Annotated in this window: 50 protein-coding genes, 2 pseudogenes and 1 riboswitch (1 of these 53 only partly in view); of the genes and pseudogenes, 41 read left to right on the top strand and 11 right to left on the bottom strand. The window is 37.6% G+C overall.

The features are described from left to right. Positions 1-61 carry the 5' end (the start) of a hypothetical protein gene (locus V6C71_23990; protein ID HEY9771518.1) on the bottom strand. 371 nt of this gene lie to the left of the window's left edge, so only the first 61 of its 432 coding nucleotides appear in the window; it begins with the start codon at positions 59-61; its stop codon lies beyond the left edge, outside the window. Positions 62-1,121: 1,060 nt separating this feature from the next. On the opposite strand from V6C71_23990, the gene V6C71_23995 reads away from it, so the two are divergent. The 9 genes from V6C71_23995 (at position 1,122) to V6C71_24035 (ending at position 10,757) form a co-directional block, all read left to right on the top strand. Further along, entirely contained in the window at positions 1,122-1,952 is an 831-nt protein-coding gene (locus V6C71_23995; GenBank protein HEY9771519.1) for an ABC transporter permease, read from the top strand. Next, positions 1,936-3,270, top strand: a complete 1,335-nt coding sequence (locus V6C71_24000; protein HEY9771520.1) for a polysaccharide ABC transporter ATP-binding protein — start codon at positions 1,936-1,938, stop codon at positions 3,268-3,270. The genes V6C71_23995 and V6C71_24000 overlap by 17 nt, the downstream gene beginning before the upstream one ends. A gap of 33 nt (positions 3,271-3,303) precedes the next feature. Beyond that, positions 3,304-3,720, top strand: coding sequence for a hypothetical protein (locus V6C71_24005; protein ID HEY9771521.1), 417 nt, complete (start codon positions 3,304-3,306; stop codon positions 3,718-3,720). Between the two features lie 37 nt (positions 3,721-3,757). Beyond that, a complete protein-coding gene (locus V6C71_24010) occupies positions 3,758-5,353 on the top strand; it encodes a glycosyltransferase (protein HEY9771522.1) in 1,596 nt (531 codons plus the stop codon). 5 nt (positions 5,354-5,358) lie between these two features. Continuing rightward, entirely contained in the window at positions 5,359-6,402 is a 1,044-nt protein-coding gene (locus V6C71_24015) for a polysaccharide deacetylase family protein (GenBank protein ID HEY9771523.1), read from the top strand. Positions 6,403-6,443: 41 nt separating this feature from the next. Beyond that, positions 6,444-7,355, top strand: coding sequence for a glycosyltransferase family A protein (locus tag V6C71_24020; protein ID HEY9771524.1), 912 nt, complete (start codon positions 6,444-6,446; stop codon positions 7,353-7,355). A 131-nt stretch (positions 7,356-7,486) separates the two neighbouring features. Next, positions 7,487-8,197 (top strand): hypothetical protein, encoded by a 711-nt coding sequence (locus tag V6C71_24025; protein ID HEY9771525.1) that lies wholly within the window; start codon positions 7,487-7,489, stop codon positions 8,195-8,197. A gap of 68 nt (positions 8,198-8,265) precedes the next feature. Continuing rightward, positions 8,266-9,426 carry a glycosyltransferase family 4 protein gene (locus V6C71_24030; protein ID HEY9771526.1) on the top strand — a complete coding sequence of 387 codons (1,161 nt, stop codon included), beginning with the start codon at positions 8,266-8,268 and terminating at the stop codon, positions 9,424-9,426. A gap of 89 nt (positions 9,427-9,515) precedes the next feature. Then, positions 9,516-10,757 carry a glycosyltransferase family 4 protein gene (locus V6C71_24035; protein HEY9771527.1) on the top strand — a complete coding sequence of 414 codons (1,242 nt, stop codon included), beginning with the start codon at positions 9,516-9,518 and terminating at the stop codon, positions 10,755-10,757. A 139-nt stretch (positions 10,758-10,896) separates the two neighbouring features. On the opposite strand, the gene V6C71_24040 is transcribed toward V6C71_24035, so the two are convergent. Next, positions 10,897-12,027, bottom strand: a complete 1,131-nt coding sequence (locus V6C71_24040; protein HEY9771528.1) for a glycosyltransferase family 4 protein — start codon at positions 12,025-12,027, stop codon at positions 10,897-10,899. Between the two features lie 249 nt (positions 12,028-12,276). Here V6C71_24040 and V6C71_24045 point away from each other — a divergent pair, with 249 nt between their 5' ends. From V6C71_24045 to V6C71_24120, 16 genes are all read left to right on the top strand, one after another. Next, the gene (locus V6C71_24045; GenBank protein ID HEY9771529.1) at positions 12,277-13,431 is read left to right on the top strand and encodes a glycosyltransferase; all 1,155 of its coding nucleotides are present in this window, start codon (positions 12,277-12,279) and stop codon (positions 13,429-13,431) included. Positions 13,432-13,605: 174 nt separating this feature from the next. Further along, the gene (locus V6C71_24050; protein HEY9771530.1) at positions 13,606-15,852 is read left to right on the top strand and encodes a capsular biosynthesis protein; all 2,247 of its coding nucleotides are present in this window, start codon (positions 13,606-13,608) and stop codon (positions 15,850-15,852) included. A 129-nt stretch (positions 15,853-15,981) separates the two neighbouring features. Further along, positions 15,982-16,764, top strand: coding sequence for a response regulator transcription factor (locus V6C71_24055; protein HEY9771531.1), 783 nt, complete (start codon positions 15,982-15,984; stop codon positions 16,762-16,764). A 16-nt stretch (positions 16,765-16,780) separates the two neighbouring features. Next, positions 16,781-17,710 (top strand): glycosyltransferase, encoded by a 930-nt coding sequence (locus V6C71_24060; protein HEY9771532.1) that lies wholly within the window; start codon positions 16,781-16,783, stop codon positions 17,708-17,710. 138 nt (positions 17,711-17,848) lie between these two features. Then, positions 17,849-19,690, top strand: coding sequence for a heterocyst formation ABC transporter subunit HepA (hepA, locus tag V6C71_24065; protein HEY9771533.1), 1,842 nt, complete (start codon positions 17,849-17,851; stop codon positions 19,688-19,690). A 48-nt stretch (positions 19,691-19,738) separates the two neighbouring features. Beyond that, on the top strand, positions 19,739-20,746 hold the full coding sequence (locus V6C71_24070) for an exostosin family protein (GenBank protein HEY9771534.1): 1,008 nt from the start codon (positions 19,739-19,741) through the stop codon (positions 20,744-20,746). Positions 20,747-20,898: 152 nt separating this feature from the next. Further along, on the top strand, positions 20,899-21,738 hold the full coding sequence (locus V6C71_24075; protein ID HEY9771535.1) for a glycosyltransferase: 840 nt from the start codon (positions 20,899-20,901) through the stop codon (positions 21,736-21,738). A 176-nt stretch (positions 21,739-21,914) separates the two neighbouring features. Next, positions 21,915-23,093 carry a glycosyltransferase family 4 protein gene (locus V6C71_24080; protein HEY9771536.1) on the top strand — a complete coding sequence of 393 codons (1,179 nt, stop codon included), beginning with the start codon at positions 21,915-21,917 and terminating at the stop codon, positions 23,091-23,093. Position 23,094: 1 nt separating this feature from the next. After that, positions 23,095-23,931: a glycosyltransferase gene (locus tag V6C71_24085; protein ID HEY9771537.1), complete on the top strand. Its 837-nt coding sequence runs from the start codon at positions 23,095-23,097 to the stop codon at positions 23,929-23,931. Between the two features lie 50 nt (positions 23,932-23,981). Beyond that, positions 23,982-24,953 (top strand): glycosyltransferase, encoded by a 972-nt coding sequence (locus V6C71_24090; protein ID HEY9771538.1) that lies wholly within the window; start codon positions 23,982-23,984, stop codon positions 24,951-24,953. Further along, the gene (locus V6C71_24095; GenBank protein ID HEY9771539.1) at positions 24,950-26,416 is read left to right on the top strand and encodes a hypothetical protein; all 1,467 of its coding nucleotides are present in this window, start codon (positions 24,950-24,952) and stop codon (positions 26,414-26,416) included. Before V6C71_24090 ends, V6C71_24095 begins: the two co-directional genes overlap by 4 nt. 105 nt (positions 26,417-26,521) lie before the next feature. Continuing rightward, positions 26,522-27,901 (top strand): hypothetical protein, encoded by a 1,380-nt coding sequence (locus V6C71_24100; GenBank protein ID HEY9771540.1) that lies wholly within the window; start codon positions 26,522-26,524, stop codon positions 27,899-27,901. A gap of 33 nt (positions 27,902-27,934) precedes the next feature. Then, positions 27,935-29,086 (top strand): glycosyltransferase, encoded by a 1,152-nt coding sequence (locus V6C71_24105; protein ID HEY9771541.1) that lies wholly within the window; start codon positions 27,935-27,937, stop codon positions 29,084-29,086. Positions 29,087-29,230: 144 nt separating this feature from the next. Next, complete coding sequence (locus V6C71_24110) at positions 29,231-30,373, top strand: glycosyltransferase family 4 protein (GenBank protein HEY9771542.1); 1,143 nt, start codon at positions 29,231-29,233, stop codon at positions 30,371-30,373. A 209-nt stretch (positions 30,374-30,582) separates the two neighbouring features. Further along, complete coding sequence (locus V6C71_24115) at positions 30,583-31,635, top strand: hypothetical protein (protein ID HEY9771543.1); 1,053 nt, start codon at positions 30,583-30,585, stop codon at positions 31,633-31,635. Positions 31,636-31,674: 39 nt separating this feature from the next. After that, entirely contained in the window at positions 31,675-32,004 is a 330-nt protein-coding gene (locus tag V6C71_24120; protein HEY9771544.1) for a hypothetical protein, read from the top strand. Between the two features lie 149 nt (positions 32,005-32,153). On the opposite strand, the pseudogene V6C71_24125 reads toward V6C71_24120, so the two are convergent. Then, positions 32,154-32,617 (bottom strand): annotated as a pseudogene (locus tag V6C71_24125) (IS1 family transposase). Between the two features lie 95 nt (positions 32,618-32,712). On the opposite strand from V6C71_24125, the pseudogene V6C71_24130 reads away from it, so the two are divergent. The 7 genes and pseudogenes from V6C71_24130 (at position 32,713) to corA (ending at position 41,001) form a co-directional block, all read left to right on the top strand. Further along, positions 32,713-33,543: pseudogene (locus tag V6C71_24130) on the top strand (IS1 family transposase). 183 nt (positions 33,544-33,726) lie between these two features. After that, positions 33,727-33,948 carry a hypothetical protein gene (locus tag V6C71_24135; protein ID HEY9771545.1) on the top strand — a complete coding sequence of 74 codons (222 nt, stop codon included), beginning with the start codon at positions 33,727-33,729 and terminating at the stop codon, positions 33,946-33,948. Positions 33,949-34,184: 236 nt separating this feature from the next. Further along, positions 34,185-34,436, top strand: a complete 252-nt coding sequence (locus tag V6C71_24140; protein HEY9771546.1) for a hypothetical protein — start codon at positions 34,185-34,187, stop codon at positions 34,434-34,436. Between the two features lie 360 nt (positions 34,437-34,796). Further along, positions 34,797-37,049 (top strand): EAL domain-containing protein, encoded by a 2,253-nt coding sequence (locus V6C71_24145; protein HEY9771547.1) that lies wholly within the window; start codon positions 34,797-34,799, stop codon positions 37,047-37,049. 185 nt (positions 37,050-37,234) lie between these two features. Further along, positions 37,235-38,953 carry a peptide ABC transporter substrate-binding protein gene (locus tag V6C71_24150; GenBank protein HEY9771548.1) on the top strand — a complete coding sequence of 573 codons (1,719 nt, stop codon included), beginning with the start codon at positions 37,235-37,237 and terminating at the stop codon, positions 38,951-38,953. Between the two features lie 102 nt (positions 38,954-39,055). Beyond that, positions 39,056-39,691, top strand: coding sequence for a DUF1345 domain-containing protein (locus V6C71_24155; GenBank protein ID HEY9771549.1), 636 nt, complete (start codon positions 39,056-39,058; stop codon positions 39,689-39,691). A 173-nt stretch (positions 39,692-39,864) separates the two neighbouring features. Then, positions 39,865-41,001, top strand: coding sequence for a magnesium/cobalt transporter CorA (corA, locus tag V6C71_24160; GenBank protein ID HEY9771550.1), 1,137 nt, complete (start codon positions 39,865-39,867; stop codon positions 40,999-41,001). A gap of 20 nt (positions 41,002-41,021) precedes the next feature. Here corA and V6C71_24165 read toward each other — a convergent pair whose 3' ends face one another. After that, a complete protein-coding gene (locus tag V6C71_24165; protein ID HEY9771551.1) occupies positions 41,022-41,426 on the bottom strand; it encodes a hypothetical protein in 405 nt (134 codons plus the stop codon). Positions 41,427-42,250: 824 nt separating this feature from the next. On the opposite strand from V6C71_24165, the gene V6C71_24170 reads away from it, so the two are divergent. Further along, on the top strand, positions 42,251-43,033 hold the full coding sequence (locus V6C71_24170) for an ABC transporter permease (protein ID HEY9771552.1): 783 nt from the start codon (positions 42,251-42,253) through the stop codon (positions 43,031-43,033). 460 nt (positions 43,034-43,493) lie between these two features. On the opposite strand, the gene V6C71_24175 is transcribed toward V6C71_24170, so the two are convergent. Then, positions 43,494-44,183, bottom strand: a complete 690-nt coding sequence (locus V6C71_24175; GenBank protein HEY9771553.1) for a TrkA family potassium uptake protein — start codon at positions 44,181-44,183, stop codon at positions 43,494-43,496. A gap of 186 nt (positions 44,184-44,369) precedes the next feature. Between V6C71_24175 and V6C71_24180 the strand changes: the two genes are divergently transcribed. Both V6C71_24180 and V6C71_24185 read left to right on the top strand, forming a co-directional pair. Further along, positions 44,370-46,139 (top strand): M61 family metallopeptidase, encoded by a 1,770-nt coding sequence (locus V6C71_24180; protein ID HEY9771554.1) that lies wholly within the window; start codon positions 44,370-44,372, stop codon positions 46,137-46,139. Positions 46,140-46,259: 120 nt separating this feature from the next. Beyond that, a complete protein-coding gene (locus tag V6C71_24185) occupies positions 46,260-47,171 on the top strand; it encodes a branched-chain amino acid transaminase (protein ID HEY9771555.1) in 912 nt (303 codons plus the stop codon). Between the two features lie 235 nt (positions 47,172-47,406). Here the strand turns inward: V6C71_24185 and V6C71_24190 are convergent, their stop codons facing one another. Continuing rightward, a complete protein-coding gene (locus V6C71_24190) occupies positions 47,407-47,814 on the bottom strand; it encodes a PH domain-containing protein (protein ID HEY9771556.1) in 408 nt (135 codons plus the stop codon). A 283-nt stretch (positions 47,815-48,097) separates the two neighbouring features. Between V6C71_24190 and V6C71_24195 the strand changes: the two genes are divergently transcribed. Further along, positions 48,098-49,156: an MbnP family copper-binding protein gene (locus V6C71_24195; GenBank protein ID HEY9771557.1), complete on the top strand. Its 1,059-nt coding sequence runs from the start codon at positions 48,098-48,100 to the stop codon at positions 49,154-49,156. Positions 49,157-49,239: 83 nt separating this feature from the next. Continuing rightward, on the top strand, positions 49,240-50,427 hold the full coding sequence (locus tag V6C71_24200) for an MbnH family di-heme enzyme (GenBank protein ID HEY9771558.1): 1,188 nt from the start codon (positions 49,240-49,242) through the stop codon (positions 50,425-50,427). Here V6C71_24200 and V6C71_24205 read toward each other — a convergent pair. Then, complete coding sequence (locus V6C71_24205) at positions 50,414-51,088, bottom strand: DUF2993 domain-containing protein (GenBank protein ID HEY9771559.1); 675 nt, start codon at positions 51,086-51,088, stop codon at positions 50,414-50,416. The two genes, V6C71_24200 and V6C71_24205, sit on opposite strands and share 14 nt — an antisense overlap. Positions 51,089-51,195: 107 nt before the next feature. Next, on the bottom strand, positions 51,196-52,620 hold the full coding sequence (locus V6C71_24210) for an S-layer homology domain-containing protein (protein HEY9771560.1): 1,425 nt from the start codon (positions 52,618-52,620) through the stop codon (positions 51,196-51,198). Between the two features lie 226 nt (positions 52,621-52,846). Further along, positions 52,847-52,919, top strand: a riboswitch (Glutamine riboswitch). A 31-nt stretch (positions 52,920-52,950) separates the two neighbouring features. Here V6C71_24210 and V6C71_24215 point away from each other — a divergent pair. The 4 genes from V6C71_24215 to V6C71_24230 all read left to right on the top strand — a co-directional run bounded on the left by V6C71_24215 (position 52,951) and on the right by V6C71_24230 (position 54,882). Beyond that, entirely contained in the window at positions 52,951-53,319 is a 369-nt protein-coding gene (locus V6C71_24215) for a DUF4278 domain-containing protein (GenBank protein ID HEY9771561.1), read from the top strand. A gap of 214 nt (positions 53,320-53,533) precedes the next feature. Further along, on the top strand, positions 53,534-54,034 hold the full coding sequence (locus tag V6C71_24220) for a hypothetical protein (GenBank protein ID HEY9771562.1): 501 nt from the start codon (positions 53,534-53,536) through the stop codon (positions 54,032-54,034). Positions 54,035-54,040: 6 nt separating this feature from the next. Beyond that, positions 54,041-54,421: a hypothetical protein gene (locus tag V6C71_24225; GenBank protein ID HEY9771563.1), complete on the top strand. Its 381-nt coding sequence runs from the start codon at positions 54,041-54,043 to the stop codon at positions 54,419-54,421. Between the two features lie 17 nt (positions 54,422-54,438). Then, positions 54,439-54,882, top strand: coding sequence for an HNH endonuclease signature motif containing protein (locus tag V6C71_24230; GenBank protein ID HEY9771564.1), 444 nt, complete (start codon positions 54,439-54,441; stop codon positions 54,880-54,882). A 67-nt stretch (positions 54,883-54,949) separates the two neighbouring features. Here the strand turns inward: V6C71_24230 and V6C71_24235 are convergent, their stop codons facing one another. The 3 genes from V6C71_24235 to hypA form a co-directional block, all read right to left on the bottom strand. Next, complete coding sequence (locus V6C71_24235; protein ID HEY9771565.1) at positions 54,950-56,452, bottom strand: sodium:solute symporter family protein; 1,503 nt, start codon at positions 56,450-56,452, stop codon at positions 54,950-54,952. Between the two features lie 90 nt (positions 56,453-56,542). After that, positions 56,543-57,244, bottom strand: a complete 702-nt coding sequence (gene hypB, locus V6C71_24240; protein ID HEY9771566.1) for a hydrogenase nickel incorporation protein HypB — start codon at positions 57,242-57,244, stop codon at positions 56,543-56,545. Between the two features lie 26 nt (positions 57,245-57,270). After that, on the bottom strand, positions 57,271-57,666 hold the full coding sequence (hypA, locus tag V6C71_24245) for a hydrogenase maturation nickel metallochaperone HypA (GenBank protein ID HEY9771567.1): 396 nt from the start codon (positions 57,664-57,666) through the stop codon (positions 57,271-57,273). Between the last annotated feature and the right edge of the window lie 5 nt (positions 57,667-57,671).

Genomic DNA, 57,671 nt, shown 5'->3' on the forward strand with positions numbered 1-57,671 from the left:
ATTGCTCTAACTCATAAAAATGATTTAACGCTACTGCAAGTTCATAAATACATGGTGTCAAAGTCCAAAATGCCTATTCTAGTTCCATCAAAAACAAGGTTATCAAAGTGAGCATCTCTATGAATTAATTGATGCAGTAATTACTTCGTAACCGCTCAGCTATGTTCAACATCAGTGACGTAAAATCTTGCTTTTTGGTATAATTATGCAAAAAGTCATAATATTGAGAATGTGCAATCGCTTTAGCGTTCCATCGACTTCTAGACTGCGGAGAAGGGCTTACAGCCAAATTTGCACTTTGTAATCTAATGTTTAGCTCTCTTAGAGTTCGCCCAGTATAAAACATAATCTTTTCTGAAATTATACTACTGATAGCTTTACCAGTTATAAATGAAAATATTGCCGTTGGCGTTGGTTCTAGTTTTTTATTCTCATACAGGTTAATCAAAAGCTGATTCGTTTTAGTAGTAATAAGGTGCAGGAACTTTCAAGGGAACTATTTGGGTCAAGTATTCTAGTACCATCAACTCCGACTTTATTTCTGCTGTTTTTTTACTGGAGTGATATAACCGCAGTACTTGCTTGCTACCATTAGGTAATGATATTTGATAAATACGATTTTCAGCAATAGACAGAGGTATTACTATTGCATCATATGGTATACTATATTGCTAACATATTTGATACCAACTTTCATCCGATAGGTTATGAACATTCAAAACTTTGTATTATTGCTACTCATAGGTTGCGACTAATTCAATTTGCCCATTGTTCTCTTTTTGGGTCAAGCAAAGATGTTAGACCTCCTCTGAAATACAATCTTATATTATATTTAGACCAGTTGCGGACACGGTATTGCTAATTCATTACCTAGATTTGGTTCCTGCAAATTTAATCTAGCATTTTAAAATTTTACTCTTGGCAATATTATAAATTAAGGCTGAAAGTACACAGCATCGTTCATGGCGGGGATAAAAAACCTTCAAAAAAAGTGACCGCGTTCTGCGGTCAACGTTAATACAAGTCCTTTATCTTTTTCGTAAAGTAAGTAGCAAGTTAAAACTTATGCAACAACACCAGAATAAAATCCACAATCTCAAATTCCATGGCTTAAGTTAATCATGAGCATTACTGCCAAAAAGCTTAAAATAGTAGCAGGTAAATCTAACAATCAATATTGGCGTGATATTTGGCAATATAGGGAATTACTCTATTTCTTAGCATGGCGAGATTTGCTAGTGCGCTATAAGCAAACTGCCATCGGTGTTGCTTGGGCATTAATTAGACCATTTATCACGATGATTGTGTTTACTGTGGTCTTTGGTGAGATAGCCAAACTGCCATCCGAAGGTGTACCTTATCCTATCTTAGTCTTTGCAGCAATGCTTCCTTGGCAATTTTTTGCCAATGCACTTTCAGAATGTAGTAACAGCCTAATTTCCAATTCTCATTTGATTTCTAAGGTTTACTTTCCCCGTCTAATTGTACCTATTAGTGCTGTAATTGTAAGCTTTGTTGACTTTTTAATTTCAGGCATGATTTTATTAGCATTGATGATTTGGTACGACTTTGTGCCTGAATGGCGTATTTTGACCTTACCTTTTTTTATCTCGATCGCATTTATCGCAGCAATGGGCGGTGGTTTATGGTTAGCAGCCCTCAATGTAGAATATCGTGATTTTCGCTACATAGTTCCCTTTATTGTTCAATTTGGTTTATACATTTCTCCTGTGGGATTTAGCAGTAACATTGTTCCAGAAAAATGGCGGTTACTCTATTCTTTGAATCCAATAGTAGGGGTAATTGACGGCTTCCGCTGGGCAATTTTGGGTAAAGATTTTCAGATTTACTGGCAAGGCTTTAGTCTTTCAATACTACTGGTATTTGTATTATTAATTAGCGGCATCTGGTATTTTCGAAAAATGGAACGTACTTTTGCTGATATCATTTGATGGGGAAATAGCAGTAATGAGTGAGCCAATTATTCAAGTAGAAAATTTAGGCAAAAAATATATTATTGGTCATAAGGTTGGTGGTGCAATTCAAGGTAGTTTTCCGACATTTCGAGATCGCATTGCTGAGACAACAGGCTGGCTGAAAAACCAAGCAATTTCGAGATTAACGGATAAAAAAGTTGCTAGTCCTGCTGACGAAGAATTTTGGGCTTTAAAAGATCTATCCTTTGAAATTAAAAGAGGAGAGCGTGTTGGCATTATTGGTCGAAACGGCGCAGGAAAATCAACCTTATTAAAGGTTTTAAGCCGAATTACCGAACCTACAACTGGACGAATTAATCTCAACGGCAGAGTTGCCAGTTTATTAGAAGTGGGAACAGGATTTCATCCAGAATTAACTGGACGTGAAAATATCTATCTTAACGGTGCAGTTCTAGGAATGAGCAAAGTAGAGATTAAGCGCAAATTTGATGAAATTGTCGATTTTGCAGAAGTTGAAAATTTTTTAGATACACCTGTTAAACGATATTCTTCAGGAATGTACGTACGTCTTGCTTTTGCAGTGGCTGCTCACTTAGAACCTGAGATTTTGATTGTAGATGAAGTTTTAGCAGTTGGAGATATTCAATTTCAAAAAAAATGTTTGGGCAAAATGGAAAATCTTTCCGAAAGTAACGGACGAACGTTACTATTTGTCAGTCATAACATGGACGCAATTCAAAGGTTATGTTCTCGATGTCTGATGATGGAAAATGGACGATTAGTGATTGATAATGATACTTCTGATGCGATTAAAAAATATATATCACAAAATTCCTATCAAGCCACACCAAACCAGTGGATCGATCTGACAAATGTCAGTCGTCAAGGAACAGGAGAGGCTCGGTTTGTTGCATTACAATATAGTAGCCTCAATTCAGATGTTGCTTATTGCCCTTATACAGATGGATCGCTTGAATTTTTGTTGACTATTGAATCAGAAGCAGAAACATCAGTCAACAGTCTTGCTTTTACCATATATAGCCAGTCAGGAATCAAATTGGTAAATGCAGATATAGCAACAACAGGTCACAAGATCGATCTTAAAAAAGGAAAAAATATTATCAAATTTGCAATAGAAAAACTATCTCTCAATTCTGGTATCTATGTCCTAGGCTTGTGGCTGGATAAGATTGGTAATTCATCGGGACAAAATGCTTTAGATTATATAGAATCTGCATTTGAATTTGAGGTTTTCAATCTAGAATCAGAGGGTTTTAGAGCAAGCGCGGTAGGTTTTGTTCCTTGCCAATTTACTATATCCAAAATCACCTAATCTAGATTTTTTAACAGGAAAAAAATAGTTGGAATGCAGCAAAAAAAAATAACTTTATCTGATATCAAGTTTCATCCTCATTCTTTCGGCGATCGTACAGTTAGATTATTTCAATTCCAAGGAGAAATATATCGAGCAATCAAAGGAGAAAAAGCTACATTTTTTAAAAACCTTTTTCAAACTGGATTAATACAAAAACTCAGCAAAAAAGGTTTATTGATTGAAAGTGAATTAACTTCCCTAACACTAGAAAGTTACGACCTAGTAATTCGTCACCGCATGATTCGTTTTAATTCCTATCCTAATGAATGGTGTGCAGCCATGCTTAAGGATGGTATGTTAACAATGCTCGAACTGGCGATAGAATTAGCGCAACATGGATTAACGTTAGGAGATGCTCACCCCTGGAACTTAATGTTCGATCCAGAAAAAAATAGAACTACTTTGTGAGATCTCAATATAAAAAAATATATATCAAATTATTAAAATGGCTGAAAAACCTTTAGCTTCTATTATTATTATCTTTCTAAACGGCGATCGCTTTATCCAAGAAGCGTTAGACAGCATATTAGCTCAAACTTATGATAATTGGGAATTATTGTTAGTAGATGATGGCTCAACAGATCGAAGCACGGAAATTACCAAAAATTATGTAGAAAAATATCCCGAAAAAATTCGCTATCTAGAACATGAAGGTCATCAAAACTTGGGAATGAGTGCTTCGCGTAACCTTGGTATTAATAATGCAAGAGGCGAATATATCGGCTTTTTAGATTGTGACGATCTCTGGACTACCCAAAAACTAGAACAACAAATAGCCATTTTGGAAACTTATCCCCAAGTAGCCTTGGTAGGAGGTCGAACAAAATGGTGGTATAGCTGGACGAAAGATCATGAAGATCAAAATAAAGATTTTTTGCAAAAGTTCAATTTGCCCCTTAATACTATTATTCAACCACCCGACCTATTATTACTTTTTTTACAGGATGAGTGGGCTTCTTTGTGTGACATTTTAGTAAGACGTAGTTGTGTAGAAGCTGTAGGCGGTTATGAAGTTTCTTTTCGGGGAATGTATGAAGATCAAGCGTTTCATGCAAAACTATGTTCGATGTTTCCCGCATTCTTATCTAGTGAGTGTTGGTATATTTATCGGCAACATCCCCAGGCTTGTTGTTCGGTTTCTCATGCCACAGGAAAGACTCAGATAGCCAAAAAAACTATGCTGAATTGGTTGGAGGAGTATTTATCTCAACAAGATAAGAACGATCCTCAACTTGAGGAAACGGTTCAGAAACTTTTGCGATCGTATCGTTATCCCTTTTTAACCAAGCTTTTTCAACCAGTGCGATCTCGGAAGAGAAGAATGAAGAATCAGTTGAGGCGAATTGCTGCTTTAAAAAATCTATTAAGGGGTCAGTTTCCACCTGTGGGTTGGGTAAATTTTGGCAGTTTTAATAAGCTAACACCCTTAAGTCGAGATTTTGGTTACGATCGCGGTCTTCCTATCGATCGCTATTATATCGAAAAGTTTTTAGCTTATCACGGTGGTGATATTCAGGGGCGAGTTTTAGAAATTGGCGATGATTCTTATACTAAAGAGTTTGGCGGGAAGCGTGTCACCACTAGAGATGTAATGCACGTCAAAGAAGGAAATCCCCTGGCTACTTTTGTAGGCGATTTAACTAATGCTGATTGTCTTCCTTCCGATACTTTTGACTGCTTTATTTTGACTCAAACTTTGCACCTAGTTTATGATTTTCGACTAGCAATGCAAACAATTTATCGCATTCTCAAACCAGGTGGAGTCGTATTGTTAACTGTACCTGGCATTAGCCAACTGGCAACGGATGAATGGTCTAGTTATTGGTGTTGGTCTTTTACCAGCTATTCTACACAACATCTTTTTGAAGAGTTTTTTCCTTTAGATTGTATTCAAGTAGAAGTTCATGGTAATGTCAAAAGTGCGATCGCGTTTTTGCAAGGATTATGTACTGCTGAATTGAGCCAAAAAGAATTGGATTACAAAGATCCTTGCTATCCTCTTTTAATCACAGTTAGAGCAGAGAAACCAAAAGGAATATAATTGCAATGCGGGTAATTAATAAGTTTAAAAAATTGGTTCGACAAAATATCAATAGGTGGAGAGATGGAGTACTAATTCTTCTCTACCATCGCATTGCCGATTTACCCTTAGACCCCTATTTATTGAATGTTACTCCTCAAAACTTTGCCGAACATCTAGCCGTATTAAAAGATTCGGGCTGTACGATCTTGAGTCTATGTCAGTTAGTTGAATCATTACAGGCAGGGAATATACCTCATAGGGGAATTGTGGTCACCTTTGATGATGGTTATGCTGATAATCTCTATCAGGCTAAACCTTTGTTAAACAAGTATCAAATTCCCGCTACTGTGTTTGTAACATCTGGTTATGTTGGGCAGCAAAAAGAATTTTGGTGGGATGAAGTCGAAAGACTGCTGCTGCAACCTGGAATTGTACCACAAACACTAGAGTTAACAATTAAAGATCAACATTATCAGTGGCATCTAGGAAATGATGCTAACTATAGCACAGATGAGCAGCAGCGCGATCGCCATTGGCATTTTTATCAATCAGAAGATCCCAGCCAACGTCATCGCTTATTTCGCGCACTCCATGAAGTTTTAAATCCATTATCTATCAAAGAAAGATGCTCTGTTTTAGAAGAAGTTGCTCGATGGAGTGGCATGGGTTTAAACCCACGTTCGACTCATCGGATTATGTTACCCGAAGAAGTTAAAACATTAGCAGCAGATGGCTTAATAGAAGTAGGAGCGCATACTCTTAACCATCCTGTTTTGTCTTCTCTTTGTGTAGAAGAACAACGTCAAGAAATTCAGCATAGTAAAGCTATATTAGAGGACATTCTAGGACATCGGGTGCCAAGTTTTGCCTATCCTCACGGTTCAAAAAGTGATTATACAAAAGACACAGTTGAAATCGTGCGGGAAAGTGGTTTTACTTGTACCTGTTCTAACTTTGCTGGTATGGTAAGACAAAGCGAAAATCGATTTCAACTTCCTCGCGTTCTTGTTTATGATTGCAATGGGGAAACTTTTGCTCGGCAGCTACAAGAATTATTATTAGTTTAGGCAGTACGTCGAATTTTTAAGCAAATCAACAGTAATATTTAATGAATGCTAATCCTTTAGTTTCTGTGATTATGATTTTCTTCAACGGAGAAAAATTCATTGAACAAGCAATTGAGAGTGTTTTAGATCAAACCTATGACAATTGGGAACTGTTACTTGTTGACGATGGTTCTACAGATAATAGCACTCAAATAGCGTGCCGATATATCGAAAAATTCCCCCAGAAAATACGTTATCTCGAACATAAAAATCATCAAAATAAAGGTATGAGTGCTACCCGTAATTTGGGAATTGCTAATGCCAACGGTAAATATATTGCTTTTTTAGATGCCGATGATGTCTGGTTATCCCATAACCTAGAACAATATCTCAATCTTTTGAATCTGCAACCTCAAGCCTGTATGGTTTATGGAAATACTCTGAAGTGGTACAGTTGGACAGAGAATTCTGAAGATCGAGATCGAGATCATTTATATGACTTGAAAATCGATTCTGAAATTTTAGTTGAGCCACCAAAGCTATTTGAGCTTCTAATTAAAGAAAAAATTTCTGCACCCTGTATTACAAGTCTAGTGATTAAAAGCGAAGCTTTACAAAAAATCGGTGGTTTCGCCGAGGAATTTCGAGGAATGTATGAAGATCAAGCGTTTTATGCCAAGATATTTCTCAATCACTCAGTATTCATTACCAACGCTTGGGGAGCTAAATATCGTAAACACCCCGATTCTTGTGTTTCAATTGCCAGGAAAACAGGTCAAGTAAATGCCAGCCATTTGTTTTTCTTAAATTGGATAGAAAAATATCTATTAGAACAAGAAGTTACTGATGCAAGTATTTGGAAATCTCTACGACAATCTCTTTGGGCTTATCATCATCCTTGGTTAAATAAGTTTAAAAAGAAAATATTTCGCTTAGTAGGCAAAACTTTACCCTTTTCTTTGATCAGATCTTGATTCAATGGTACAAGCAAGCGAGCGCTATTTTGGCAGCGTAAACTTCAATAATTAAGAATTATTTGTTGATAATGCTGTAATTAATAGCAGTATGGCAATCTCTCTAAAGTACAAGCGATCGCTAAAAGTTTATGTCAAAACAGTCTTCTAATCTAGTGATATCTATTTCTCCTAAGAAAATTGCCAAATTTCTGACTTTAATAGTTGTGGGGTTTACTTTGGTAAATTTAGCAGGATTTTTTATCCAATATGTTCTGGGTTTTCGGCGACTAGATCGATTTATAGGACTATTAAACGTTGGTGATGACTCTAGTATTCCAACATGGTATTCATCTTTCGCTTTATTAATTTGTGCAACATTGTTAATGGTTATAGCTATTGTTAAAGGCAGAAGAAAAGAGCCTTATTTTTGCCACTGGGCAATGCTATCAATTATTTTTATGGTAATGTCGATTGACGAAGTAGTTATGATTCATGAAAATATGGGCGATATTTTGGGAGAATCATTTAAGAATGGATTTTTCTATTATTCATGGGTAATTTTAGCAATTCCTGCAATTATTATTTTTGCACTAGCATATTTAAAATTTATCATTCATCTTCCTACCAAGATTAGACATTTATTTCTAATTGCTGGAGCTATTTTTGTAATGGGAGGATTGGGTCTAGAAATGCTTTCTGCCTTTTATGATAGCCTCTATCGTACTAGCAATTTAACATATAATTTGATTATGATTGCCGAAGAATTTTTAGAAATGCTAGGCATTATTATTTTCATTTATGCGTTGCTTTCGTACCTAAAATTACATTTAACAGCAATACAAGTTTTTATCAAACAATAATCAATTATGCTTAAAAATTGTTTAATTGATGATATTTCAAACAGCAGGATGGAGTTAAAATATTAATAATGAAATTACTAATTATTCTTCCTTCCATTCAAAGAGGAGGAGCAGAAGAATATACTCTTAAAATTGCTAAGGCAGCTTTAAAAGTTGATTGGAAAATACAAGTTGCATTACCTAATACTCCTGGTACTACTTCTTTGATTGATGATTTTACCCAACAAAACATAAAATATCATCGCTTGGACATTGGTAATGTAGAAGGTAGTAAGCTGGCTTCTATCAAAGCCAGTTTGTTAAGGTTACTAAGAACAAGCAAGCTATTATATCGAGTCAAACCTAATGTCGTATTGCTCAACCTCCCAGCTCATCATCTAGGTTTCATTGTTCTTTGGGTATGCGGATTATTAAAAGTTCCTACTGCAGTTGTTTTTCATCTAATTCCTTTTCCTGCATCATTTAGTCCGAGAAAGTTACAAGCTTATAATTGGGCAAAAAGTAGAAATCAACAGTGGATTACAATTTCTGATTATAATCGCAAATGTTTAGCTCAAGAATTTGATTTATCTCCTCAAGAATTTAGCTGTATTTATAATGGAATTAAACAAGATTCAGTTATTAAATTAGATATTAACAAACATAAGTTACGGTCTAAAATTAGGCAAGAATTAGGTTTAATAGAAACTAGCCAATTATTATTAACTGTTGCTCGTCTTCATTCGCAGAAAGGACACGATTATTTAATTCCAATTATTCCCGAAATTATTGGTAAATTTTCCCAAGTACATTTTGTCTGGGTAGGGGATGGGGAAGATCGAGCGCATCTAGAAGATTTACTACGGAAATATAAAGTAGAGGCAAAAGTAACCTTCTTGGGATACCGCGATGACATTCCTCGTCTTTTAACCGCTGCGGATTTATTTTTGTTTCCTAGCTATCAAGAAGGCTTACCTTTTGCTGTTTTAGAAGCAATGATATGTGGTTTGCCTATAGTCGCATCTGATACTGGTGGAATTCCTGAAATAATAACTCACCAACAAAGCGGGTTGCTTTTTACTACGGGCAATAGCTATGATTTACAACAAAAACTCGATTGGGCTTTAACTCACCCTACTGATATGATGTGCATGGCTGAAGCAGCAAAAGTTGAAGTAGTGGAGAAATTTTCTGAAGCTAAAATGCTGAAAGATACTTTAGAAGTATTAAACTTATTGCGCAAATTATAATTTTTGAAATTTATATTCTCTACATAATCGTTAATAAAATCTTTGTAGATCTGGAAATAATCTTTTGAGTACAATATATAAACACTAAAATGCGAGTATTATTTATTATTTCTTCAGTATCACCTAATGATTGGAATAACAAAGGTCTTCATGGTATACACAACAGAATGGAAATGTTCGTTGATGCTATCAAAGAAATTGCTCATCTTGATGTTTTATGGTTTGTAGCGTCAGAAACAAATATTACAGCTGATAATATTGCGAAAATAAATAATTTTTTTTGTCTTCGCTGGAATACTGAGATTAACTTCTTCTTTTGCCATCTTTTCACCCCTAAACAAGCATCTTCAAAGTGGCAAACTCAAAGTTATGGCATATTGAATTTTTTTAAACACCCTGGATATATTGTTACCGCAGGTTCTTTTCAAGTTACTTCATTTGAAGAATGTCTTCGTCGTGAACCTGACGCGATCTTTGCTCACAGACTTCTATCAATGTGTCCCGCTATGATGACCAAAAAAAGATTACCGCCAATCTTTTTTGACCTAGACGATCTCGAACCAGTATCATTTATCCGTAAGTTAAGACAGCCACCTAGTCACCCAATTAAATCGTTGCCATATTACTTACAGGTGCCTGCACTATGGTGGGGAACGTATAAAGCGATCGCTCTATCTCACAAAACCTTTGTTTGTTCTGAACAAGACCGCAACTATCTTACCAAACAATTTGGTCTCTCCCAAGTAGTTAGTGCGCCGAATTCGGTTGCTATTCCCAAATTTAAACCTCTTACAAATCAACCTACTTTACTTCTAATTGGTTCATATATTTATCAACCAAATGTTAATGCTGCAAATTTCCTGATTGAGAAAGTTTGGCCTCATATATATCGAGAAATCCCAGAAGCTCGCTTAATAATTGCAGGGAAAGAACCAAGCCAAATTAATTCTTTTCACAATCGTAGTATTCCTGGTTTAGAATTTACTGGTTTTGTCGACGATCTTGATGAGCTATATCAGCGAGTTCGCATAGTCTGTTGCCCAATATTTTCAGGCGCAGGAACGAGAGTAAAAATGGTTGAAGCAGCAGCCTATGGTAAACCAATTGTTGCCAGCCAGTTAGGTGCTGAAGGTCTTAAGTTTCAGCATAACAAAGAATTTATCTTAGCTAATGATTCAATATCATTTGCTGAATCATGCGTAAAATTGTTGAAAAATCAAACTTTGTGCGAGGAATTAGGAGTAGCTGCACGTGCAAGAGCTATTCGCGATTATGAACGTGTCAATATTGTACGAAAAATTCAGCAATCGATCGCGCCTGAGTTTAAATAAAAAGTTTTTAATGAGAGAGATTGCTCTACCAGGATCTAAAAAGTAGATTGAAGAAATTAAAGTTAATCAAAAGCTCATCACTACAACTTAAAAACTCGGAAGGTTTTATTATCGCTCTTTTCATTAAATCAGTAATTCCCTAGCACGCTTGCTCGTAAACCGATTTGATTTGTGGGGCAATTACTGACCAAGCATAGTTATCTCTGGCATAAGCTTGACAAGCCTCACTATTAGGTAACTGACGTTTTTGAGATAGCACTTCAATGATTCCTTGAGCCAATTTATCAGCAGAGGTATCTTCAAACAACAAATCAGGACAAAATGGCTGTAAAATTTCGGGAATTCCGCCGATAGGCGTGCCTAATACTGGTGTTCCTGTTGCCAAAGATTCAATGATAATTAATCCAAACCCTTCAAAGGAAATAGTCGGCACCACAGAAAAATTAGCTGCTCGATAGGCTACAGATAACTGTTCATCTGGTAAATAACCTAACAAACGGACATGATTAGTCAATTTTAATTCGGTTATCTGTGTCTGCAATGTTTCAGCTAAAGCACCCCGCCCTGCAATATATAATAAAACCTCTGGATATTGAGTCTTAACAATTGCGATCGCCTCTAACAAATTTTCTAAACCCATCCGTTTTGCTAGTCGCCGTATACAAAAGAGAATCGTTCGCTCTTGTTCCCAGTTAAGTTCAATCCTAGCTTCAGCCCGAGAACTAGAAATTTGGAACTGTTCGAGATCTACACCCCCAGGTATAATGTGGATTTTATTTAAGGGTACAGCATACTGTTGATGGAGTATGTCTTTAAAGGCTTGAGAAAGGACAATAAAACGGCTTGCTCGACGGTAAACAATTTGTTCCAAAGTTTTTTTCACCCAAGCTTCTAGTGCTTTTTGGCTTTCTACATCACTTTCCAATGCCCAAGGACCATGAAAATGAAATACCAGAGGAAGATTGCCGAGTTGATTGAGAATGGGAAAAGTATAAAGCGCAAAATGTGCCACAACCAAATCGTATTCTGTCGATGCTAATTGTTTTACTGACTGTCTAATTCCCTGCCATCGATTTAATAAGGAGGTTTCAGTCGGAGCAAAAGCTTGAATCGATTGTTGAGTAATAGCTGCAATTTGCTCAGAACCAGTGAGTAATCCTTGAATGTCTACACCAACTTTTGGTAAATACCGACTACAACCATAATAATAGCGGTTGAGTCCTCCTGACTGTTCCGGAAACCAGCCCATGCCTATTTGTAAAGTTTTCATGACAATTTACATAAAGTTACGTTTGTGATTAATCTCAATTTTGTCTAGCGTAGCCAGCCATCTTAACCAACGAGCACCGATATTAAGCTCTTTTTAGATTTATTTGTTATTTTTTGCTATATATTTACTAGTATTATTACTTAAATACAATTTAATGCAATTTTAATCTAATTAAGAAAACAAGCTTAAAGTTAATAGTTTTATTTGTAGCTTCGTATTTTAAACTACGTTTGAATGACAAGATATAGCATGAAAATCGCCTTAGTACATGACTATTTAACACAGAGGGGAGGAGCAGAAAGGGTCTTTGAACTATTGTGCAGTTACTTTCCCCAAGCAGACATCTTTACATCCGTATATAACCCGGATAATACTATCAGTTTAGGAAATCGCCAGGTCAATACTACCGCTTTACAATATTTGCCAGGAGCAACTCGATACTTTCGTTTGTTTGCTCCACTTTATTATCCAATGTTTAGAACTATAGATTTAGGCGATTACGATTTAGTAATTAGCAGCACCAGTAGTTTTGCTAAAGCTGTTCGCACCAAAGCATCGGCAACACATATCTGTTTTTGTCACAATGTAACTCGCTTCCTCTGGGATACACCGACTTATCTGCAACAGTATTCTAACTATAAGAAATACTATTTTTTAATTGAGAAGGTATTTAGTCATATGCGAAAAGTCGATCTAAAATATGCTAGTGAACCAGATTTGTATATTGCTAATTCTAGTACTGTTGCCGAGAGAATTAGGCAATATTATGGTAGAACGTCAGTTACCATCAATTATCCTATTGATAGCAAAAACTTCTATTTCTCAGACAGCAAAGATGATTTTTATTTAGTTGCTTGTCGTTTGTTTGGCTATAAAAAAGTCGCTGTAATTATCGAAGCTTTTAATCAATTACAACTACCATTGTGGATCATTGGCGATGGGCCAGAAAGAAAACAGTTAGAAGCTCAAGCAAATGATAACATCCAGTTTTTAGGTTATGTCAGCGATCGGCGACGACGAGAGCTGATGGCAAAAGCTAAGACAGTAGTGGTAGCTGCTTTAGAAGATTATGGTTTAGTACCTGTAGAAGCCAATGCGAGCGGTACACCAGTAATTTCCTATGGAGCAGGAGGCGTATTAGATACCCAAATACCTGGTAAAACGGGTGTTTTTTTTAAGTCCCAAACTGCCGATGCATTAATACAAGCAATTTTAGCTGCGGAAAAAATACAGTGGGATGGTCGTCAAATTAGACATCATGCTCTATCTAACTTCTCCGAACTAGTGTTTTTTGAAAAAGTAACCCAGGTAATTGAATCTGTTTGCGATCGCTCTATTGCTGATTTAGTCGAGCCAAAATTGCTGGAGCAAATCAGCAAAATCAACCAGGTCAATCTTAACTAAACTCTATATTCTGTGGGACAACTTTACTTTTGCAACTTTACTATTAACCAAGGCTTGATCGACAACTTATGAGAAATCTGAGAAATATTTACTTACTATAAAACCATTGCGGTAACATTAACTAAATTTTGATATTCGATTTTTCAAACCATTAATTATTACAGTTTTTAAATAATGACAGCAATAACAAACGAGAGCAAGATATCAGAAGTAGAATTAGATACTGATTTAGGTTATGGTAAGCTCTTTGCTATTTTAATTCGTCGGCGCAACTGGTTTTTGGGCATTTTAGGTGGAACTTTATTGTTAGCGGCAGTGTTCGCTTTAACTAAAGAATCTGTTTACGGAAGCTCTTTTCAATTATTAATTGAGTCTGTATACCGGAGCAAGGAATCGGATCTACAGAAAAACGTTTATGAGGAGCTAAATGTAGAAGTAGAAAACTACGCTACTCAACTAGAAGTGATGCGTAGTTCGGAGTTATTAGCAAAAGCCAGAAAAGCCTTAAGATCCCAATATCCTAATTTAGATTTAGAGACATTAGAAGATAACTTTGTTATTTCTCAAGTCCAAGGAGATGACTACGAAGACGATCGCGTCAAAACTACGGTTTTTGAAGCTGAATATACCGATAACGATCCTCGAAAAACCAAACAAGTATTAGAAACAATCATTCAAGTCTATCAAGACTATACCCTCGAACAACAGCAAGAAAGACTATCTCAAGGACTATCCTTTATTGATGCCCAACTACCCATTGCTCGTCAAAAAGTAACCGAAGCAGAAAATGCTCTAGAAAATTTTCGTAAAACTAATAATCTCATCGATCCCGTACAAAGAGCCAGCAGCGCGGCATCAGATCTCAAAGACATTCAGGCTCAAAAGCGCCAGGTTCAAGTAGATTATCAAAATGCTCTCGCTCAGTACAATGCTTGGCAAAAGCAGCTAGAACGTTCTTCTCAGCAAACTTCGGTTGCAGCTCGTCTGAGCCAGTCTTCTCGCTATACAACTCTATTAGAAGAGATGCAGAAAACGGAATTGGCTCTTAACGCCAGACAAGCTAGATTTAAAGCGAGCGATCCTGTAGTGCAAAACCTTGAAGAACAACTACAAAAAGAACGCTCTATGTTAAAAGCAGAAGCTCAAAACATTTTGGGGACTGCTCCTGAAAATTTGAATCTAACACAAGTCAACTTAATGAAAGAGGGACAACTAGGTGATAATGACTTACAATCGGCAAATCAACTAGCGAATTTAGAAATTCAATTAGACTCTCTTAAAGCTAAAGAAAAAAGTTTAAATGCAGCCGAAGAAAAACTTCAACTAGAAATAGATCGTTTTCCCAGTTTAATTGCCGAATACAATCGTTTGAAACCAGAAGTTGATGTACGCAGAGACACAATAAATGAACTGTTAACAGCTCGACAAAAGCTAGGTATTGAAATAGATCGCGGTGGTTTAAAGTGGCAGGTGGTAGAAGCACCGGCCCTCGGAGAAGATGAAACTTCTAGCAAACTAAAAACATTGTTAGCAGGTTTAGTGGTTGGCTCATTTTTGGGAATTGGCGCAGCTTTAGGCAGAGACATCCTAGATGACACAGTGCATAGTCCCCAACAGCTAGAACAAGAATCCGCTCAAACTTTGTTGGGTGTAATCCCCGAACTACCTACCGATAATATCAACCAGGAAAACTCAGAGCTATTACTAAATCAGTTTAGCGATCGCGATCGTTCAATAGAACAAACCATTTATCTTAGACCCCTCAGAGAATCTTTGGATTTGATTTATCAAAATGTCAAGCAGCTAAGTTTGAATAAAAATCAATCATTACTAATTACTTCTATCGAATCAGGGGCAGATAGCTTAACCTTGATGTTGGGCTTGGCATCAAGTGCAGTACGTACTGGTCAAAAGGTATTGCTAATTGATACTAACTTCCGCTTTCCTAGTCTTCACCAAAAGTTAAAGGTAAGTAATGAACGAGGATTATCAGAAGTCTTGACGGGGGAAGTTACTGATGCCCATATTCAAACAGTTTCACTACTAAACGAAGAAATTGATGTTTTGACCGCTGGTTCTAATGTAGGCGATCCAGTTAAGTTGCTTAGTTCCTCTCGAATTACAGAATTAATGTTCGCTTTTAAACGTAACTACAACTTAGTACTATTAAGTTCTCCTCCTGTTTTAGGCTATGTTGATATGCTGCAAACTGCCCAATATTGTCAGGGAATAGTTTTAACGGAAAAAATTGATCGCATTACTAAATCCAAGTTATCACAAGCCAATACTCTTTTGAGCCAGTTCAATGTATTAGGAATTGTTGCCGATGGTGGCGAAGCTAGCGAAGCTAAATTGCGAACAATATACCAACCACAATGGGAATCGATGCTCCAAGAGCTTCCTTCTGCTGACGCGAATTAAACCATTTCTTTGCGTTTCTTGTTCTTTATTTCAACTAAGCAATTAATTTTACACCGATCGCTTAACTATAATATTCCAAGTATTCATAACCAGAAAACACTCAATATTACATGCTCTTTTAATAATTAAATGATTCGTATTTTATTAGTAGACTACCAAGATATTTTGTGTGAGACCTTAAAAACTTCACTAGAAACCGAACCAGATTTACAAATAGTTGGACGGGCAAATAACGCTGAAATAGCCTTGGAAAAAACTGCCATACTGCGCCCAGATATTGCCTTGATTGATATTAATATGCTAGTCATAGATGGATTGACTGCAACCAAGAAAATTGTCCAAAATTTCCCTGAAACCAAAGTTATTATTCTCGGCGGTAGTGAACAAGAATCTTATCGAAGTAGTGCAATGAACGTTGGGGCAAATAGTTATATTTCTAAAACTGCCAAGGCAAAGGAGATTATTGAGCAAATTCGTAAAGTTTATCGAGAAAGTCATATTGGATCACCAGAATTAAAACTATCAGAAACCATAATCCAGCTTAATCCAGCCAAACGACAAATCCAAAGTTATGTACAACAATCACACCAAAAATTTAATCAATTTGAACATACAGAAGCAGAAATAAAACAACATTTTGGTAGGCTAAAAAATGAACAACGAGAAGTATTTCAAGAGATTATTAATTTTAAATCAAATGTCGAGCCTTTGCTCGATGATCTTCGCAAAACATCAAAAGAATGCAAACAACACTCAACAGAGATAAGCCGGCTTCAAACTTTAGTAGAAGGACAATTATCTTATATTCATGATTTAAACAAGCGGATTAAATATTTTCGCAGATATATGGTAACTGTTTCTGTTGTTGCTGTAATTGCTTTAATTATTGCAGTCATCAGTTTACTATTTTAAATGTTAATCTAAATTAATGAACTTCAATCCTTTGGTCAGTATTTTAATTAACAACTATAACTACGATCGCTATTTGGCATCGGCAATTGATAGTGCTATTAATCAAACCTATCCTCATGTTGAAATAATTGTGGTCGATGATGGTTCTACTGATAATTCCCGACAAATAATTGGAAGTTATCAAAATAGTATTACTGCGATTTTCAAAGCAAATGGTGGACAAGCTTCGGCAATAAATGTGGGATTTGCTGCCAGTAAAGGAGAAATTATTTGTTTATTAGATGCTGACGATTTGTGGCTGCCATCAAAAGTAAAGCAAATAGTTACAGCTTTTAATAATTATTCCCAGGCTGCGGTGGTATACCACAAAGTTCAAAACATTAATTCAACCGATAAACCTATCGGAAAACCTTGGCCACCCTATAAACCTATTGTAGGAAATATTAGTCAGTTAGTAAATAAATCTGGCGGTTGGTGGCCTTTTCCTCCTTCTACGGCATTAAGTTTTTCTCGTCAGTTTCTTACCGCAGTAATGGATATACCCGAAGCAGAATATCGACTTTGTGCAGATGCTTATTTAGCAGATCTCGCTCCTTTTTTGGGCGAAGTAGTTGGCATAGATTTAGTTTTATCCCAGTTTCGCATTCATGATTCAAATAACTGGAGTAAAGAAGATAATCAATGGCAACGGGCGGTTGAATACGATCGCCTGAGAGTTAATACTGTAAACCACATCTTAAATAAACATAATCTAGACTTCAAAATTAGTTTGAGCGATCGCTGGCCCTATCAGTGGTTGCAGTACAAATTAGGCAAGCAACATAATTTGTGGAAATTAAGCCGTTTGACCTGGCAAAATTCGTGGGAACATAGACCAGTATCTAAACTTAAAACCTTAATTAAACTATGGTTAGAAAACTTGGGAATAGGTTCTTCGAGATTGTAGTCCAATCAAATTAAATTTATTTAACTATGTCCAACTCCAAGATGGAATTTTTATTTGATGGCTGCTTAAACTCAATTTAAATTCAAAATCCAATTTCTATTTTATTACTCTTCAGTTTTATTTCCCAACAAGTCTAATATTTCTCTTTTTATGTATAGTTTAATAAAAAAAAATAAATTCTGGCAGGATAATTACCTTCTTTTTCGAGAATTTAAACACTTTCGCTCCATAGCTATTGCTGCTCTAATTACAACTTTGCTTGCCTCTATTCTAGAAGGTGCGACTGTTGGTCTAATTGCTTCTTTTCTACAGGTTTTAACGGACCCACAAAATCCTCCTTTGACAACTGGAATTGAATGGTTCGACACGAGTTTATTAGCTACTAAAGCATCCCCAACAGGTCGTATCTATCGTTTATCAGCCTTAATCATCGTAATTATTTGGTTGCGAGCAGTCTTGACTTATTTAGGAAGATACTACTCCAAATTAGCTCAAGCTAATTTATGCGATCGCCTCCGTAAGCGATTATTCGAGCAGCTTCAAAGCTTGAGTTTAAAGTATTACACGACCAGCCATTCGGGAAATATTTTTAACACTCTGACCAATGAAATTAATCAAGTCAAACAAGCGTTTGAAGTATTTTGTGACCTGATTACCAGAGGGTCTACATTGCTAGCTTATATAGCTGCTATGTTTTGGCTATCTTGGCAACTTTCTTTGGGAACAATTGCTTTATATGGTCTTTTATCAGTGGGACTATCATCGCTAATTGGTCGTGTTCGCGAGGCAAGTTTCGCCGTACCCAAAGCTAATGCACAGTTTGCTTCAACTGCTATTCAATTTATTAACGGTATTCGCACCGTCAAGGCTTCAGCAACTGAAGATTTTGAACGTCAACGGTTTTATCAAACTAGCGATCGAATAGTCAAAACAGAGGAACGAGTAGCCTCTATATCATCATTGGTGTATCCCATAGCAGATGCAGTTGCAAGCAATATCTTGATTCTGATGGTAGTGATTGCCTTTAGTTTCATGATTTCTGAAGGCAACTTAGAGGTTTCGTCTCTGCTAGCATTTATGTTTGTCTTGTTTCGGATGATGCCTTTGGTAGGTCAAGTAAATGCTATGAGAGAAAATCTCAGCCGTTTTCAAGGTTCTATCAATGATATCCAAAAACTTCTTAGAAGAGATGATAAGCCTTACTTAGATAACGGTAGCTTAAAATTTTCAGGATTAAAACAGGGTATTAATTTCTCTGGAGTAGATTTTGGTTACGAGTCAAATAATTTAATACTCAAAGAAATCGAACTCAGTATAGAAAAAGGTAAGGTCACAGCTTTAGTAGGCGCATCTGGAGCTGGAAAAAGTACCTTAGCAGATCTAATTCCTCGCTTTTACGATCCTACGGTAGGGTCAGTTTTATTAGATCGAGAAGATTTGCGGAACTTTGATATTACTACGGTAAGACAAAAAATGGCGATTGTTAGCCAAGATACCTTTATTTTCAATGCTTCAGTTGGAGATAATATTGCCTATGGTCTAGAAAAAATCTACGAAAAAGATATTTGGCAAGCAGCACAACAGGCACACGCACTTGAATTTATTGAAGAGTTACCAAATGGTTTAGATACTGTATTAGGAGATCGAGGAGTTAGACTTTCGGGAGGACAACGCCAACGTATTGCGATCGCTAGAGCTTTGCTGCGAAATCCTGACATCTTAATTTTAGATGAGGCAACTAGTGCCCTAGATTCTATAACCGAACAGTTAATCCAAGAATCTTTAGAAAAACTGTCTAAAGGCAGAACAGTAATTGCCATTGCCCACCGATTATCTACTATTGCCCGAGCGGATAAAGTCGTGGTTCTAGAACAAGGCAGAATTGTCGAACAAGGAGGATATAAAGAGCTATTAGTAAAGCAAGGGGCGCTGTGGAAATATCATCAAATGCAGCATCAATCAGAATACACAAATAAATAAATTATAGTTTTTTAGTTTGGGTAGAATAATCACATGAAAATATACATATTGCCCGATATCGACGATCCAAAAAAGACACAATATCTTCAAGAATTAGCTTCTATTGCTCAACCTAAAATCCATACTATTGTCGACAATATAGAGCAGGCTGATATTATCATCATTACACACGCGCATTTAATGAATTCGTCTTTGAAAAGATTTTTAACCAAGCATTTAGATAAATGTTACGTAATAAATAATGTAGACGATCCCCTATTTTTTCTGTCAGGTTTGTATATAAATGCGAATAAATCTTTCTCTTTTTTACATAAACCTCTCATGCGGGGATGCGCTTATCTATACGAGCTTTACCAAGGAAATCAAAATCGCAACCAATTTATAAATTTTTCTCACGATGCTAATTTAAACAAAAAATATTTATTTTCTTTTATTGGCGCTTCAACTTCTTGGACTAGAAAACGTTTGCTAAAGTTAAACTTCCAACGTGATGATATTTTAATACGTTGTACAAACAAATACAATCACTGGAATGTCAATCAACAAAATCGTAAAGAGATGCAAAAAAATTATGTTGACATAATTCAAAAGTCAAAATTTGCTGTGTGTCCCAAAGGCGCGGGTTTGGGATGTATCAGACTTTATGAGGTGATGAAACTAGGAGTAGCGCCAATTATTATCTCAGACCAATGGTTTTTACCAATGGGACCTAATTGGAATAGTTTTGTAGTGTTTGTCAAAGAATCTGAGATAAAAAATATCGTTGAAATAGTTGAAATGCATGCCTCTGAATATGAAGAAAGAGGTCGTTTAGCAAGAAAAACTTGGGAAAAATACTTTTCAGACGTGGTTGTGTTCAACCAATGTATTGAGGTAATTGAAGACTTAAAACAAAATAGAATAGCCATTTTAGATAGATTGTTTTTTTATAGCTATCCAATAATTTTAACTGCTCACAATCTGAAAAAAAGATTTATGACTTTTGTAAAAAAGACTATTCTCAGAATCTCATCTAAATTAAAAATTACTTTTGCTTATCAATTAAGAAGTTTTTAAATTGAAATAAGCAAAAGTAATAGTTAACATTGAAAAATTTTTTTGCTATTTTAGCGATCAACGATTTTCTGAATAAAGCATTTGAATAGCAAAGATAAACACAAATTACTGTGGCTATTAATAGATTTATCAAATAATAAAGGAAAATAATTATGGAGCAAGTTAAAATTAGCGTTGTTATTCCTACCTACCATAGGAATGATTTGTTAGCCAAATGTTTAAATTGCCTTGCACCTGGAGTTCAAACACTGCCAGCCGAGAAGTATGAAGTAATCGTGACTGATGACGGCTTTAAAACAACTGCTGAGGAAATGATTCGTAATCGCTATTCTTGGGTCAAATGGTTAGCTGGTCCCCGTAAAGGAGCGGCAGCAAATCGTAACAATGGAGCAAAATATGCTAAAGGTTCATTTATTGCCTTTACTGACGATGATTGTTTACCCAGTTCCTCGTGGCTGTCTTCATTCTACTCGGCATTGACTCCCCATATTCAGGTTTACGAAGGCAAAACTACTTGCGAGACTGGAGTTTGTTCCCCTATGGAGGAAGCTCCAGTTAATCTCACAGGAGGTTATTTATGGTCATGTAATATGCTCGTCAAAGCTAGACTTTTTCAAGAAATAAGTGGTTTTGATGAAAAATTTCCCTATCCTTATATGGAGGATGTTGACTTCAGAGAACGAATTAAAAAAGCGGGTTTGACCTTCTTATTTATTCAAGATGCCATAGTCGATCATCCTCCAAGAAGAAGACTTTGGGGCGATAAACTAGGAGCATCACAAGAAAGTCTTGTATATTACTGGCGATGCAAAAAGAAGAAGAAATTTTTTAAAGTCCAACTGATAAGAAACATTTTAAGCTATCGTATTAGGGCTATTTTAAACTTTGGGTTTTCTCTAGATTCTTTGAAAGCAGTAACTTCAATGATTGTAGAAATTTCGTATATTATTTCCCATATGAATCAATGGCAAAAAAAATATCCACTTGAGTAAGATACGATCTTCTTTCTGGCAACCTACATTAATAGCAACAACTCAATCGTAGTTTAATAGTATTATTGAGCTGACGTAAATTTAACTTATTGTTTTGAAAGACTATAGCTTTTATAGCAAAGATTTAGGATGCGCGAACCAATAAATTAATACCAGCTTATCCGCCATATAAAACAATGCACATACTTCTTTCCATTCATCATTATCTTGACCCCAATGCAGGTGCTCCTGGCGTCACTTTAAAACTAGGACAAGAATATCAAAAAGCTGGACATCAAGTTAGCTATTTTTCTTTGGACAATTTACCTTCTAGGCTGCCAGGAATTATTAAGGCAATCGTTTTTCCCTATTGGCTAGCTATTCATCTGTTATTTCACTATAAGAAACAACCTATTGATGTAATCGATGCCTCTACGGGAGATGCTTGGTTTTGGGCAAAGCTGTTTCGTTATTTTAGCCATAATAAAATCGTTCTAATTACTAGAAGTCATGGCTTAGAACACAGCATGCACATAGAAAATTTAGAAGAATCAGCAAGAGGCAATCTAAATTTAAGTTGGAAGTATCCGCTATATCATGGGGGCTTTCGTCTCTGGGAAGTGAAGAGTTCAATTAAAGATGCCGATTTAACTTTGATGTTAAACAGTCGCGATCGAGATTATGCCGATTGCGAATTAGAAATTGCCTCAGAAAAATTAACCATCGTGCCTAATGGTATTCCCGAAGAATTTATCAATCTTCCTTGGGAAAATACACTTATGTCTCCTAAAGAGACGATCCGTATTGCTCAAGTAGGTAGCTTTATCGATCGCAAAGGAATTAAGTACAGTATTCCAGCTTTGAATCATATTCTCGATCGCTTCGACAATGTAGAAATGACTTTTGTGGGTACTGGTTGCGCTGAAGATCTAATTTTATCAAATTTCTCTGCCGATATCAGACATAAAATAAAAGTCGTTCCTCATTACAATCATCAAGCTTTACCAAATTTGCTCAAAGCTCATCACATCAAACTATTTCCCAGTTTGTCAGAAGGATTTAGTCTGGCTTTAGTAGAAGCAATGGCTTGTGGTTTGGCACCAATCGCCAGCTCTAATTTAGGTTTAACAGAATTATTAACAGATCGTCATAATAGTATTTCAATTCCTTCACGAAATAGTAAAGCAATAGAGGATGCCTTGGAAAAATTAATTCTTAATCGCTCTGAGTTAGATCGAATTAGACGAAATGCTTACCAAACAGCTCAAGATTATAACTGGGTAAACATAGCTCACAAAAATTTGGCATTATATCAAAAACTTCATCGGCAAAAGAAAGCGGAAAAAGCTTTAGATAGTTCGGAGGCAGCTAACTAAAATGCGATTTTATATTTGTATCACTACAATTGATGCAGTAGATTCTTTAAAAGAATGTTTGGAAGCAATCTGGCACTCAAGTATTAAGCCACACTGCGTAGTTGTATCAGATGATTCCTCAGCACCAGAAATACAAAAGCAAAATCAAGATTTAGTAAAACAATATCTTCATACAAACTATGTGGTTGGTTCTCATGCTGGTGTGTGTGCAAATCGTAATTCTGCCCTAAGACGATTAACTAGTTTAACCAAGACCGATTTAATTGCTTTTATAGATGATGATATAGTGATCGATCGCGACTTTATCAAAAACGCCTTAGCCATATACCAAAATCTTACTTCTGAAAGAGAGAAAACTTTTTTAACAGGAGGTATGCCTACAAAACTTTCTTTTCGAGGTTACTTTAGTCCTAGCGATTTGCCTTTGTGTGTAAATCTCCATACAGCAGTGTTTACTGCTGCTTTTTTTAAAACTGAAAAATGGGATGAAAACATTTTTTTTGGCTATGAAGATGCTTTACTTTGTTTAAGAGCAATTAAGCATGGTTATCGAATCTTGCATTGTCCAGAGCTTAAGACAACTGATACTCGTGTTGCTAAAAGTAGCCTCACCCTAAAAAAGATAGGTAAGCTTACAGAATACCATTTATACATAGAAGCTGGTCGTCTATATGTCGGTATCCAACGCTACAAGAATATAAATCCGAATCCAATAAAACTAAGATTATTCTTAATAATTTATTATATTCATATGACTATTTATTTGATAAAAAATAGAGCTTTGAGAGGTTGGTTAAAAATTAATTACTATTCTAAAAGCAAGCATTTTTTAAAATAAAGCTTTTTAGTTTCTTAAATATTCAAACATAAATCTATTTTAGTAAATACGTGAAAATAACTGTCATCATCCCTACTTATCGTCGTGCAGTAGATTTAAATCGCTGTTTGACAGGATTCAAAAAACAAGTGCGACCTGCCGATGAAATATTGGTAGCTGTTCGAGATACCGATAGCTCGACTTGCGAATTTCTGAAGACTTTTGATTCACAATCCCTACCTCTAAAGATTTTAACGGTCAAAGTGACTGGGGTAGTTGCTGCCATGAATGTAGGTCTAGATTCTGCTACGGGTGATATTGTTAGCTTTATTGATGATGATGCCGTACCTCATGTCGATTGGTTGGCTAAAATAGAGGCTTATTTTTTGGCTGATGAGGAAATAGGTGGGGTAGGCGGTCGCGATCGCATATATCAAGACAATCGGTTAGTAGAAGGTAGAGAACCAGTTGTAGGAAAGCTGCGTTGGTTTGGCAGAATGATTCCATACCATCATATAGGAGTAGGACCCAAGCGTGAAGTCGACATTCTCAAAGGAGTCAACATGAGCTATCGACGCACAGCGATCGGCGATCGACATTTCGATAAACGGATGAAGGGGACTGGAGCGCAGGTACATTTTGAAGTGGCTTTTTGTCTGAGTCTTAAACGTGCTGGCTGGAAATTAATTTACGATCCTCAAATTCTGGTCGCTCACTATTTAGCACAGCGTTTTGATGAAGACCAGCGCCAGCAAGTTAATCCCATTGCATACTCCAATAGCGTACACAATCAAACTCTAGCGATACTAGAACACTTTTTACCCCCCCAAAGAATCATATTTGCTCTGTGGTCAATTTTTGTCGGCACAAGAGGAGCTTATGGGATAGGTCAACTATTTCGATTTTTACCTACAGAAGGTACATTAGCCTGGAAAAAATGGTTACTTTCAATGCAAGGTCGCAGACAAGGATGGTTAACTTGGCAGGAAAGTAATCGCTTAAAATCCAACTCTACTACCTTGAGTAAGGAGATAATGCGGTGAGTTATCAGCCAAAACTTTCAAGTAATATTTCTGGTAGTAATTTTTTCTTTAAACTCACGCCCATAAAAGCTTGGAAAGCACTATTGTATCTCGCTTTGGCAATCTCGATTGGTTTGTTAATAGGCGGTAGCGTTGCCATAATTACTTTTCCAGTGGGTTCTCTTGCCGTAGGATGGTTGCTCTATCGTCGCTATCCCTTATTTTACTGTAGTTTTACCTTGTGGATGTGGTTGGTCGGTCCTTTAATTCGCCGTATCATCGATTTTCGTTGCGGTTATCTAACTCCTGGATCCTGGCAGCTTACACCGCTGTTAGTTACCTCGATTTCTATCTTAACCATAATAAAACACACGCCTAAAGCCCACAAACAGGGGGGCTTACCTTTTGTTATTCCAGCTGCTTGTAGCCTGTATGGTTGTTTATTATCCATCATCAATGATGGATTTTCCGCTCGACTGATAGTAGTTTTTCTTGGTTGGTTAGTCCCTGTTGTCTTTGGCTTTCATATATTCATACACTGGCAAGATTATCCAAGTTATCGCCAAAATATTCAGCGCACCTTCCTCTGGGGCGTATTATTTATGGGATTTTATGGCATTATCCAATATGTATTTGCACCACCATGGGATTGCTTCTACCTTATAGAACATATGAACCAGGGTTTTGCCACAGCGTCATCGAGTTTTGGCATTCCCGAGCCTTTTGGTATTAGAGTGTTTAGCTCTATGACTTCTCCTCAAGATTTTGCTGCTACAATGACGGCAGGTTTGATTTTATTATTTTGTATTCGGGGAAATCAGCAAGCATTGGCAGGTGGATTTGGTTATTTATCATTTTTACTTTCTCTAGCGCGTTCTGCTTGGATAAGCTGGATAGTAAGCATATTAGCTTATTTCCGCGTCCTTAAATCTAATTTGCAAATACGCATGATGGTTGGAATAATGGTAACTGCACTACTGATCGTACCTATTGTTAGAATAGAACCATTTTCTACCGTAATTGGCGATCGCATAACATCTCTAACTAACGCGGATAGTGATGGTAGTTATCAATCGAGATTGGAAGCTAACAATGTTCTAATAGGTCATGCAATAACCGAGTTTGTCGGTCAAGGAATTCAACATCCCAGCCCAAATATAAAATTAAACAACGATTTTGTAATTGGTGATAATAATATATTGCTGCTTTGGTTTGCCCTTGGTTGGACGGGAGCATTACCCTATACATTAAGCATAATGACACTTATTTTCCAGATTCGGCAAATATGTATGAGGAATAGCGATCTTGTATTGCATGCAGTTTATGCAGTTATTTTGGGGCTTTTATCTCAAATATTCTTTAAAACCATAACAGATGGAGCGATGGCAATAATTTTATGGGGGTTTATCGGCATAGGAAACTCGGCTCGTAATTACTATTTATTTCAAAATCAACTACAAAAATCTTCAAATCGTCTCGGCTAAAACAAATTTATGTGTAGCAAACATCGATCGAATTGATAGTCGGCAGCCGTTTCCTTGCTGCGCTGATAGCTGGGCAAAGCCTTTTATTTTGGATAGTTTTTTTAGATGAAAATTAGAAAGATTGTAGCTTTGGTATTAATATTTTTGCTGACAGCAAGTTTAGTATTAAGTCGTAACATCAAAGCTATTAGTTCTCCCAAAGAAAATTATCAGATTCAAGCCAAGCCATCGGATAATTTTGTTGAGTCTTTGGGAATTAATACCAAATTTGGTTTTTGTCCTGGTAATCTCTGCGATAATTATTCAAAGGTTAAAGCTTTGTTAGCCGAACTAGGCATTCGCTACATTAGAGATATACCCTATCCTGAATCCTGGCGTAAAAGAAGCGATCTTTATGAAGATTATGGTATTCGTATGCTGGCGGAAACTGGTCGTATTTGGGGAGGACCATTAGATTCGACCAAAATTCCCACCCAACTCGATGCTATTAAATTTTGGGGAAAAGCGATCTCTGGCATAGCTGGTGCGAATGAATATGATAGTTCATACTTTCACTCCTGCAAAGAATCTGAAGGCTGCGATCCCAACTGGTCTGAAGAAAGCTGGTCACAAAGTTATCGTGAATACCAACAACGATTATACGCTCTAGCAAAAGCAGAGCCTGAACTAAGAGATCTTCCTGTAGTCATGGGTCCTATGGCAGAATTAAATAGTTTAGAACAAGTCGACGATCTTAGCGATAGTTGCGATAAAGGAAACGACCATCCTTATGCGGGTTGGGGTAAGCCATCTCAGGAGTCAGGAGCGGGAGAAAAAAGCTTTAGATCGATCGACGAAGTAGTAGCGAAAGTTCAACAAGTTTGTCCAGGTAAGAAACTGTGGATTACTGAAACAGGATATAACCAAGAATCGATAACTCCCCAAGCTCAAGCTAAATACTTACCACGAATTTATGCTAACTACTATCTACAGGGTCAGATTGAAAAAACTTTCCTGTTTGAATTACTCAATGCAATTGGAACTGAAACATCTTTTGGAATAATCAATACCGATCTTCAGCCCACACCTGCTTATTATGCCATCAAAAATATGATTTCTCTGTTAAAAGAGGCGAATTGGAATCAGAAAACGCAATCTTGGCAATATCCCGATTTTGAGCCTAGTTCTCTCGAACTTACCTTTGAAGGTGATAATAGCGATCTTAAACATTTACTACTGCAAAAAAGCAATGGAACTTTTTATCTGCTTATCTGGCAAGAAGTTTATGTCTATGATTCTCGACTAGATAAAGATATACTAAATCCAGACCGTCCAATAAAACTCAAACTCGATGGAGAAGTTATTGAAAAAGCCAACAAGCACCTTTTATACAATGAAAGCGATCCATCTAAGATAGTTCCCTTAAAGACGTGGACAAATGTATCGAGCCTCATGCTAGATGTACCCGACCATATATTAGTATTAGAATTTACGCTAAAAGATTAAATAAAAATTGTACTAAAGTACAAAATTATTGAAATGAAGCTTTTAATTATTAGTCATTCCTGTGTTACTCCAATTAACCAACAGTTTTACGCCGAACTAGAACGACAAAATAATTGGCTAATAACTATCGTAGCTCCTAATAATTGGAAAACTGAGTACGGTAAGGTTTTAAGCTTAGAACCCTGGTCCGATTATCAAGGAAAACTAGTGGGTATTCCAGTTTTGTTATCGGGAAATATTCCCCTGCATATTTACCGTTCCACATTTATTCGCTTATTAAAAGAACTAAAACCTGACTTTATCTACGTTCATCAAGAGCCTTACGCCATTCAAACCGCTCAAGTCTATTTAGCAAATAGCTTAACTATTAATAAACCGATCGCTTTTTTTACTTGGCAAAATATTTATAAACGATATCCCCTAATTTTCGATCAAATTGAAAAATTTACCTTAAAAAATAGCAGCGTTGCTTTTACGGGTTCTCGTAGTGCTGAAGAAGTTTTAAGAAAAAAAGGTTTTCAAGGAAACTGTATTATGCTACCTTCAGGAATTAATACAGACATTTATACTGATTCTCATGAAGCTCAAACATTAAAAGAAACTTTACGGAAAACCAGAAGTGAAGTGATTATCGGCTATCTGGGTCGAATTGTTGTCGAAAAAGGTCTCAAAACCTTATTGCAAGCTTTGCATAAGATTAAAGAACTTCCCTGGCAACTAGTCATGGTTGGTACTGGTGAGTATGAAACTGAGTTCAAACAAATTGCACGAGAGCTTCAAATCAACCACAAAATCAACTATCTAGGATATGTCCCTCACACCAAAGCTCCTCTTTATCTTTCAGCCTTTGATTTATTAGTTTTACCCTCAGAAACACAACCTAATTGGAAAGAACAGTTCGGTCGTGTAATTATTGAATCAATGGCTTGCGGTACACCAGTAATCGGTTCAAATTCTGGAGAAATTCCTTATTTAATTGAAGCTACTGGCGGTGGCTTGACATTTCCCGAGGCGCAACCTGAAGCCTTAGCACGACAATTAAGTAAGTTAGTTGAAGATCGAGATCTACGCTCGGATCTCGGTCAAAAAGGTCATCAAGCAGTAGTAGAAAATTATACTAATAGCACATTAGTCCGAGGTTTTGCTGCGACTATTGAAAAAGTGGTAGAAGCAGAGAAAAAGTGAGACGTACTACTATAAAATAATTAGATCTGCTCGGTGTACAAAAAGTGAGGGTTTCAATTGAGTTATGCCTTTAACCTTACATAAGCCAGTAAAAACCTCAATACATATTGAGAAATAACTAAGATTTCAATAAGGCAATAATAGATGAAAATTTTGTTTTTAGATCAAAGTGGCAGTTTAGGCGGAGCAGAATTATGTCTTCTGGATCTTGCTAAATTTTATCAAGATTCTTGTCTAGTTGGTCTATTTGTTGATGGTTCGTTTAAAGAAGCTTTGGATAACCATCAAATTGCCGTTCGCATTTTGTCAACTCAGCAACTGGGAATCCGCAAAGATAGCAATTTTTGGCAAAGTATTAGTAATGTCGGGCAAATTATCCCTTTAATTAACAAAGTTATTCAACTTAGTCGCACTTATGACTTAATCTACTCTAATACTCAAAAAGCATTAGTTGTCGGTGCGATCGCTAGTTTTCTTACTAAAAAACCTCTAATTTATCATTTACACGATATTCTCTCGACCGAGCATTTTAGTCGCACTAATCAACAAATAGCAGTATTCTTTGCTAATCGCTTTGCTTCATTAGTTGTTGCCAACTCTCAAGCTAGCAAAACTGCTTTTATCACCGCAGGAGGAAAAGAGGAATTAGTTGAAGTAGTTTATAATGGCTTCGATCTAGAACAATATCAGATCGATGAATATCGCGTTAGCCAATTGAAACACCAGCTTAGTTTAGAGGGGCAATATATCATCGGTCATTTTAGCCGTCTCTCTCCCTGGAAAGGTCAGCATATTTTAATCGAAGCACTCACCCATTGTCCCCAAGCTACAGCAATTTTGGTGGGGGATGCCTTGTTTGGAGAAGAGGAATATGTAAAGCAATTACACGAACAAGTAGAGCGATTGCAATTAGGCGATCGCGTCCGTTTTCTGGGCTTTAGGACGGATATTCCCGAGCTAATGTCAATGTGCGATCTAATCGTTCACACTTCCACTGCCCCCGAACCTTTTGGACGAGTTATTGTCGAAGCAATGCTTTGTGGTAAACCGATTGTAGCTAGCGCAGCAGGAGGGGCAATAGAGTTAATCCAAAACAACCATACAGGATGGTTGACGACCCCAGGAAATATTTTGCAGCTAGCAGAAATTATCAATCAATGTTTTCAACAACCTGATATAACTAAAAAGATTGCCCAAGCTGGAAAAATTGCTGCTATCCAACGTTTTAAATTATCTGCAATCGAACAGCAAATTGACAATTTATTATGCCAAAAGATAAATAATTAAATTTAATTTTAAGAAAAATATTTCAAAGTCTTATTTTAAATTGTTTTAGCTGTTTAAGTGTACATTATCTTTAAAAGTTTTCTCTTTAATCTTGTCAAAATCTATTAATAAAGACATAATAGTGATGATTTTGTGGGGATTAGATGATCTGCCCGACATTACTATTTCTTGACAGCAAATTCTTTTGCAGCTAAAGGAGATAAATACTAATGAAAATTAGTAGAATGCTTAGGCCAATTGTCTTGCTGATAATTACAGCAAGTTTGATAATAAAGCTAAATGTTAATGCAGCTAATGTAACCGAAACCTTCAACGTTAAAGCTAAATCTTCTGATAGTTTTGTCGAGTCTGTGGGCATCAATACTAAATTCGGTTATTGTCCAGGTCGTCTTTGTGATAATTATTTAGAGGTTAAAGAATTATTAGCAGAGTCAGGAATTCGCTATATCCGAGATATACCCTATCCTGAACCTGGGCGCATCCGAAAAGATATCTATAAAGATCTTGGTATTAGAATGGCAGCAGAAATTGTACGTACCTGGGGACAACCTTTAGACAAAGAGAATATAATCTCTCAACTAATTGCTATCAAAAAATGGGGCAAAATGATTGTTGGTATTATCGGGATCAATGAATACGATAATCCTGTAATTCATTCCTGTGAAAAAACAAAAGGTTGCGATCTTGATTGGTCGGAAAAAAACTGGCCAGAAAAATATACTCGCTTTCAGAAAAAAGTTTATCAAGCAGTAAAAAGCGATCGCAATTTACAAGATATACCTGTAGTATTGGGTCCAATGGCTTATCTAAATAACATCAAAAAAATAGGTGATGTTAGTCATAGTTGCGACAAAGGTAACGATCATTCTTATCCAGGTGCGTGGAGTAAGCCATCTCAAGAATCAGGCGGCGCGGGGAATAGAAGTGGTTCTAGACCTATAGATGAAGTAGTGGCAATAGTGCAGCAAGTTTGTCCCGATCGAAAACTGTGGATTACTGAAACGGGATACAAATCAGGAATTGAGGGACAACCAAATAAACATTTGGTAAGTCGTCAAGCTAAAGCAAAATATCTACCACGAATTTATGCCAACTATTTTGAACAAGGAGAGATTGAAAAGACTTTTTTGTTCGAGTTACTCGAACCAACTAATGACAGAACAGCATTTGGTATTGTTGATATTAATCTTGACCCTACACCTGCATACTATGGCATTAAAAATTTAATCTCCTTGTTGGGGGAAGCAACTTGGGATCGTTAAGAACAGATTTGGCACTATCCTACTCAGGAAACTGATTTCTTGAAATATACCTTACATGGAGATCTGCGGGATCTCAAACACTTATTGCTGCAAAAGAGCGATCGAACATTTGATTTACTTATTTGGCAAGAAGTCTATGTTTACGATAACCAACTACATCAGAATATAACTAATCCAGACCGTGAAATTAGACTTCAACTTGATGATGCAACTATTAAATCAGCTAAGACTTACCGTTTATATAATGAAACTGAGCCATCGGCAAAACTATCTCCCCTAGAGACTTGGACTAATGTCTCGAAGCTCTCTCTTGCCGTGCCTGATGACATCTTAGTCGTAGAATTCATGGCATCTACCAAGGGACAATGACTATGAAGATTTTGTTTCTGGATTAAAGTGGTAACTTAGGAGGTGCAGGGTTAAACCTTTTGGATTTGGCAAAGTTTTATCGATCCTCTTGTTTAGTCTGTCTATTTTCTGATGGTTTATTTAAAGGGCGTTGGTGAATGCATAATGTTTTAAACAGAAGCAGGTATAGTTTTGAATCTTAAATAAAATAACAGCAGACGAATAGAATATCTGAGCATATCTAGAGATTTGGAATAACAGAGAGTTTTACGATGTAATCTAGCTAAATAGTAGCGAAGACGAGTATTTTCTCCCTCAACCCTGGTCATATATGTTTTGCTTACCAAATGCTCTTCAGGTTGAATGTACATCGGATAAACTTTCCAACGCAGCGCGTACGCGGACGTGCCTCCAGGCACTAATCCTTTAGGGCAGATCGTCGTCTTCGACGACTGGGACGCGAATGCGTCCGCGTGACATACCAAAAGCTATGCCAGCATTTAACAATCTGCCAAATCTGCTCGAAAGTTTCAGGAGAGCGATCGCCAACACTCCAGAGTATAATTCCCTTCTTCTGGTGATTTACTACTGTCCAAATCCAAAATTTATTCTTTTTGCAACCCACAAAAGTTTGTCCTAAAGGATAAGCTACGCAGGCGTTGGTAAATTAGGGTATGATTTTCTAACAAGAAGATCGCTAATTAAATAGTCAAATAAATCTGAACTTCGATGCAATGTCCTGAATGTCCTAAAGGACTAGCTTCGCGTCGTAAATCAACTCACATCAATAAAAATGGTAAGAAGAAAGGAAAACAAAATTATATTTGTGTTGATTGTCGAAGACAATTTTTAGACCATTATCAAATACAGAGGGGTTACTGCGATAGACTCAAAAGTGAATGTATCAAGATGTACGTTAACGGCTTGGGTTTTAGAGCGCTCGCCAGAGTCAAAGGTATAAGTCACGTCACAGTTCTCAATTGGGTTAAACAAGTAGGAGAATTGTTGCCCAATGCCTACGACCCAGAAACAATTCCACAGGTTGGAGAACTCGACGAACTAGAAACGTTTATAGGTTCAAAAAAAACAAACTCTGGCAATCGACAGCAGTAGATCACTTCAAACCTGAAATTTTGGGTTGGGTTTTAGGCGACCGCAGTTCTAAAACTTTTAAGCCTCTTTGGAAGTTTGTCAAAAAATGGCAGTGTTATTTTTATGTCACAGATGGGTGGAAAGTCTACCCTAAATTTATTCCTGACGGTGACCAAATTATTTGCGACGCGATTGCGTAGCAAGTCGAAGACTCAGCTAGTCCTAAAGGATACCGCTTCGCATATGCTAAAGCATACCGCTTCGCATATCCTTTAGGATAAAACATATATGACCAGAGTTGAGGGAGAAAACAAGAGGTTGAGGCATTATCTTGCTCGTTTGCACCGAAAGACTCTATGCTATTCAAAATCAGAAACCATGCTGCGACATTCAATGAGATTGTTAATTCACTATCTAAAATTCAAAGATGTTCCAGTTCCTTACATTAAAAAATATGCTCTAGTTTAGCGATCACTTTGTCACGTAATCATACCTTCATTTACCAACGCCGCTACGCAAATAGCTCATCTACTTCAGTTATTTCGGGAATTTCCTCGTCTTGAGGCTCGTCAGATAGCTTCTCTCCTTTTTCTTTTACCCAGTTGATAATTGTGGTATGATCTATCTCGGTAACTGTCGCGACGCCCGATTGTGGAAAAATCCCGTAAAGATCGCTTTTGGGGTGCAGTAGAGGATAGAGAAGGTATTCTGCATGGATGCAATAAATTGAGGCAATTATTGATGGAATTGCGATTTTTGGTTAAAACTAAATCTAGTAAAGAGTTAACTAAGGTTGAGCCTCTGGATATTCTTGATTTTCTATTACTAAATAAACCTATTTCTACCGTACGAGTAGTATTCGCTAAATTCTAGTTGATATCTATATTTTGTGCAGGTAAGTTAACACCTGCACAAAAATTTCTCTAGCTTACCAAACCTGTTGTTTAGCTTACGGTGATCGCCAAAAAATCAAAATTGAAATCTTTTCATACTAAATTGAACAAAGAATGTGACACATCTTGTAAGGGTGAACCACCGTTCGACCTTACTCATACAAGATTGGGCAATTGATACGAAAAGTCTAGAGTATTAAAATGAGGTGATGCCAAATGTCATTCGAGAATTTAAAATTGCCACAGGAAAAAATCACTAGAGCAGAAATAGAAGCCAATATTGTTTCTTATGGCAAATACCCTCTTGTTTCTAATTTTGCTCGTACTCGTTTTGAGTTTCAAAGAAAACGATTTGCTTCCACTGAAGCCTTTATTCAATACATCAAGTATCCAGAAAATCATCCTACCGTAGTAAATGCTATGATATATCTTTTTTGCGATCTAGCGAGAGCCAAAGACACAAAATAACGACTTAAAAATCTCAGTGGGAATTAGTAAAATTACTGAAGTTAGCTTGTTTGGCCAGACAGCAAAATAACTCAAAATTGGCGTGAATCATTCCAGTCACAAGATGCCGATTTTAAAGCATTTAGCTTGAACCTGATTAATTTTCCCCACATTGGCCATGGCTTGACAACAAATCGGCTAATTACGCTTTTGGAAAGCAAACTAGATACTTAACGCCAAAAATACTTTGGTTAGCTAAAAATACGTAGTAAATAGCCTGATTCTCTTTAAAATTCTAGGTCACAAATCGGTAATCTAACTGATGAGAATTCGTAAGTGATTGAGTTAGATTAATTGCTTTAAAGAAAAAAGGCTTATTCTATGCAGCGATCGACTATTCAAAGTCAGAAATCAATTTTAGTAGTTGATAATACGCCTAGTAATTTAGGACTTTTATTTCAATATTTAGATAATGCCGAATATAAAGTTTTTGTGGCTCAGACTGAGGAACGGGCATGGCAAATAGCGACATTAGTTGTTCCAGATTTGATTTTGCTGGATGTAATGACCTCAGAAATAGATGATTTTTCGATTTGTGAAAAGCTCAAAACTCATTTTATAACTCAAGATATTCCAGTAATATTCATAACTGCTTTATCCGAAACCAAACCTAGAGTCAAAGGGGTTATGCCTAGGGTAGTTGACTATGTAACTAAACCCGTCGATCCTCTAGAACTATTAGCGCGGATTGAAAACCATCTGACTATTCAAGAGTTGACTCAAGATCTAGCTTTGGCAGTCGAACAAAGACAAATGTTGTTTGAAGTTGTCGATCGCATTCGTCAGTCTTTAGATCTCAAGTCAATTTTTCAGACTGCTACAGCAGAAATTTGCCAGTTTTTAAATTGCGATCGCCTATCTCTAGTCCGCTTAACTCAAAATGATATCACTATTGAATCTCAAGCATTTTCAAGATCTGAGATTTCTAAAAACTTACGCCAGCTTACCATCGAAGATTTCGATCTCAAGACCATAAGTACCGCAATTAAGCCCAGCCAGCTCAGACCTAATGCTAATTTAGACTTAGATTCAACAGACAATAATAAACCTTCACGGTTATTTGTACCAATTTTACTAGACAGTTCAACTAAAGCTAACCAATATCATCCGCTGTGGGGTTGGTTGGTAGCAGAGCGCTGTAGTCCGCAATTATGGCAGTCACAGTCACAAACTTTTTTGCGACAGCTAACTATTCAATTGAGTATCGCGATCGATCAAGGTCTACTCTATCAACAACTACAAAATAGCTATCAGCAACTACAAAGCAAGAATCAACAGCTCAAACAGCTTGCTATTTATGACTCCCTAACTAAAGTCTACAATCGGCGATATTTTCAACAGCAGTTAAATAAAGAATGGCGCAGACTAAGCAGAAATGTATCGCCCCTGTCGGTAATTTTGTGTGATGTTGACTGTTTCAAACTTTATAACGATACTTATGGTCATCAAAAAGGCGATCGCTGTTTACAACAAATAGCAGAAGCTCTAGCTGATACTGTTAGAAGACCTGCGGATATTTTGGCTCGTTTTGGGGGCGAAGAATTTGTTGCTATTTTGCCTGATACAGATCGAGATGGAGCAATTAAAGTAGCAGAAACAATGAGAGTCGCTATTAAACAATTGCATATCCCTCATTGCAATTCTTTAGTCAATTCAATGGTTACAATCAGCGCAGGAGTGGCTACCACTATTCCCAATGCCCAAGATAACGCGAAAATGCTAGTCGAAGAAGCCGATAAAGGATTGTATCTAGCTAAAAGTCGTGGTCGTGATTGTATTGCCGTAGATCGACATCCTCTTGTTTGTGCCGAAAATCGACAAAACAATGACCGGCAGTGGGACAAACGAATTCGTCGCGCTCTAAAAAAAAATCTATTTAGTCTTTATGCTCAGCCGATCACTTCTTTGAAAGAAGACTCCAGGCAGCACTTTGAAATTTTACTGCGGCTACAAGATCGCGGACAGGTTATTGCCCCCAATGCTTTTTTTGATGTTGCCGAACGTAATTCCTTAATGTCTAGTATTGATACGTGGGTAATTAATCAGTTATTAGAACAACTGGCGAATAAAGGCGATCGCTCATATTGGCAAAATTATCAATTTTCCATCAATTTATCGGGAGCATCTCTAAACGATCGCTCTTTTCTGGATTTTCTGTCTCAAAAGCTAACTCAATACCATCTCCCGCCACAGCTTTTTTGTTTTGAAATTACCGAAGCGATCGCTATTACCAATATTGGTCACATCCGAGACTTTATGACCTCTCTCAAGAATTTGGGCTGTAGCTTTGCTCTTGATGACTTTGGCAAGGGAATGTCTTCTCTAACCTATCTCAAAAACCTGCCGGTAGACTACCTTAAGATCGACGGCTCTTTTATTACTGAACTCCATACAGATCGAGTTTCTAAAGTGATGGTGGAAGCAATTAATCACCTAGCGGTAGGCATCGGTTTAAAAACCGTAGCTGAGTTTGTGGAAAATCAGGCGATTTTAGATACTCTACGTCATCTCAAGATCGATTATGCCCAAGGATATCATTTAGGTCGCCCCCAAAAATTTACTGAAATGATTTAAGATTAAACCTTCGATACCGAAACTCGAAACTTCAGAGGCTAAGAGCTAATTGCTAATTGCTAATGCGACGCGAAGCTAGTGCTAAAGCATACCGCTTCGCATATCCTTTAGGGCTAATTGCTACCCTTAACCCAAACTAAGGTTAAAATATCATTCATCATCAATATTGGCTTGAGGAATAGTAAGTGATTGCCGACAGGTTCATTTCTAGATTTTGGGTATTTTTGGGTTTAATAATTGCCATTTCCGCCTGTGGTAGACCTACAGGGACTGGTGGTCAACAAGACAGCAGCACTCTAAAATTACTTTATTGGCAAGCACCAACGATTCTCAATCCTCATCTCTCTACAGGATTTAAAGACGCGGAAGCTAGTCGCATTACTCTTGAACCTCTAGCCAGCTATGATAATCAAGGTAACTTAGTTCCTTTCTTGGCTGAGTCAATACCGACAAAGGAAAATGGTGGTGTGGCTGCGGATGGGAAATCTGTCACCTGGAAACTCAAACAGAATATCAAATGGTCTGATGGTCAACCTTTCACCGCCGAAGACGTAGTTTTTACCTATGAATTTCTCAGCAATCCAGATGTTGGGGCGGTTTCTGCGGGTACTTATGAGGTCGTGCAAAGCGTCGAAGCGATCGATGACTATACGGTCAAAATAAATTTCCAAGAGGTTAATCCTGCTTGGTCATTAGTGTTCGTTGGCGGTGAAGGCATGATCTTACCCAAACACATCTATGAATCCTACAATGGGGCAAATGCCAGGGAAGCATCAGCTAATCTTAAGCCTGTTGGGACAGGAGCTTATCAAGTAGTGGAGTTTCGACCAGGGGATACGGTTATTTATCAACCCAATCCTAAATTTCGTCAAGCAAAGCAGTTAGATTTTGCCAGAATCGAGCTAAAAGGTGGTGGTGATGCAACCTCAGCAGCCAGAGCAGTATTGCAGACGGGAGATGCCGATTTTGCCTATAATCTCCAGGTAGAAGCCCCAGTATTAGACAAATTAGCAGCAGCGGGACAAGGAAAGGTCGTTTCTAACTATGGTGCGCAGATGGAGAGAATAATTATCAACCATAGCGATCCTAATAAAGTTGCCCCGTCGGGAGAACGCTCTAGCATCGAGTTTCCCCATCCTTTTTTGAGCGATCGCTCTGTTCGCGAAGCTCTTGCCTTAGCAGTAGACCAAGACACTATTGCCGAGCAGCTGTACGGCGTGACGGGGAAAGCAACCCCTAACTTTTTGGTCGCGCCACCAGAATATGCTTCACTTAATACCAGCTATGAATATAATCTCGAAAAAGCCCAGCAGCTACTAGACCAAGCAGGATGGAAAGATACTAACGGCAACGGAACTCGCGATCGCGACGGCATAGAAATGCAGATGGTGTTTCAAACTTCGGTTAATCCTTTGCGACAGAAAACCCAAGCGGTAGTCAAACAGGGCTTGCAGTCTATTGGAGTAGGAGTAGAAATCAAAAGCATTGACCCCAGCGTCTATTTTTCTAGTGACTCTAGTAATAACGATACGGTGGAACATTTCTATGCGGATCTACAGATGTATACTACAGGTAATACTAGCCCCGATCCTGCTGCATATATGAATTTTATGACCTGCGCTCAGATTCCCCAACAAAAAAACAACTGGTCTGGAGACAATAATTCGCGTTACTGCAATTTGGAATACGATCGCCTGTGGCGAGAAGCCAGTCAAGAACTAGACCCCAAAAAACGTCAAAAGCTGTTTGCCCTGATGAACGATCTCCTAATTGATGATGTTGCGGTCATTCCTCTAGTACATCGGGCTGATGTGATGGCTTTTGGCAATAGTATAACGGGCTATGAACCCACCGCTTGGGATATGCAAACCTGGAACATTATGAATTGGCGACGAAGCAATTAGCAAGTAGCAAGTAATATTTAACCTTAATATTAATAAAAAGCTACATAAGGAAATTAATTAGAATGACTATATGATTTAGCGGTTTCTTTTTATGGTACTCAATTGATTAAACTCGACACCAAACCCCGATTATTTGTGGCGATCGTCGGGTCGGTATTAATCTATATTTTAACTCCCCAGTGGTTACAGCTATACACTCGAATTATTATTGCTTGGAATGCGGGAGTTATAGTTTTTTTAGCTTCAGTTTTCCTCATGACGAGTCGCGCTACATCCGAAAAGATGCGTTCTCAGGCACAGCGTCAAGATGAAAGCCGATGGATTATTCTAATTGTAGTTGTGGTAGCAGCCTGTACTAGTTTATTAGCCATTGTTTTTATGCTCAACGGTAGCAAAAACTCTCAACCATTATTAATTCTGCATATTATTCTAGCGTTATTTACTATTTTTGCTTCTTGGTTGCTAATTCATACAATGTTTGCCTTACACTACGCACACTTATATTACCAAAATAACCATCAGCAGCTAGAACCTTTAGAGTTTCCTGGCGAAAAACTACCCGACTATGCAGATTTCATTTATTTCTCTTTGGGCATTGGCATGACTTCCCAGGTAGCTGATGTTCAAATAGCCTCTCGCATTTTAAGACGACTGGCTTTAGTGCATCAGGTGCTAAGCTTTTTTTTTAACACTTTGATTTTGGCTTTGGCAATCAATATTATGGCAAGTCTAATTTAGGCGTTGCTAATTCAATGTACGAAACTTGTAATCATAATGTTTAAAGCAGCTTAAAGCTAGAAGCTGACAAATTTAATTTTTTAGATCTCGATTCAGCAACGCCATTATTTTTATAACTATAAAATATCAAGTGAGGCGAAAATTAGATAGTACATAATTCACTGTGACTTTCTATGATTGCCAATACTGACTCGATCGCTCGAGGTAGTGACTCTTATCAGCAGATTTCCTTAAATTATCATTACAATCAGCCAGGTAGTATGCCAGGAACGATCTCGATTGCAGATCGGGCCAAACCGCCTGAAATTAATGTGATTGACTACAATCAAGATCAACATAAGTATGCGACCAATTTAACCCCAGAAGAATGTGTTGCTTATCTTGATACAGAATCAGTTTCTTGGGTCGATGTTGGTGGTTTGGGCGACAAGCCGATCTTAGAACAACTGGCACAAGTATTTAATCTGCACCCTTTATTACTAGAAAATATAGTCAATGTTCCCCAACGCCCAAAACTAGAAGACTATCAAAACCAGTTGGTCTTAATTACCCAAATGGTTAATTTTGAAGTCAAGGGTAGAAGAGTCTGGCTAGAACAGGTTAGTTTTGTTTTAGGTGAAAATTATTTACTGACGGTACAGGAAGAACCCGAACAAGACTGTTTTACTTCAGTACGCGATCGCTTGAGCAAGAGTAAAGGAATCATTCGTCACCAAAAAGCTGATTATCTAACTTACGCTCTTTGGGACACCATTATTGATAGTTATTTTCCCGTATTGGAAGTCTATGGTGAAAGAATTGAGGAATTAGAAGAACTAGTCTTAGGACGGCCTACAAGAACAACTTTAGCCCAAATTCACCAGATTAAGCGAGAACTTCTGGCTTTACGGCGTGCTATTTGGCCACAACGAGACGTGCTAAATATTTTAATTAGAGATGGTCATCCTCTGATCGAAGAACACGTATTGCGTTATTTTAAAGACTGCTACGACCACACCGTACAAATCATCGATACTATCGAAATCTATCGAGAACTGTCATCGGGATTAATGGATGTCTACCTGTCGGCGGTTAGCAACAAAATGAACGAGGTGATGAAACTGCTAGCGGTAATTTCCACCATATTTATCCCTCTAACCTTCGTAGCAGGAGTTTATGGCATGAACTTTAACACCGAAGTTTCTCCCTGGAATATGCCAGAGTTAGACTGGTATTGGGGGTATCCTCTGTGTTTGTCGGTTATGTTGGCGATCGCTCTTTTTTTAATTACTTACTTCTGGCGATTAGGCTGGTTTAAAAACAATTTTTGAATAAAAATATAGATCAATAGTTATTCGCAATGCCAAATTTCTGCATGACCCCGACGACGACCCATAATTGAACCAGCAGAATTAACATCTTGTTCATTTACTCGAACTAGTACCAAGTATTTTCCTCGGCTAAATAGTCGCTGGAAAAAGTTTTGAGCAACTTGATTAAAACTAAATATTTCTTGATTAAAGTAGCTAATAGTAGTTACTTCAGGCAACCAAGAATAACGTTGGCAATTTCGAGCAATTAGGGTAACTAGGTTAGTAGGAAAACCTTCATCTCTCAACTCTTCTAAGGCTACTTTGACATCTCGATGATGGGAGAAAACTCCCACTACATGAGTTGCATTCGGATCACTTTTCTCTATTTTTCCCAACTCTAAAATGCTAGATAAAGATATATGTGAATCTAAAAATGTTTTCATGAGTCAATAGTAAAAATCTCGATATGCTTTAGATTAGCAATCAGATATGTCAAGTCAATGGCAAAGTGATGACGATTTAGCGTAAAGCTTTTTGGCGCAAATTATTGTGGGGTAATTTAACTCTGGCGAGGATGATTCTAACTTTTTTTGGCTTCTAGTTTGGCTGTTATGGAAGTGCGATCGCTTGTTCATCTGACCTAGGCGATCGCTCCTTCATAGTTGGGAATTTAATTAAATTTAAGGTCTTTACCTCTATCGTACCTATTTCATTGCGATTGGCAAGCTAGTATGCGGAGCGAAATCACCAGTTATTTAGCTGACAATCGGTATTGCTCGATACTAAAGTAAATATACGACGATTCTCTAGCTGTAAACCTTTGATTTCGCTTTGCATTGTCTTAATGTCAGTTTGCATTGTACGCATCACACCCATTAAAGATTTCGGTAGCTCGATCTATATTTTGCGTAAGGCGATCTAGATTAATATCTTGAGTAGCGATCGCATCAGCGTTAGCTTCGACTTTTTGACTAATACGATCGACTGTTTAATTAGTGGCATCGTTTTTTGCCGTAGTACGATGGCTGAGTTTGATAGCTGATTCTAATAATTTTTCGCTCTGGGTTAATTTTTATGTCGGTGTAAGTTCTTGAGGCATCTTAGATTAAAAACTTGTTTAATTAAATTTATTATATGGCGATCGCCAAGCGTACTCTTTAAGTGTGGTTTTGGTAGAGAACTTTATGAACCAGATTATAATTTCATCTAGACAGACTAGCCACAATATTCACTATTCACTTGCAAGATGTAACAGTTGAATAATAATATGCAGCGTCACTTTAAAATTTTACGTTTATTTTGGTCTACGGCGATCGCCGCAGAATTAGAGTATCGTCTCAATTTTGTCATAGCCACCGTTACGAGCATTGCGAATTTAGTCGGTAGTCTGTTTGGGCTATTTTTGTTTTACCGTACTGGCTATACTTTTGAGGGCTGGAGTTGGGAAGAAGCCACGATTGTTTTGGGTTTATTTACCCTATTACAAGGATTCTCCGCTACTTTTCTAGTGCCCAACCTTAACAGTATTGTCACGCAAGTCGAACAGGGAACATTAGACTTTGTGTTGCTCAAACCGATTAGCAGTCAGTTTTGGCTTTCGACTAAAACCATTTCCCCTTGGGGTTTACCCGATTTGCTATTTGGCACAATTTTAATAATCTATGCAGGCAATAGTTTAGGTTTGGCTTGGTATAACTATTTAGCTAGTTTAATTCCCTTGAGTTTTGGTATTGTTATTCTTTATAGCCTTTGGTTTATCTTGGGCGCAACCAGCATTTGGTTTGTCAAAGTTTATAACGTTACCGAAGTTTTGCGAGGATTTTTAGAAGCAGGGCGTTATCCCATGGTTGCTTATCCCGCTGTTTATCGCTTCTTTTTCACTTTCGTTGTACCTGTAGCTTTCTTAACTACCGTTCCCGCCCAGGCAATGCTTGACCGTAGTGAACTAACCTGGAGTATTGGTGCTGCTATCCTAGCAGGTATTTTATTTATTTTCTCCATCTTTTTCTGGCGGTTTGCTCTACGCTTCTATACCAGTGCCTCTAGTTAAAGCCGCTCGAGTTGACAAAGTTATTAAGCTTTTAGCTTTTAGCTTTTAAATAATATAAGAGAGATGAATATCATAATACTACAATGTGTAGTTGGCAAGCCCATTAATCATCCATGTTCATCTGCGTTCATGTGTGCGAGGCGGAGGACGGACGAGAAGCTTATACTAAAGCATATGCGAAGCGGTATGCTAAAGCACTAGCTCCGCGTCGTCCTTTAGGACATCGTCCGAAGGTGTCTATCACGGACGAAAGGATACCGCTTCGCGTCGCGAAGCTAGTCCTTTAGGGCATCGTCCGAAGGTGTCCTTTAGGATACACCTGCGGATATACCATGCACGGGAATCCTTTAGGGCTAGTCATAGACGGGGACTTTTTTTCTACAGCTAGATCTAAAACGGCTCAGTCCACCACTAAATCTTTAATTACTTTTACCCCATGGTATACAACTGCAAATTCAGCTTAAATTGGTAATTTCTGAAGATTTTTATTACTGCCAATTACTACCATAATCAATCCTTTTTTAAGTACTTGTCCAGGACTAGGATTAGTAACAAACTTATCGCCATTACCAATCGCCAAAACGTTTAAACCAAACCGTTTACGTAGATCTAATTGAGACAGGGTTTGACCATGAAAAGAATCTGGTACTAAAATTTCGACAATGCTGTTTTCCGTATCCAGTTCAAAACGCTCCAAAAATCCAGGCTGAGTTAGAGTACTAGCCAAAGCGCAACCAGCCTCATGTTCAGGAAAGACGACTCGGTCTGCCCCGACTCTTTTCAATACTTTGCCGTGAATCTCCGAAGAAGCTTTGGCTATTACCTGTTCAACTCCCGCCTCTTTAACATTAAGAGTAGTAATAATACTTTCTTGGAGATAGTTGCCAATAGCCACAATTACCGTATCCATTTCAAAGATACCTGCTTCTTTAAGCGCTCCAGGATCGGTTGAATCTAATTGAATCGCATGGGAAGCTACTTTTTGAGATAAAACCTGAGTAACTAATTTTTCGTCAATATCTGTCCCTAAAACTTCATAGCCCATTTTGTGTAGGGAAGTGCAGACGGCTCTGCCAAAGCGTCCTAACCCAATCACTCCAAACTGGCGACTTGCGCCACGAGAGCTAGTCAAAAAATTGAGAGATTTCAATGCCTCTTACCTGAATAATTCTAACTATATGGCATTTTAATCTATGGAGATTAATTACGAAAATTTTTAATAATTACCAACTAAAATTTCAGCCAACTTATATTTGAGGCAATCTGCTAGATATGGATAAAATATAAATTCGCGTCTAAAGTATTAATTTGATTTTGTTTACCCATTAAAAGTTTAATGACTGAAGCCACTGCTATTCGTCAGCCCAAACCCACCAACAAGACAGCGACTATATTCTACCAAGTTGCTATGTCTCAACCTGCTTCCCACCTGTTTGAAGTTACGCTACAGGTCAATAATTGGCAGTCAGCAACTTTAGATTTAAAAATGCCAGTGTGGACTCCTGGTTCTTATTTAATTAGAGAATATGCTAGATATCTTCAAGATTTTTCGGCGCAGGATAATAATGGTGAGAATTTGTCGAGTAAAAAGCTCGGGAAAAATTACTGGCAAGTAACAACAGCAGGTGCTTCTAAAATAAAGGTTAGCTATCGAATTTATGCTAATGACTTAACGGTACGCACCAATCATTTAGATACTACTCATGGTTATTTCAATGGTGCAGCACTATTTTTCTTTATTCCAGGATTAGAACAGCAGCCAATTAAGGTGGAAGTCATTCCACCCGAGTCAGATTGGCACGTAACTACCGCCCTCCCTAAGGTACAAGGAGAAGCCAATACTTTTCTGGCTTCAGATTTTGATACTTTAGTTGATACTCCTGTAGAAGTCGGTACACAGCAGGTATACGATTTTGAGGTATTGGGTAAGCCTCATGCTCTAGCGGTTTGGAGTAAAGGTAATGCTAATCCCGAACAAATAATTGCCGATACGACCAAAGTAATTCAAGTAGAAGCCGAGATGTTTGGCGGCTTGCCCTATGAACGGTATCTATTTCTGTTGCACCTGTCGGGTAGTGGTTATGGTGGTTTAGAACATAAGAACTGCTGTACTTTAAATTATCCCCGATTTGGTTTCGGCGATCGCGAAAAATATGAACGCTTTATCCAGTTAGTAGCTCACGAATTCTTCCATCTATGGAACGTCAAACGTATTCGACCTAAAGCTTTAGAAACTTTTGATTACGAAGCTGAAAACTACACCACATCTTTGTGGTTTTGTGAAGGGACAACCAGCTATTACGATCTGATCATTCCGCTACGGGCAGGAATTTATAACCGCACAACCTGTCTGAGCAAGTTAAGCAAAGATATAACTAAATATCTTAATACTATTGGACGTACCGTACAGCCTTTGGGCGAATCTAGCTATGATGCCTGGATTAAACTCTATCGTCGTCATGCTAACAGCGATAACGATCAGATTTCCTATTATCTCAAAGGACAGTTAGTTTCCCTGCTGCTCGATCTTTTAATTAGAGCTAAACATAATAATAAGCGATCGCTTGACGATGTAATGCGATTGATGTGGTCACGTTTTGGACAAAAAGAAATTGGCTTTAGCGAAACACAGTTAAGGAACGTCATTGCCGAGGTTGCCGAAGCAGATTTAAATGATTTCTTCGCTCGCTACATCGAAACTACCGAAGAATTACCCTTTAATGACTATTTGGACCCCTTTGGCTTATACTTGAAAACTGTTGCTGAATCAGATATTCCTTACTTAGGAATTAAAGTACAGTCACAAAATAATCGGGAAGTGATCCAATTTGTCGCTGCCGAATCTCCCGCAGCATTAGGGGGAATTGATGCCCTCGATGAGCTACTAGCTATTGATGGTATCAAGGTTGATGCGAAGTCTTTAAACGAAAGGTTAAAAGACTATCAGGTAAAAGATACTATTGAGGTTACGGTGTTTCATCAAGATGAATTAAAAACTTTACCTGTTATCCTAGCTAAATCTCAATCTAACCAGTACGAATTAACGGTTAAAGATAATTTATCCCCAATTCAGCAACAGAATCTGACAGGATGGCTTGGGAAATAGCTTAAAGATAATAAACGTGAATTGGTTAGAGGCAAGGCAGTCTCTTGCCCAGACAAAAGTTAAATACAAAAGTTAAAAAGTAGTCAGCCCCGTCAAGTAGGATCGGGATAATCAATGCTTATGCACAATTTTTTAGAAACAGCCTATTTTCAAAACAAATTTGTTCCTTTTGAACAGGCAAATATATCTATTGCCACTCATGCGCTACATTACGGAACTGGCGCTTTTGGTGGAATGAGAGGTATTCCCGATCCAGAAAACCCCGAGCGAGTCTTATTATTTAGATTGGATCGTCATTGTACTCGTTTAAGCGACAGTGCCAAGCTGCTTAATTACGATTTACCTGCGGACAAAATACAGCAAATAATTATTGATTTTGTTAAGAAAAATAAACCTGATAAATCTTTTTATATTCGACCTTTCGTCTATACTTCAGATTTAGGTATTGCTCCGCGACTGCATAAAATCGAAAAAGACTTTTTGATTTATGGTTTAGAGTTGGGCGATTACTTGCCCCCCGACGGTATTAGCTGTCGCATCAGTTCTTGGTATCGCCAAGAAGACCGCAGTTTGCCCCTACGCGGTAAAATTAGCGGGGCATATATTACCTCTTCTTTAGCTAAAACCGAAGCAGTTGAATCTGGTTTTGATGAAGCAATTCTGATGAATTCTCAAGGTAAAGTTTGTGAAGCTTCAGGCATGAATATTTTTATCGTCAGAAACAATCAATTAATTACGCCTGGGTTTAATCAAGACATTTTAGAAGGAATTACTAGAGACAGCATCTTAACTATTGCTAAAGACTTGGGTATCGAAACTGTAGAAAGAGCGATCGATAAAACCGAATTATTTATTGCTGAAGAAGTATTTTTAAGCGGAACAGCAGCCAAAGTAACTCCCGTTAAAAAAATAGAAAACTATGATTTATCTACCGATAGACCAATTACCGAAAAAATCAAGCATAAACTAACGGCAATTACTAAAAATCAAGAGCCAAAATACCAGAATTGGATTTATACAGTTGATTTTTAAGCAATTAAAAATATAAGTTTTTTCCAGTTGCTAATTATTTGGTAAATGTCTCAAAGGTAGAGGTAAAATCTGTGATTTTATAGGTTGGATGAAAACGCGTTAACCATTCAAAAGCATACTTATCGATCGGTTTAAATTCTTGTTCGATAGTTTGAGAAGTAGAGGAACGATTAACCGATTTTGAAGCTATATCTCAACTGTTTTGAGCGTATTGAAGGTAGTCAATATTAGTTTCTTATATAGAGCTGATTTTAATTAAAGCTTTATACAAATCTTTTAATTCCTCGAGATATTTTTTATGAATATCAATAACATATTGATAAGAGCCGATGGTAAACTTAATTTGAACGTCAAGATTGATAGTTTCTGCGGTTTGCAAAACTACATTTTGGATGGCATATTTACCGTAGTTTAAACGTTTTAAAGTTTGCTTTTTACTCACGGCGGATGTTCCGTCAATATGAATTAAAGCCCTATTGGTAAAGCAGTACTCGTCTGTCTTAGATTTAATTAAAAAAAAGATTTTTTCTTTCTCTTCTTGCAAAATAAAATCGTCAGATTCTACCTTGTCAAAATCTTCTGGTTTGACAATAATTCCAATATCACTTAGACCAAGAACATCAGAAGCAATTCTTTTAAACATATAGCATTGCTCAATATTATGCTGATTATCCTGAAAAAATTAGAGTATAGCTTTTAACCTCATGGATTGGCAGTAAATCTTTAAGAATCTAAATCGCAGTAGCTTAAATTGCCTTAAAGATTGTCTTAAACTATGTGGCGATCGCCTTTCATTATGACATCGAATATAAATTAAATTAAGTTTTACAGTCTGTCTTTGGACAGGGGCAGAGGTTTTTCGATACTATAAAAAATTATTATTGTATTAGTTGCAAAACTAGTCACTATTAATTTTTTTTAAATCGATGTTTTTAGCATTTAAGCGAAAATCTTTATTACTAGCCATAGGCATTGCCTTTAGTGCTTACGGTCATGTCCAGGCTCAAACTAATACTCAAGACGTGGCAATTAACTTTGAAGCCTGGGTGGGCGATCGCGAATTTTCCTGTGGCGAGAGCTATGAGAACATAGGTACTGCTGAGTCGACAATCACTCCCACTGACTTCCGCTTCTATGTATCCAATGTCGCTTTAATTGATGAAGATGGTAACGCTGTTCCCCTCGAACTAGAACAAGACGGCAAATGGCAACATGAAAAGGTGGCTCTACTAGACTTTGAAGATGGAACTAGTGCCTGTGATAACGGTACAGCAGAAATGAGAACGATGGTAGTCGGCACAGTACCCGAAGGTAACTATCAAAGCCTCCAGTTTACTATGGGCGTACCAGAACAACTCAACCATGAAGATGCGGCGATCGCACCTTCTCCCCTCAACCTGACTTCGATGTGGTGGAATTGGCAGGGGGGTTATAAGTTTTTGCGGGTAGACTTAGAAACCGAACAGGCGATTGCTAATGTATCACAAACCAGCCACAGTCAAACTACTCAAAGTCAAGCTGGTGAGGATAATGTGCAAATAAATGAGCAAACTACTAACACCAGCAGCGAACGGGGAAGCCAGACTACGACTCAAACTAGCAACCAAACTAGTATTTTCAAGAATGGACAGGGTACTCATCAACAAACCAGCAGTACTACTCATCAAGATGCAGGCAGTAATGCTTACTCAATTCATTTAGGTAGTACTGGATGTTCAGATTCAGCCCAAAGCGATTTGTTCGGCTGTGCTAATTCCAATCGCGTTAGCGTGGTGTTGGAAGATTTTAATCCTGAAGATAATGTGGTTATTGCCGATTTAGCCGAGCTTTTAGCCCAAAGCGACTTGACTACTAACCAGGCTGATACGCCTACTGGCTGTATGTCTTCCCCTGAAGATAGTGATTGTATGCCAATCATGCAAAATCTCAATCTGTCTTCTAACAACACAGCAGAATCAGGGCAATATTTCTTCTTTGTTGAGTAGTTTTCAGTTGAGTAGAACACACAAGTTTAATCTCAAAAGCTAATAGCTAATAGCTAGTTAATCAACAACGTAGTCTATCAAGCATGAAAACTGCTGAAAAATCCGTAATGAGCGATCGCATATCTTACCTGCTTGTTGCTTTTGTTGTGTCTATTTGTCTATCAATCGGCATGAGTCAAGCTATGGCAACAGACGGACATTTAGCTAGAGCAACTGAATATAACTGGAATTTACCAGAGTGGACACCAAAACCCATAGTCCCTAAAAACAATCCGATGACTGCGGAGAAAGTTGAATTAGGCAGACAACTTTTTTATGAACCACGTCTATCGATTACGGGGGAATATTCTTGTGCTTCTTGTCACAAGCAGTCTTTAGCCTTTACCGATGGTAAGCCAGTAGCATTGGGTTCAACTAACGAACAGCATTCTCGGAACTCGATGAGCTTGGCAAATGTCGCTTATAGCCCTGTGTTGACATGGGCTAATCCTCTAATCACTAGCTTAGAAAATCAGGCACTGATTCCAATTTTTGGCGAACATCCGCTGGAGATGGGCATGGTGGGTAAAGAACAGCAAATGATTCAATGGATAAAAAATGATCCTGAATATCGTCATATGTTTAGTGGAGCATTCACCGAAGAACAGCCTGTTAATCTAAGTAATTTGACCAAAGCGATCGCCAGCTTTCAAAGAAGTCTCGTATCCTTTAATTCTCCTTACGATCGCTATCGTTATCAGGGAGAAACCAACGCTATTTCGGCTGCTGCTAAACGAGGTGAAAAGCTATTTAATAGCGAACGCTTGGAATGTTTTCACTGTCATGGAGGAATCAACTTTAGCGATTCAGTCAAGCATGAAAATCTAGCATTTACCGAGATCGCATTTCACAACACTGGTTTATATAATATCGATGGCGAGGGTAGTTATCCGCCACAAAATACGGGAATTAAGGAATTTACCCAAAAAGCCAAGGACATGGGGCGATTTAAAGCTCCTAGCCTGCGTAACATTGCTTTGACTGCACCCTATATGCACGATGGTAGCGTGGCTACTTTACAGAATGCGATCGCTCACTATCAGGCTGGAGGTAGAACTATCACCGCAGGAGAATGGACAGGAGTAGGTAGTGCCAATCCTTATAAAAGCGGGTTCGTTAAGGGGTTTAAAATTACCGATACAGAAATAGATGATTTAATTGCGTTTTTGCAGAGTCTAACGGATGAGGAATTTATTACCAATCCTGCCTACAGCGATCCTAATGAATTTTAATTACTCCCGAACAGATTATTTGCTCAGATTCAATAATTAGTTGTGCGATCGCGACATCTATTCCTAGATCGATTTTGAGTTCATTAGCAACAGATTGATGATTAATTTTCAATGGAGATAGGCACAGGGTATGACTGTCTGCCAAACTTATTCCTGTAGACAAACAAAGTTCCCTAGTTTCTCCTGAAGCATCTTGATACGTACCTGTGAAGTTTAAACTTTGATTAGCGATCGCAATACTGCACCATTCAATTGCCAGATCGCTTAATTCTGTTGAAGAATTATTAATTTGCTGTGGTGCTAAGAACATTTGCCATAAGTCATCCAACCCGCTTTGCAATAGCGGAGAATCTAAAGAAGCTGGTAAATCTTGAGCATCCAGTCTAAGCTGAATCTCGACCACAACTGGTTCAAGGAGTTTCAAAGGTTGCTTGATCATCACCTCTGACAAATTAAAGGCAATATCTGAACCATTGAGTTCAATTTGACGCATATAAAGCCCTTTATAGACAGCACGACTACAGCTAAGAAAAATTTGCGGAATATATCCCTGAAGAATTTGCTTATTTTTGCCTAGAATTTTCACCTGCAAATCTTCTACGCGCTCAACTTGCGATCGCAAATAAAGCTTGACTGCGGTAGACAATAATTTACTAATCACTAAATAAACTTAAAATTTTTCCCAAAATAAATCAATCCAGAACTTTGGTCAATCAATTTAAGAGAGTGAAAGCAAAATTTCTGTCTGGGCAAAGCACTGACTTGCGCCTAACTATTTGATGCTGTTTCAGATTCGAGAACTTCTCGCGCCGTAATTCCATCTCCCTGAAAGCCAAAATACCATAGTGAAGCCGCAGCTTCTGCTCTAGTTACGGGTTTTTTGGGTTGAAAAAGAGTAGTATAGCCAAAAATACGCCTGATATTTGAGCGATCGCCATTTTGAAAATCTGCATATAAGGCTCTAACGGCAGAAGAATCAATATTTTCTACATCTTGAAATCCCCAACTTTCTTCTACAGCTTCAATAGATGCCTTCGGAAGAGACTGGCGCGTATCTAATGGTACTTTCCAGGTAACTAAATCTTCTCTAATTAAAGGTGCATCTGGTCTAAAAAGCAGGTTAGTATTGTCTTCGGTTAATCGAGAAGGGATCAATCCTGCCTCGGCTAAACTTTGGATTGCTGCAAAGTCTGGATCGTTTGCTTTGACATCTTGAAAGGCTGGCTGATTAGTTTTAGTCGCAACGTAAATTTTCTTACCTGGATTATCGCTATAGTACCGATTGTTAGCCGTAATTAGCCAACGCGCATATTCTCCGCGAGTAATTATTTCATTGGGAGCAAATTTCGACAGCTCAACGTTAGCCTCACCAGTATAAGGAGTCAAAATTCCCAAGGCGGCAACTGATTCTAAAGGTTGCTGCAATTGTTCTGAGACTTCATTTAAATCAGTAAAATCAGCAGCATTAGATGAATCAAAATAGTTATTATCATTCTGCTGAGTAGCTTTAGGTTGAGCTTTAGCCTGATTATTTTTAGGTTGCTCGCTATTTTCAGCAGCATTGCTCGCCTGAGAGATAGCCGACTTAGGGATGTCTTGCGATTGGGGATGATAAATCACCTCCAGCTGTGTTTTGGTGCTGTCCGATTCAGAATCGGCAGTTGATTGCAAAAGAGTAAGTTCGGCTCTAAGATCGTCTTTAATGGCGATCGCTCTGGCTATTTTTTGCTGGGGATTAATCATAAACGGTTGAATTATTTTCCAGTCGTTGGCTAATAATTCTGTCTGATAATAATCCGCGACAGCCTTGCGGGTGTCAGTCGTGTTCCAAACTAGCATTCCTGAATTGTCGGCTTCTGACTTCATCTCTTGTAACTCAGCTTGAGGATAAACGGGAAAAGAGTCAGGAAAATTGAATGGTAGATCGTCAGCTTGAGTTTCTTGAGCGACTATTTTTTGCTCTGATGCAATATCACTGCCGTTGGCATCATTTCCTACTGCTTTGTTAGCTGAATCTTGAGATCGTTGTGGTTTAGTCGTATTTATTTGTCCAATCTTGGCCTCTTTCAATAGAGGATCGGCACTGACTAAACTTTCAATGGCTGCACTATTACTACAGCTAGCTAATAAAGATAATAAACTGGTTAATATAACTGCTTTAATCGCAGAATGATTATGGTGTTTCAATAGCATGGCTACTTGCCAAATTTATAATTATTTAATTTTAATACTTTGAGCTAAATAACAAAATTTTAGTTACGTGGCGGATATTTTAATCAAGATGAGATTGTCCCAGGTATAAGCTTATTTTAACGTTCATTTTTTAACTCAAACCCTTATACAGCATTAAAACCAATCGTAATTACCCTACCTATTCAATCGGTAATTATATTGATTATCATAAAAATAGAATTACTAAATCGTTCATCTTTTCTGTCGTTTAAGGAAAGACGGAAGTAAGGAATAATTCAAGCATCCTGAAGGAACGCACCTCATAACGGCACAGTAACAGAGGTGAAAGCAATGAAGCTAACTTATCGAGGAGTCCAATATCAAGAAGAAAATCACAATTCTTCAAACTCAGTAGTAGCAATACAGAACCAAGAGATTATTTATCGGGGAAATTCTCTCAAAGTCAGAATTAAGCCTAAATTTCCTTGGTTAAACTACATCAAACAGCTATTTCGCCAGTCTGAATCAAAACCAGTTTTCGATCCAATTACATTTTGGTACGCTCATAAAAGGAAATTCATCGAAAGTTGTTGGTTTGCAGACGATGTAGAAAAACTAGATCGCGCTTGGGATTTGACTTTGGCAATGGAAAAAGCCAAGTCTTCAAAATCAAAGCAGAAAACTAAACTAAAATATCGTGGTGTAACTTATTATAAATAATGCCTGATGTGAATTACTTCGTTGAGATTCAACAATTTTTAGCTATCAGCTATTAGCTTATTAGCTATTACGATTTGGGGGACGAATGGGTGTAAAATTTGGTTCAATAAGCGATCGCTTTTACTTATTTTGCTGCTTGACGATCGCGATCGCTTTTTAATTGATAAAACATACTTAAAATTAGACCAATCCTCACTAATTTTGAGATTTAGCCGTGAATAAAAAAAAGGCGATTGAATTACTTAATCATGAAGGTTGGACGAAAGCCGATGCTCAAAGAGCTTTAGAATCAATTAATTTTAAAACTAATATAGATATTGATGAATTGTTTGTTCGTCGTGCTGCATCGCAGTTTGCTGGCGCGGAATTATCCAATCGTCAAAATCTTCAGCGCGCCCAAAAAGCTATGGTCACTAAGCGCAATAATCAAATTCAGTCATATATTGTGCAGATAGAAGAACTTACTCTAAAAATAGGCAGCAGCAATGGCGAAAATTCAGCAGAACTAGAAAAGCAAGTTAAGGAACTCAAAGGTAAAATAAGTAACCTAGTCGAAGCCAATGAAGTTCTAAAAAAAGACAATAAAAATCTTAAAAATATAGTTGATGAAATTAGATTTAAATTAACTGTACAAATTAAAGATATTTTTAAACTTAATAATATATTGGAAATTAGACAACGCTTGATGAACTTACTAAAATCTACTTTAGGTTAATCAATAATGAGCAGTAAAACATCATCAGCAAAAACTTTTCGAGGCATGAATTACCGCAAAGTTCAGCGTAAAAACTCTCGCGATCGCCAGCAATTAACTAAAGAAAATCAAACTTGGCTTAAGGCGCATAAGTATCGTAATCTTGGCTGGACTAATGTGATTAGGCTATTTAATAAAATTAGAGAATTTCAAGAACAAGAAATAATTAAAAGCTTGAGTCTGGAAGAATTATTTATCGAGGCTGACCGTATTGGTAATAAATATTTCAATAGCCAAGAAATTAACCAGCGTAATCAAAGAATTGCTCAAGAATTAGATGAAATTGCTGATATTATCGACAGTCAGTACCCCGATCGAAAGCTAGAAATAATTGACTATAGTAAATGAATTTATATTAATTAATCATGGATTTAGAAAATAAAGAATTAAGCGAACTTTTTAAATTAGCCGATACAATTGGTAGTCGCAGATATCATCGACTAACAACCCAAGACTTAAATGATTATCTAAAATACGATCGCTGGCGATATATAAATGGCGATTTTGAATGTGGCACTACTGCCGAAAGCAGAGCTTGGGTAAAAGAACATTCTGACTGGTATTGCCCAATTTGTAGCGAAAAATATGGCGATCGCAAAGGTAAAACTATCGATCATAAATTACCGCGATCGCAATATCCTTGGTTATCTTTAGAATGGTCAAATCTTTGGGTTATTTGTCGTGTCTGTAACCGCGAAAAAGGAGAAAGGCACTGGTACGAATACGAACAATATATGTATCAAAAATATCCCCAAGATTATCCTGTAATCAAGACTGCTCGTCCAATCGAGCTACTGAATCTAAAGTAAAAATTTATTTCCCTACCAAAGCGATCGCTCACCAGAGGTAAAATATTTAATCGGCGATTGCTAATTTTTAACGACGATATATTTGCGTTTTTCTCGCTTCAGAACGCAAACGCTCTCTTGTCGCTTTGCTTCCTCCTGTCAGATTAGAAACAATAATAAATGCGGCTAATCCTACTAAAGGACTAATCAAAGTCGGGAAACCATCAAAATCCGCCGTAAAAATACCGTTAGGAATATACAGTAACGTATTGTCGATGCCAAATGTAATCGGCATTAACACAAATAATATTAGTCGCGTTAAAGAACCAAAAATAATACAGGATAGCGCACCCTGCCAAGTCGCTTTTGACCAGAATAAACCTCCAGCTAGAGGCACTAAAAGACCAGCAAATCCCAAATCGAAAGCTAATAATAGCAAAACTCCAGTTTGCGGTATTTTCAAGGCAAAAAAGACTCCCAACGCCGTAATCGCAAAAGCCATAACGCGGGTAACCAATAATAGTCTGTCACCTGCTACATTATGGTCGTCGGAACGAATACCAATTATATTGTGGGCAATCACCGAAGAAGTACCCAGAATTGCACCATCGGCAGTAGAAAGAGAAGCGGAAAGAATTGCCACAATTACCAAAAACCCTAATAAAGGAGGAACAATACCGTCAAGTAAAGCATAAAGAATTGGCCCTTCAGGTGTAATTCCTGCATCAGCCAGAATTTGGGGTGCAGAGAGGGCAATTAAAGAGAAAGGAATCCCAATAATTAACGTGCCAGCACAGCCGATTAAACAAGCTTTTTGGGCGGTTTCAGGACTCTCAGCCGCAAAAATACGCGCCATAAAATCGATCGCCACAATATCTCCCAATCCCAACGCTAGTAAAGTCGCCCAGTTAACCACTGCACCAGAAGCAGGATCGGTTAATTGTGCTAAAGCAAAAGGACCAGTATCGGCAGATATATCTAAACCAAAGTTAAAAGCCATAAAAGCTAATAACGCTAAAGAACCGATAAAAGCAATACTCACCTGGATCGCATCGGTATAAGCCACGGCAAATAGCCCGCCACTAGCAGTATAGATAAAGACGACAATTGCCAATAGCATTACCCCAGCCGTATAGCTTGTGCCTAAAAAGGCTTCAAATAAGTATCCTCCCGCCACTAAGTTACCAGCCAGCAGAAAGGAAAAGCTTAACACCATTAAACAAGATGCCACTACTTCGGTTTGGCGATTGTATTTAACTCGATAAAAATCTGGCAGGGTAATTAAACCCATGCGGTTCATCGGTTTAGCAAAAAATAGAGCGGTTAAAAATAAGCACAGTGCTAATCCAATTGGTAAAGATGCACCAGCCCAAAAACCGAACTCGGCTGCTAAATCTGTATTACCCAAAGTAGCGTTAGAGTCTACCGACTGTGCCATTAAGGTTGCTGCTGCTAAAGGTAATACCAATCCTCGTCCAGCAATTAAATAGTTTTCGCTATCTCCCTTAACTTGTTTAGCTGCCCACATTCCAATCGCTAGAGTAGCGACTAAAAACAGGATAATTCCCCAGAACATTAATTTTTCTGTCATAATGACTCCTGGTCAATTTTGACCATATAACTTTTTTCAACTAGAGCGATAGGAGTCCTGCCAAGAATTACCAATCGCTCTTTTTTTGCTTTAATTTTGTCTGGTTAATTGTTTAGTTTGATGGCGTTGAACGATATTCTTTACCCAATCAAACCACTGTTCTAGACCTTCTCCTGTTTTCCCTGAGAGATAAATGATCGTTACCTTGGGATTGATTTGTCGTACATTAGCAGCAATGCGATTCAGGTCAACATCTAAATATGGTGCTAAATCGGTTTTGGTAATCAATAAGCAATCTGCCTCTTGGAACATTACAGGATACTTCAAAGGTTTGTCTTCTCCTTCAGTGACGCTGAGTAGAGCAACCTTGGCATGTTCTCCTACTTCAAATTCGGCGGGACAAACTAAGTTACCGACGTTTTCCACCAAAGCTAAATCGAAATCGCTTGGATTGTATTGATGTTCTAAAGTATGGATGCCTCCTGCAACCATCTTGGAATCCAAATGGCAAGAACGCCCCGTATTAATCGCAATTACGGGAACGTCATATTGACGAAGGCGATCGGCATCTAGTTCGGTAGTCATATCTCCTTCAATTACGACCATTTTGAATTTAGCTTTTAAAGTTTTTAAAGTTTGTTCGAGAAGAACAGTTTTTCCCGCCCCAGGACTGCTCATAATATTGAGACAGGTAATCCCCCAGCGATCGAAATGCTGGCGATTATGGTCTGCGCCTGCTTGGTTGGCATGAAGTAGATTGAGTTCAATTGCAGCGTCGAATGTTTGGTGCATTGTTTTTGGTTAATAGTATTTATTAATCATTTATCCGTAAGGGCGGTGCGCGAACTGCCCTTGCAGGTATCTAGAGAAGAATATTCAATGCGATCGATTTTTAGTTCTCGACCAGAGCGAATATCTTCCATAGGTGAATTACAATCAGGACAACTGTATTGCAGTCCAATTTGGGGTTTATATTCTTGTTGGCAACTATGACAAAAAGCAATCAAAGCAATATCACGAATAGTTAGTTCTACTCCTTCTAAAAAGGTATTGCGGGTTTGAACTTCAAAAGCAAACTGCAAACTAACTGGTTCGACACAGGTAAATTCGCCAACTATCAAAGAAATTTTTTCTATTTTTGGTTGTTCTGGTTGAGAATAATACCAATCTTTAACCGTCAGGATTAAAGCCTTGGTCATATCAGTTTCGTGCATATTTT

This window comes from Coleofasciculaceae cyanobacterium (assembly GCA_036703275.1).
GTDB lineage: Bacteria > Cyanobacteriota > Cyanobacteriia > Cyanobacteriales > Xenococcaceae > Waterburya.

Coding starts and splice junctions, on each gene's coding strand:
- V6C71_23995 (HEY9771519.1), top strand. CDS start 1,122: ATGAGCATTACTGCCAAAAAGCTTAAAATAGTAGCAGGTAAATCTAAC.
- V6C71_24005 (HEY9771521.1), top strand. CDS start 3,304: ATGCAGCAAAAAAAAATAACTTTATCTGATATCAAGTTTCATCCTCAT.
- V6C71_24010 (HEY9771522.1), top strand. CDS start 3,758: ATGGCTGAAAAACCTTTAGCTTCTATTATTATTATCTTTCTAAACGGC.
- V6C71_24015 (HEY9771523.1), top strand. CDS start 5,359: ATGCGGGTAATTAATAAGTTTAAAAAATTGGTTCGACAAAATATCAAT.
- V6C71_24020 (HEY9771524.1), top strand. CDS start 6,444: ATGAATGCTAATCCTTTAGTTTCTGTGATTATGATTTTCTTCAACGGA.
- V6C71_24025 (HEY9771525.1), top strand. CDS start 7,487: ATGTCAAAACAGTCTTCTAATCTAGTGATATCTATTTCTCCTAAGAAA.
- V6C71_24030 (HEY9771526.1), top strand. CDS start 8,266: ATGAAATTACTAATTATTCTTCCTTCCATTCAAAGAGGAGGAGCAGAA.
- V6C71_24035 (HEY9771527.1), top strand. CDS start 9,516: ATGCGAGTATTATTTATTATTTCTTCAGTATCACCTAATGATTGGAAT.
- V6C71_24040 (HEY9771528.1), bottom strand. CDS start 12,027: ATGAAAACTTTACAAATAGGCATGGGCTGGTTTCCGGAACAGTCAGGA.
- V6C71_24045 (HEY9771529.1), top strand. CDS start 12,277: ATGAAAATCGCCTTAGTACATGACTATTTAACACAGAGGGGAGGAGCA.
- V6C71_24050 (HEY9771530.1), top strand. CDS start 13,606: ATGACAGCAATAACAAACGAGAGCAAGATATCAGAAGTAGAATTAGAT.
- V6C71_24055 (HEY9771531.1), top strand. CDS start 15,982: ATGATTCGTATTTTATTAGTAGACTACCAAGATATTTTGTGTGAGACC.
- V6C71_24060 (HEY9771532.1), top strand. CDS start 16,781: ATGAACTTCAATCCTTTGGTCAGTATTTTAATTAACAACTATAACTAC.
- V6C71_24075 (HEY9771535.1), top strand. CDS start 20,899: ATGGAGCAAGTTAAAATTAGCGTTGTTATTCCTACCTACCATAGGAAT.
- V6C71_24080 (HEY9771536.1), top strand. CDS start 21,915: ATGCACATACTTCTTTCCATTCATCATTATCTTGACCCCAATGCAGGT.
- V6C71_24085 (HEY9771537.1), top strand. CDS start 23,095: ATGCGATTTTATATTTGTATCACTACAATTGATGCAGTAGATTCTTTA.
- V6C71_24100 (HEY9771540.1), top strand. CDS start 26,522: ATGAAAATTAGAAAGATTGTAGCTTTGGTATTAATATTTTTGCTGACA.
- V6C71_24105 (HEY9771541.1), top strand. CDS start 27,935: ATGAAGCTTTTAATTATTAGTCATTCCTGTGTTACTCCAATTAACCAA.
- V6C71_24110 (HEY9771542.1), top strand. CDS start 29,231: ATGAAAATTTTGTTTTTAGATCAAAGTGGCAGTTTAGGCGGAGCAGAA.
- V6C71_24115 (HEY9771543.1), top strand. CDS start 30,583: ATGAAAATTAGTAGAATGCTTAGGCCAATTGTCTTGCTGATAATTACA.
- V6C71_24140 (HEY9771546.1), top strand. CDS start 34,185: ATGTCATTCGAGAATTTAAAATTGCCACAGGAAAAAATCACTAGAGCA.
- V6C71_24145 (HEY9771547.1), top strand. CDS start 34,797: ATGCAGCGATCGACTATTCAAAGTCAGAAATCAATTTTAGTAGTTGAT.
- corA (HEY9771550.1), top strand. CDS start 39,865: ATGATTGCCAATACTGACTCGATCGCTCGAGGTAGTGACTCTTATCAG.
- V6C71_24165 (HEY9771551.1), bottom strand. CDS start 41,426: ATGAAAACATTTTTAGATTCACATATATCTTTATCTAGCATTTTAGAG.
- V6C71_24170 (HEY9771552.1), top strand. CDS start 42,251: ATGCAGCGTCACTTTAAAATTTTACGTTTATTTTGGTCTACGGCGATC.
- V6C71_24180 (HEY9771554.1), top strand. CDS start 44,370: ATGACTGAAGCCACTGCTATTCGTCAGCCCAAACCCACCAACAAGACA.
- V6C71_24185 (HEY9771555.1), top strand. CDS start 46,260: ATGCACAATTTTTTAGAAACAGCCTATTTTCAAAACAAATTTGTTCCT.
- V6C71_24190 (HEY9771556.1), bottom strand. CDS start 47,814: ATGTTTAAAAGAATTGCTTCTGATGTTCTTGGTCTAAGTGATATTGGA.
- V6C71_24195 (HEY9771557.1), top strand. CDS start 48,098: ATGTTTTTAGCATTTAAGCGAAAATCTTTATTACTAGCCATAGGCATT.
- V6C71_24200 (HEY9771558.1), top strand. CDS start 49,240: ATGAAAACTGCTGAAAAATCCGTAATGAGCGATCGCATATCTTACCTG.
- V6C71_24210 (HEY9771560.1), bottom strand. CDS start 52,620: ATGCTATTGAAACACCATAATCATTCTGCGATTAAAGCAGTTATATTA.
- V6C71_24215 (HEY9771561.1), top strand. CDS start 52,951: ATGAAGCTAACTTATCGAGGAGTCCAATATCAAGAAGAAAATCACAAT.
- V6C71_24225 (HEY9771563.1), top strand. CDS start 54,041: ATGAGCAGTAAAACATCATCAGCAAAAACTTTTCGAGGCATGAATTAC.
- V6C71_24230 (HEY9771564.1), top strand. CDS start 54,439: ATGGATTTAGAAAATAAAGAATTAAGCGAACTTTTTAAATTAGCCGAT.
- V6C71_24235 (HEY9771565.1), bottom strand. CDS start 56,452: ATGACAGAAAAATTAATGTTCTGGGGAATTATCCTGTTTTTAGTCGCT.
- hypB (HEY9771566.1), bottom strand. CDS start 57,244: ATGCACCAAACATTCGACGCTGCAATTGAACTCAATCTACTTCATGCC.
- hypA (HEY9771567.1), bottom strand. CDS start 57,666: ATGCACGAAACTGATATGACCAAGGCTTTAATCCTGACGGTTAAAGAT.